We start from the raw sequence: 54,770 nt of genomic DNA on the forward strand, positions 1-54,770 counted from the left end.
GGTGCAACTCCTCGCTGTCGCTGACATGCATCCGGCCCGTCGCATGGCAGATGGCAGACAGCGTGCGCTGCGCGATCTCGACGGTGGTCGGGTTCGGGTTCACCAGGTTCAGCTGGTCGAAGATCTTCCGGCCCTTGTATGGGCCGTCAAGGATGTCGAGCATCATCCAGAGGAACTGACCCATGCCATTGCGGGTCACGCGCATCTCGCTCTCGACGATCTGGGCGCTGTATTTGCCTGCGGGCAGCAGCTCATAGGGTGTGGTGGGTTCAACGCTGGTGGCGTCAAATGACGTATCAAAACGTGCCATAGTGGTATCCTTTCAGGTGTATCATTCAGATTGGGGCATGGCCGCCATGAACTCGGCCCAGCTGAGCTCGAGCGTGTCTGGCAGGCCGTAACGGTTCTTGGCGAGGAAGGCGGGGCGCTCTTCGGTGTGCATAACGCGCGCACCCGACCCGAGCGCCCGGGTCACCTTTTTGTTGAAGCCGACATCGGATTTGGCGACCGAGATCCGGTAATTGGCAAAGAGCACGACATCGGAATGTTCTTGCAGCAGCGCCGAGGCGCGGGTCTGCAGCTTGATGACATACCGGTCGTAGGGTTCGTGCTCGGGGCTGTCGAAGCGCTTGATATCGGTATGGGCGATCTGAATAACCGCCATGCCCTTTTGGTCGCGCAGCGCGTTCAGCTTGTCGAGATATTCGCGCCAGACGGTCAGCGCTTCGGCATAGCCCTTGCCAAAGCCCGGGGTTTCGATTGAGGCCCAGCCGTTGCGCTTGCAGGCTTCGGCCCAGATCAGCGGTTCCAGCCAGTCGACGCTGTCCACGACAACGGTGCCATAGTCGTGACCCTCATTCAGAAGCGCGTCGAGCGCCTCCGCGACCTCCGCATAGCTGGTGGCCAATGGAAAATGCGGCACCTGCAGCTTGCCCAAGCCATCTTCGGTCATGACGAACACGGGCCGGTCGGCATCGGCGGCAAAGGTGGATTTGCCGACACCGGCCACGCCGTGCATCAGGATGCGTGGCGGCGAGAGCGCCGAGGTGGTGCGCAGGGATGCGAGAGAAATCGCCATCAGTGAACTCCTTCTGACTGCGGCATGGTGGGATGGGAAATCATCGGCACAGCATCAGCTGCTCCCGCTGTGACGGCCATAAACAGCGCATCCAGACGGTTGGCTTCACCAAGGCATTCGATGCCTTTGCGCCGCATGAACTGGCGTGCGTCATCCAGCAATTCCGGCTCGGCAATCAGAGCGGGTATACCGACATACTCTTCCGCGCTTTCAACGAAGTACGATTTTGACCGCAACTTCTTCACCAGTGGCGCGAAGGCCGCACAGACCTCTGTGAAATCCGACTGGCCCAATCCGTCATCGCGGTTGCGCAGGATGCGCTTGACCTCGGTGATGATGCCGGTGCGCAGCATGCGCAGTGCGCCTTCCTGACGTGCCTGCGTGCAGGTCAGCGGGAAAGCCGCTTCCATAATGTCATCGGCGATCTTTGGGGCGTTGTTGCCCAGACGGGATGCGTAATCCCAGACGCGTTCGGCAAATGCCGCTGATTGGCTATCAAGCATCAAACCACTCCTTGATTGTTGTAAAAGCTGCCGACCCTTGCGCGATGGCTTTGGCATCGAGGTCGTGAAACGGGACATTCTGCGCCTCCCACATGCCCGCCTGGGCAAGGGTCAGGTTGTCGTCGGAGGCCCATTCGGCAAAAGCACGGAACGTGCCGGTCACGTGCTGCCAGGCCGCCTGTTCAGGCGTGGGCGGGACGTAGAGAGGATTGCGTCGGCTGGGACTGCGCTGCGGGCGCAAGCCGCGCATGGCGGCATCCGTCACCATTTTGCGCAGCGCCGTGCGGGTTGGTTCCTCGCCATGCTCCAGCCGGTCATCGAGCGTGCGACGCACAATGCCGGGATCAGCGGCCTCTGCGTCGCGGATCAGCCGGGCGTCGTGAATGGCCTTGCGTGACAACCCGATATCTGACGATGTGGCCAGCCGGGTGTTCCCTTCGGAAACACCCAGATCAGACTGGTTGGTCCCAAGACGCGCAACCTCGCCGCGCGCCTGCGCCGCATCGTATTCATCTGCAAGGCGCCGCTTGGCAGCAGCTTCGATCTCCAGCGCATCAGCCTGTGCACGATGTGCAGCTGCCACCAGATCATCATGCGCGGCCTTGGCGGTGTGCAGTCGCGCAGTGCGTTTGGCCATGTCATAGGCCAGTCCGGCTGTTTCGCGCGCTTCCAGCACTTCGGCTGCGGTCTTGGCGCCTGCCAGCATGCTGGCCGCACGGTCGATCAGGCCGGGCAGATCCCGGACAGGATCAAGGATGGGGGTCAGAGCTGTCATGCTGCACCCCCGTTCAAATCGAACCGATACTTGGGTTTGCCGGTCCGGACCGTGCGCGCAGGCTCAAATCCTTTCCGCCAGGATTCCGGCAGTGCCGTGTATTTGCGCTCGGATACCGTCAGCTTGGTGTCGATGAACTCCGCCGGGTCTTCGCCAGACGAGGCGATGTTTTCAGCGATCTGGGTGAGTTTCGCCTGATCCCAATCGATCCGTTTCGCCAACTCGGCGATCACGGTGACGCCGTCATCCTCAAAGCGGATCGTGCCGGTGTCCTTACCCGCGCCGTGACGGAATTCGGCAGCACGGTCAGCGTATTTCAGGGATATGGCGCCATCGAGCCAATCAGCGACCGTTTTGGCTTGGGTGAGCTGCTGATCGGCCGCGTCTTTGAGCATTGCCAGTTGATCAGCGGGCAGTGCCGCGATCTGGCCTACCGGCATGCGGTGGATATCGCCCAGTGTGATGTGGTTGGAAATTGTCATGTTGTTCCCCTCACGCCGACATTGGACGATGGGGCTCGTGGTCAGCGCCACGAATCTGTTCGGCCTCAAAGCCCTCGACATCTTCAAGCCGGTAGATGACCCGGCCGCCGAGTTTGATGAATTTCGGGCCTTCGCCCGTGTACCGCCACCGCTCCAGCGTGCGGTGCGATATGTTCCAGCGAGCCGCCAGCTCGATCTGGGAAAGGTGTCTTAGCGCCATGTGAACCTCCTTGGGGTTTTTGCGAACACTTGCGGGTTCAACATGACGGAGGGCGTGGGAGGCCCCGTGGAGGCAGGCGGGAGGCAAACTGGGAGGCAACGAAAATAGCTGGATAAGAATGAAAAAAAGCCGCCCCGAAGGACGGCTTTTTGCTGAAATAATTTGAGGGTGATGGATTAGGGGTCGATCCAGCAGTTTCCATCATCAACCTTGATGAACCGCCATTTTTCGGCGCTGCGACCAAAAGCTTTCTTCAACGTGTTCACCTGGCCGCCATAACCCGCATCTTCTAGAACTGCCGCCAAGCGCAGCACCTGTGATTTCGACCAGTAGGCTTCAAATAGAAGCTGCAGAAAGCGGCGCTGCTTGTCCCCACCGAATGTCAGGGTTTCGTCCCGATGCCAGACGATCCCGCAATCATCCGAATGGTCGATCGGGAACTTGCGCTGAACCTGGCCTGGAAACACACGGGCACCAAGCGCCTGCGGCGACATCGCGAGCTTACCTGGGGCGCTCGACACATCGGCAATGCTGACGACGATGTTCCGCTTGTTCGCCGTCATTGGGATGCGATCACCTGGTGTCGAGGTCAGGACGACACGCACTTCGTCTGGCGGCCTGCGTTCTAAGAGGGCACAGATCTTTTCCCAGACGGCAGGATCAGACAGGCGTCGTGCGTACCAGACAGGCACCGGAGCTTTCGCCCCTGCCAGCCTGATAGTTCCAATATCCCAGGCAAAGCCGTCAATTAATGGTGCCGGGCGTGGCGGCCCAGCACGATCAAACGCGACCAGCATCTTGGCGAAGAGCATCTGGTAATCCACGGTCAAGGCCGCGAGTTCATCAGCATCGACTGAGACCCAACGTCCGACGTTGTTATGGTAGCCGTACTGCCTGCGCTCGGCACACCACTCCGCCGGGATGGGCTCATCCTCGAAGTCGTCCATCGCGGTGACGACCGGGATATGCCCGGACGCCACCAGAAGCTTGGTCCCGAGCAACTGATCCGTTGCCCGAGGCGCCACCTGCCGCAATGTTGCCGCCTGCACCTTGGCGGCGCGGGTTTCCATCACCAGCAGCAGCAAATCGATCGCCCGCTTACTCAATGAGGTCACCGAGAGCGGCAGTGTCAGTAAGGATGCCCCAACGGCGCAGATACTTTTCGCCGATCAGACGCTCATGCGGCGTCATGTCCTTCAGGTTGCAGCCATGCGGCATGGTCACGGTCAGCGTCAGGGATTTTCCCCGGCCACCGCCCGGGCCCGGGTGAAATTTAATCGTGAAGCGCGCACGCGTAATAATCCATTCCGGAGCCTCTGTCGCGACCGGCAAAACACTCCCCGCGCCACCGATATCCAGATTGATCCGCTGTTCGGCCATGTCCCAAATCGACCGGTCCGCGCCCGACATGGATTCGAGCGTGATCCGTTCATTGCGTTCGCCTACTTCCATAAAACGCAATTCTTTCACGGCGACGCCCATGATCCCATCATCGGGATCGGTCGGAAAATCGAAAGGCTTCAGCAGCATGCTGAGGTTGTATTCACGCAAAGGGATATGCTTTTCATCGAAATCGATCCCGAGAAGGTCGCGCGCCATGAATGAAGTCAGATCCTTCCGGTCGTCCAGCGTGTTGGCCACCACCTCGATGACACCAGTGTCGGCCTCATACGTCAGAGCCGCCTCGAACACTGGCTTCACGATACGGCGCGACAACGTGCTGTTTGCGTCGAAACCAAGCATATCCTCCGGCCGCCCCTCGCGATAAACAGCGACCTGAACCAGATCGCATTCCTGCTCATCGAGGATGACGCGGTGGCGGTCGAAAACATCAACATGGACGTGCGGCGTCGCGAAGCGATCACGGATCGCCTTGGTGAAGGCAGCAACCGAAACTGCATCCCGGCGAACGGTGCAGCCTTTCTCCACTTCAAAGCCATTCCACGACCGACCACGGCGGCGTTCATCGTTGTAGCGGACCTCTTCTGCCTTACGGAACTGGTCCGGTTCATTCAAAAACACCCAGAGCGACCGGTTGTTCGCCCCTTCCAGCGTGTCGAATACTGCCCGGTCAATAACGACATTCTGCAGGGCGTTCTGGCCAGGCTCATCGGCCAGGGCAGCGACTTGACCCGCATTCATGATAACGCGCTGTTTTTCGTCATCACTCATGTTGTCGACTGCCTTGATCAGGGGTTCGACAACTTCCGACTCAGGCTTGGTCCAATCGATCGGCGGAAGGGACGTGAACCCAGAACCGGTGAAATAATCATGCAGTCGGATGACGGGGGTCTTGCGGAGAAACGCGGCAATGGCGGTCATGGGAGCCCTTTCGTGGCAAAATGGGAGAGAATCGGCGCAAAGCGATACGCTGGTGTTCGGTGTATACCGAACAATCCGCCAGGTCTACTTGCGCACTACCATTTTGTTCGGCATACCGAACAAAATGCCCGCAACCAAGGAAAACAAGGATGATACGATGACCACGTCCCTCGGCGCCAAGATCAAGCGCCACCGTCAGGAAAAGGGATACTCCCTCGATAAGCTCGCGGAACTGACCGATTCAAGCAAGAGCTATATCTGGGAGTTGGAAAACCGAGATGCTCGAAAGCCGTCCGGGGAAAAGCTGACCCGCATTGCGCAGGCCCTCGAGGTCACCACCGATTATCTGCTGGACGAAAGCGAGGAGCCCGGCGATGCCGTGCTCAAGGAGGCTTTCTTTCGCAAATTCAGCAAACTCGCCCCTGACGACCAGGCGAAGATCAACCAGATGATCGATATGTGGGGAAAGAAGGATTGAGCCTGCCCACAACGCCACAAGGTTGGGCGATCCGCCTGACCCGGATACTGTCATTGCATCAGGCAGCGCATGGGCTGCCACGATTTCCAATCGATGTTGCAGCTCTTGCGCAGGATTTTTCGCGCCAGCTCTTTCCGGACGCGCCAATCACCATTGTGAAGGGGCTGCAGCTCTCGAAAGGGGTTGAAGGCATGCTGATGCCGCATCCCAACGGATCAGGTGAATGGGGCGTCGTCTACAACGAAACTATCCGCTCGCCGGGGCGGCGGAACTTCACGTTGGCGCATGAACTGGGCCACTACCTTCTGCACCGGCATACAAATCCCGCTGGGCTTGAATGCACCAGCCGCAATATGGCCGACTGGGATGAGGGCCGGAACAAGATTGAAGGCGAGGCCAATACCTTTGCCTCCTATCTGCTGATGCCCCTCGACGATTTCCGAGCCCAGATCAAGGGACGGGTCATCGACATCGACGTGATGACCGAGTTGTCGGACCGCTATGCCGTGTCGCTGACCGCGGCGATACTGAAATGGATGACCATTACCGACAAACGCGCAATGATCGTGGTCGGCAAGGAAGGCTTCATTGACTGGGCATGGTCCAGCGAGCCGTTGCTGAAATCCGGTGTCTTCTATCGCGCACGGCAGGTCGTGACCGAGTTGCCAGCTGCAACCCTGGCAGCGCAGGAGGTAGACTGGGACACCGGTCGTCACGGCCGTCTGCACCCGGCTGGCATCTGGCTTGGCGCTGAACCCGTTCACGAAATGACCGTGTTCTCACCCGGCAACGAGATGTCGATCTCGCTGCTGCTCTATCCCGACAGTGCCCCGTCGCGATGGGAGATGGCTAATCTTGAGGAAGAGCCCACCCTCGATACCTTCGATAAGTTCATGGGTGGCAGCGCGGAGTGATTCGCGGCACGAACCGCAAGCGTTGGCCATTCGTGCACTGGAATGCGTGCGCAGAAATACGCGACGCTTCTCACAGGTCGAAACTGTCCACAAAACATTGAAAAGCTTGTGTTTTTACGATTTCGCGATATCTTTTGGACATCATCCCAATCGCGAAAAGCCCCCATGTCACACCAAGCTGAAAGCCCGATTTCAGGGCCTAATCCCCTATGCCCAGAGCGCATGTCAGCAGATGCGCGCCTCGCCGAGATCGGTCGCATCCTTGCCGCCGGCGTGGTTCGGCTGAACGCCACACAGTCCAGTGATTTATCTGCCGATGGCGGAGACAGTTTCGTGGACTTCTCGCCTCGAAAGAGCGGTGGTCTTCGTGCAAAACGTATCCGCATCGGAGGAATTGATGAAGCATCACAATAAGATAACCCCAAGTAAACCTGGGCAGGACCGCGCGATGGACCAGACAGTTCTTTCGCGCCTGGCCGCGCTAAAGGCGATGTCAGTGAAAGACCTGAAGGTCGAATGGGAAAAGCTATTGGGCACAGCCGCACCGAACAACAGTCGGACCTTTTTGGAAATCCGGATCGCGTATCGGCTGCAGGAGCTGACCTACGGCGGCCCCGACCGGGAAACGCGTCGCATGCTGGACCTGCTGGCCGACGAGGTCGAAGGGCACAATCGGCGCAAGCACCAGATCGCGGATCCCCGCAATCCGGTGGTGGGGACCAAGCTTATCCGCGAATGGGACGGGATTGAGCACACAGTCACCGTGCTGAAGGACGGTTTCGGCTGGCAGGGCTGCAAATTCAAATCGCTCTCCGCCGTGGCGCGTGAAATCACCGGCACACGCTGGAATGGCTATCGCTTCTTTGGCCTGCGCGAGCGCAAGCGGGAGGAAGCATGATGGACATCAACACCCGCCAGAACCGTCGCCTGCGCTGCGCCATCTATACCCGCAAGTCGAGCGAGGAAGGGCTCGACATGGAATTCAACAGCCTCGATGCCCAGCGTGAGGCCTGCGAAGCCTATATCGCCAGCCAGAAATCCGAGGGCTGGGTCGCCACGCGCGAACGCTACGACGATGGCGGTTTTTCCGGTGGCACCCTTGAACGCCCCGGCCTTAAGCAACTGCTGGCTGATATTGACGACGGGCTGATCGACGTGGTGGTGGTCTACAAGATCGACCGCTTGTCGCGTTCGCTGATGGATTTTTCCAAGCTGGTTGAGGTCTTTGACCGCAATGGCGTCACTTTTGTATCTGTGACCCAATCTTTCAACACGACAACGTCCATGGGGCGGCTGACGCTGAATATCCTGCTCAGCTTTGCCCAGTTCGAGCGCGAGGTCATCGGTGAGCGCATCCGCGACAAGGTGGCGGCATCGCGCAAGCGGGGGATCTGGATGGGCGGCTATGTTCCGCTGGGTTATGATGTCCAGGATCGCAAACTGTTGGTGAACGACGTCGAGGCTGCATCTGTCCGTCGTATCTTCGAGCGGTTTGTCGAACTCGGGTCTGCCACAGTTCTGGCACGCGAACTCCGCCGCGAAGGGTTCCGCAACAAACAGGGCACGCTGATCGACAAGGGCTACCTTTACCGGCTGCTGAACAACCGCGTTTATCGTGGTGAAGCCGTCCACAAGGGCAAGGCCTATCCCGGTGAGCACGACGCCATCATCGACGAGGACCTCTGGGATCGGGCGCACTCCATCCTGCAGGAAAGCCCGCGCAAACGGGCCAACAACAGCCGGTCGCGGACCCCCGCTCTCCTGAAAGGGCTGATCTTCAGCGACACCGGCGCGGCCATGACGCCCACAAGCACCAAGAAGGGCGCAAAGCTTTACCGCTACTATGTGTCGATGGACGTCATCCGGAACCGCGAGACCGGCGAAGAGACCGCCCCGATGCGGCTGGCGGCTGGAATGGTCGAGGACGCGGTCGTGACCGAGGTCCGACGCATCCTGCAGACGCCGGAGGTGGTGACGCAGGTGATCGCGGCCCTGAAGACGGAAAAGGGCGCAGTTTCCGAGGCCGACGCCATCGCGGCACTTCATGATTTCACCGCGCTCTGGGCGCAGCTTTTTCCGGCCGAGCAGGCACGGATCATCCAGCTCCTAATCCGGCGCGTCACCGTCACCGCCGCAGGTCTTGAGGTGGACATCCGGCGTGAAGGGATCGCGGGCGTCATCCGCGAGATGGTCGCACCGCACAATCTGGAGGCCGCCGAATGACGAACGCCAATGACACGATCCGCGTGCTGATCCCGTTGAAGGTCCGCAAGAAGAACGGTCGGCCAAAAATAATGCCGCCCGCCAACTATCTGCCGAGCGAGGACCAGACGCAGGATCCGCATGTCCTGCGCGCCGTAGGCCGGGCATGGGGCTGGCGGCGGCGCATAGAGGCAGGCGAATTCAGCACGATCCAGGAATTGGCTGAGGCCGTCGGGCTGGCTGAGCGGCATGTCAGTCGGCAACTACGGTTGGCATACCTTGCGCCGGAAGTGCTCAAGCGGCTTACCTGCGGGCGCGAGGCGTCGGCGGTTAGACTGTATGATCTGTGTTTTCTGGCTGGGGAGGCTTGGGGGGAGCAGGTGGGGCGCACATTCGACTGACGGCGGGCGTCTGGCCTGGAAATGGTAGGGGAGGCACCCATTTCACATAGAGCCGACGTTCGTGCCTTCTGCAGCTAATGGCTCTTCAGAGCCCATTCTACCGGATGCTGCGGAAACGACCAATGGCAGTGAACCACAAGAAGCTGACATTTAAAGTTGGAACTGTTACGCAGATATACAGGCAAAAAACCCAATGTAGAAAGCTTCTTAAATGACCTCAGAATTCCAACATTGGATTGACCAAAATCTCCCTAGCCAAGACGGCAAGACAATCCTGATTACAGGGGGGAATTCCGGGATAGGCTACTATGCGGCCTTGGCTCTGGCGAAAGCCGGTGCGCATGTTGTTATTGCAGGTCGAAACCCCGACAGGATCGAGCAAGCCATCAAAAGCATCGAAGCTGAAGGGGTAGCTGGACATGTTGAGGCCGGAATTGTCGATCTGGTAAGTTTGGCGTCCGTAAAGCAGTTCTCAGAACAATTTAGAATATCCCATCCAAAGCTGGATGTTCTTATTAACAATGCTGGTGTGATGATGCCGCCTGAGGGCAAGACTGAAGACGGTTTCGAGAGCCAGTTCGGGGTCAACTTCTTGGGTCATTTTGCGCTGACCGGGCTCCTTTTTGATCGTTTGCAATCTACGGCTGGTTCAAGGGTTGTGACGCTCAGCAGCATTGCACACAGGGGCGCGCAAATCGATTTTGACAACTTGCGGCTGGAAAAATCCTACGATCAAAAGCGCGAGTACTACCAAAGTAAATTGGCTGACCTTCTGTTCACCTTGGAACTTGCGCGCCGCATTGATGCAAAAGAGGCGTCCGTGCTATCCGTCGCCTGTCATCCAGGGTTCACAAAAACGGAACTGCAACGACATGTTGATCCTGCAATGCTTGCGAAAATGACTTTCATGGAGGCTTGGCAGGGTTCGCTACCGACATTGCTCGCCGCGACAGGGGCGAATGTTATGCAAGGGGATTACTATGGGCCAGATGGTCCGGGCGAATTGGGCGGTTTCCCCGCGATTGGCGAGATCGACGCCTCCGCGCGGGATGCTGGCGTTGCGAAGCGGCTGTGGGAGGTTGGGCAGGACGTGACGGGCATTGCCTTTCCTTAAGAACTGCCAGAACATCGGCCAAGAGTATAACATATTTTGATGAGGCAAGGTTTATGCGAGATCAGCAATTTGAACCGCCGCGCGTGTCTAGGCGCAGAGTGCTATCAACTGCGTTTGCAGGCGTTTGCGGTATTGCAACCTATGCTACGGTCTTGCCCACGTCGGCCAAAGCCACAGGAAACGAAAGTGCTCAGATGAACCCAACCGATCTCATCACTGCTCTGCGATCAATTGGAACGCCTGGTTGTCTGGCTGCTGCTGATAGATTGGAAGCAGTAATCGGATCACAGGCCGGATTTGATCTGCATCTGCGGCGCGCAGGATTAAAACAAGCAGATGCACAGGTTTTAGCGGACGGAATGTTGCGAGCTAATGCTGGAAATGCGCTTTCCCTTAGGTCCTTCAGCGCAAGCTATAACCCTGAATTGGGAGACGTTGGTGCTGCCACATTAGCCACCGCCTTCCCGGCGACCATGACAGAATTGGGACTTGTAGGGTGCTCTGTTGGAGATGCAGGTGCCCGCCCGATCTTGGAATGGGCTCGCAGTGCGCCTAATCTCAAGATGATTTGCGTGGAGGGAAACAATTTTTCGGCTGGTATAAAAATCCAGTTCCGAAATTTGGCGTCTCTTGGCGGTAATATGCTGGTGGTGGTTTGATCTTACCCAGCCTTTGAAGATCAGACAGAAAATGAGATCATAATTGTCGATAAATGCGTAAAGCCGCCATTGGAGCAGCTGCAGCGAATTCACACTTCGTCCGCATCTCGGTCGTTGCTGCAAGCTGCAGCGAATGACTGGTCCAGGATCCGGTGACCGCTGTCCCGGGAGCATCGTCGCCCGACCTGGTTGTGGCCCAACCTGCTAAGGCTTTCTCACTACCCCGCTCAATCACGCCGCCTTCGGGTGTCTCTGACCGTTTCGACAGCGGTCGAACCCACCTCAACTGCGGCGTAATCCATTTTTCGCAAGCACTTGAAAAGGCGTGCCTTTTTGAATGCGTCTCGATTTGAGTGAAGGGCGGGTGAAAGGAGACACGGGTCGTTCAGAGACCGGTTCTGGTCAAAACGCCAGTCTCCGAAAGTCGGATGGCCTCGCTAAACCCCTTTGAACCAAAAAGAAAAAAGGCCCCGTCAGGGACCTCATCTCGGGTTCGCGATGTGCAAGTGGCGGAGACGAAGGGATTCGAACCCTCGAGACGGTTTCCCGCCTACTCCCTTAGCAGGGGAGCGCCTTCGACCACTCGGCCACGTCTCCGCTGACCGCTATACTTGCCAAACCCCAATGAAAACAAGACCTAAATACTACTTATTTTGGGTTGAGCGGAACAAATCAAAAAGCCTCTGGCTCAACGCCATGCGACCATATCTCTACCACGTCCAGTCTGAAGGTGTGCAAAGTGCGTGCGTTGTGTTCTGCCTGTGTTCCGCTCAGACGGGCAGCCCATTGATGTAATTGCACATTATCTCATGTGCCACGCCGCGTCCAAAGCGACTTGGCGAGCGTCTTTAAACGAGAGCAGTGCATTCAGGGGTGCGTCCCGGACCAAGTATGACGGCTTCAGCCATTCGCTTGCCGCGATCGTTATCACCCCCATCTCTTTGCCCACAGGGGGTATGTTGCCCGTGCAATGATCAGTACCCTTTGCCACGAAAATTGATTGGAGATGAACTTGATCATGGATGGGGTGCGGAAGTTCATGAAAAAGGAAACCATCAAGCGCGGTCGCCCTGCACCAAAAATATCAAAGCGATCTGGATATCTGACACCGGACGAACAAGCAAAAAGCCTGGTTGCGGTTCGTCGCATTGATGGCACCCTCGAGAACACATATCTTCGCGTCCCGTTTGGCCGACATGGAACGGAGAAGACGCATATCCTTTCATACGTGAGCAGCTTTGCCCATGCGGCCAGAGACGTGCCGCCTGTTGTTGATTTGCGCACCTTGGTCTCGGATAACTCAATTCATACGGATGGAAATCTGGACTCTGGTATTTACGCAACCCGACGGGTCCGAGACTTGATTTCGACGATCCGCGACAGATTATTGGATCACGGCACTCTGGGTGCCGTGAGGATGTTAACCGATCGACAGCGTGCCGGCGGATTGTCATGTCCTGACCGATCCCGCGCTTTGTAAGACGACCCACTAGCGCCGCACTGCGGCATAGATTAACGTATGATTCATGAAGTTGATTGTTGGTCTTGGGAATCCGGGCGCGAAATACGCAAATAACCGCCATAACATTGGTTTTATGGCGGTGGATCGCATTGCCGCAGACCATGGGTTCAGCGCCTGGCGGTCCAAATTTCAGGGCCAGATTGCCGAAGGACGGGTTGGGTCCGACAAGGTGACCCTGTTGAAACCCGAAACATTTATGAACCTGTCCGGCCAATCGGTGGGCGACGCGATGCGGTATCTCAAGCTGACATCGGGCAATGTGATCGTCTTTCATGATGAAATTGATCTGGCACCGGCCAAGGTCCGACTAAAGACAGGTGGCGGCCATGCCGGCCACAATGGCTTGCGGTCGATCCATGGGCATATCGGGCCCGATTATCAGCGGGTGCGGATGGGGGTCGGTCATCCGGGCCACAAAGACGCGGTGCCCGCCTACGTGCTGCATGACTTTGCAAAGGCAGATCAGGACTGGCTGGATGATGAATTGCGCGGGATCAGCGATGGCATCGCCCATTTGGTCGATGGCGATGGAGAGCGGTTTTTGAACGCCGTTGCCCTGCGCACTGCGCCGCCCCGGTCGTCGACCAGCAAACCGACGGCCAAGGTGCCGGATACCCCGCCCGAACCCGCACCTGACGCACGCAGTGCCATGCAGAAACTGGTGGATCGTTTCCGGTGACGCAGGCCCGGCTGCGCGATTTGGCCTGCCAATCCACCTGTCGGAACTGGGTGCCAGTGCCGGGTTGAACCTGATGTGGGATCATTTTGCGCTGCGTATCGGACACGCGACATTCGGGCCAGACACCCCTGCGTTAACCCTGCGGCTGTGGCCCGATGACCTGCATATCCCCTTGGGCCGCGCCGACTTTCATGGCCGCTGGGTCATTTGGGATGCGCCGTAAACGCGCCACCCCATTGCAACGCCTTGCGCAATCGCAACAAGGTGGGCAGGCGCGAAAGGACACAAGATGAAAACACGTTGGAAATGGGCCATTGGGGTGATTGCTTCACTGGCGCTCGCCCTGACCGTTCTGGGCATCTGGAAACGTGACGCGCTGGCGCGTTTATCGGCGGTGAACAGCCTGTTTTCCGAAGAGACAATCATCGCCAACTTTTCACATATGGACAGCGCGTTCCGGAGCAGGACCCTGCCGCGCGGCACCAGCGGCCAGACCCCGCTGCCGATGGGGCAGCCGACCACCCTGCCTGACGCGGCGGTCGATTGGATTGCCGCACGCGATGTCACCGCGCTTGTTATCCTCAAAGCCGGAAAAGTAGTCTTTGACGACTATTATCTTGGCACCGGACCCGATGATTTGCGGATCAACTGGTCGGTGTCAAAAAGCTATCTGTCGGCGCTGCTGGGGGTGCTGCTCGACGAAGGGGCCGTCGGCAGCATTGACGATCCCGTGATCCGGTACGCCCCGACGCTGACGGGCACGGCCTATGATCGCGCCAGCATCAAGGACGTCTTGCAGATGTCGTCTGGCGTGACATTTGACGAGGACTATCTCGCCTTCTTTTCCGATATCAACCGCATGGGCCGTGTGCTGGCGCTGGGTGGGTCGATGGATCGGTTTGCCGCAGACCAGATGGACAGCTTTGCCGCACCGGGCACCACGTGGAAGTATGTGTCGATTGACACCCATGTCATCGGGATGGTGATCCGCGGGGCCACCGGGCGCGACATTCCCGACCTTTTGACCGAAAAAATCATTGCGCCGATGGGGCCGCAAGCAGATCCATATTACGTGACCGACGGCTATGGTGTGGCGTTTGTGCTGGGCGGGTTAAGCACGACCACCCGCGACAACGCCCGCTTTGGTCAGATGATCGCCAATGGGGGGCGCTGGAATGGCCAACAGATTGTGCCCGCCGATTGGATCGACCTATCGACAGTGCCCAGCGCGCGCACAGCGCCCGGTGCCACTGGCTATGGGTATCAATGGTGGGTGCCGGTCGGGGCACAAACCGGGCAGTTCATGGCCCGTGGCATTTATGGGCAATACATCTATATTGACCGCATCAATGATGTGGTTATTGCGGTACATGCCGCCGACCGGGCATTTCGGGATGCCGGTGTTGACCAGCAAAACGAAGCCATGTTTCGACTGATTGCAGAAAGTATTGACTGATATGGAAAAAGACCCGTCCTTCAACGTCCTTGGCAGCACGCTGGCGCCCTGTTCGACTGATCCCATGACCGGTTTTTTCCGCAATGGCGCCTGTGATACCTGCGCGGCCGATCACGGCAGCCATACGGTATGCGCCGTGATGACAGCCGAATTTCTGGCGTTTTCAAAATACGTCGGCAATGACCTCAGCACGCCCCGTCCCGAATATGGTTTTGCGGGGCTGAAGACAGGGGACAGCTGGTGTTTATGTGCCAGCCGGTTCCTGCAAGCCCACGAGGAAGGCTGCGCGCCGCAGGTCAACCTTTATGCTACCCATGTGCGGGCGCTGGATATCGTGCCGATTGATGTGCTGCACCAGAATGCGCTGCCGCTGGAAAGCTGAATAATCAGCTATTGGGCGTGATATCGACCATTAGCTCGTCAATAAACAGGCTCAGTAGCTGGGGACGACCGGCCACACCGGCCTTGCGGTAAATCGCGTTGGTCTGGGCCTTGATGGTGCCTTCGCTGACCTGTCGCAGCCCGGCAATTTCCTGTGTCGACATGCCCTTGACCGCGAAAAGCGCCACGTCATGCTCGGCCGGGGTCAGCCCCCAACTGGCAAAGCGTTCTTCCATCACATCACGAAATGCGCCCGAGGCGAGCCGCAACTGGTCTTCGACATGCAGGTTGCGGGCCATCGTTTTACGCAGGACCATCCAACCCAGCAGCACCCCCAACAACAGCCCAAGCGCCGCGCCAAGCTCGATCAGCTCGTGGAATTGCCAGCTTATCGGGGCCAACCCCAACACGGATGCCAATATCTGGGCGACGAAAAACACGGCGCATAGCACCTGCACGACCACAATGGCCAAGACATACCAGCGCCCTGTCACGCATCGTTCTCCTTAGACTGCACGACGCTCAGTCATCTTCGTCATCATTGTCATCGCTCTCGTCTGATTCGTCACTGCCATCATCTTTGGAATCATCGCCATCGTCGTCACCGCTATCATCGTTATCATCGTCGTCTTGCGATGAGGTGTCGTCGTCGTCGTCACGGGTTGAATCAGTATCATTGTCACTGGGGTCGAAAATCTGCGGGGAACGCCCATCATCTTTTCCTTCTTCCAGCGTCACCCAATAGTCACGCAAAATCTCGCCGGTTTGCGGATTAAAGACCAACTCCCTGCGCAACGTATCACTGAGCGCGACAACGCGGACGCGGCCAAGCCAGGTGCGGTTCATCGTGATTTCAGAAAACCCCTGTGTGCGCAGTTGCGACACAATAGCATCCTGCACGGATTGGGCCGCCGCCGCGAGCGGCGCCCCAATCAACACGAGACATATGATCAGCCTCTTTAACATAGCTTCTCCATTACACGACCGGGCGCACGTTGGACAGCACGAGATGACTAATCATCATCGCCATCATCGCTGTCGTCGCTGTCGTCGCTGTCGTCGCTGTCGTCGTCTTCATCCTCGTCTTCATCGTCATCATCATTTTCATCGTCGTCTTCATCGTCATCGTCGCTGTCGTCATCGTCGTTTTCATCTTCATCGTCGTCGCTGGAATCGTCATCCTGGCCGTCGATCTCGATACCGGGGGTCGTATCGTCGCTGTCGTTGACGGGGCGCACTTCCTGCTCCAAAATTTCGCCGGTCACGGCATCGTATGTGACTTCAAGCTTCATACCGTCGCGGATTGCTTCAACTTCGACACGGGAACTGCTGCTTGATATCTCGATACGCTCATAGCCTTCGGCCTGAAGTTGTGAAATGACCTGCTCGGCAATGGTGTCCGCGTAAACGGCGCTCGCTGCAAATGCCAACGCGGCGGTGGTAGAAAGAAGTAGGTTTTTCATCGTCAGTTTCCTTTTGGAGATGCGGACCTGCCTTGTGCAGACCGTCGCCAAACAGAAACGCATGAACCACCAGCCGTCGCTATGGGTCAGAGGTTTAATCGGGGCAGTATAAACCGATGGCCCACCGGCATAAACCAGAGTTTATGCCGGTGTCTGGCTTGCCTGATCAGATCTTCATGTCAAAGCCAAGGTGCTTGGCGACCGTAAAGATATCTTTGTCACCACGCCCACACATATTCATCACCAACAGATGATCGTTGGGCAGATCGGGTGCAATTTTCATCACATGGGCCAGTGCATGGGACGGTTCGAGCGCGGGAATGATTCCCTCGAGGGCACAGCAAAGCTGGAACGCCTCCAGCGCTTCAACATCGGTAATCGCAACATATTTCGCGCGCCCTATGTCATGCAGCCAGGCGTGCTCTGGTCCAATTCCCGGATAGTCGAGCCCGGCAGAAATCGAAAACCCCTCAAGGATTTGTCCCACATCATCTTGCAACAAATAGGTGCGGTTGCCATGCAGCACGCCGGGACGTCCGCCCGTCAGCGATGCGCAATGCTCCATTTTGGCGTTCACGCCTTTGCCGCCCGCCTCGACCCCGATGATGTTCACGTCTTTGTCGTCAAGAAACGGATAAAACAGCCCCATCGCGTTGGAACCGCCACCAATTGCGGCGATCAATGTGTCGGGCAAACGGCCTTCGGCGGCCTGCATCTGTTCTTTGGTTTCCTTGCCGATGATTGCCTGAAAATCACGTACCATCGCGGGATAGGGGTGCGGCCCGGCGACCGTACCGATGCAATAGAATGTGTCACGGACATTGGTCACCCAATCGCGCAGCGCATCATTCATCGCATCCTTGAGCGTGCCGCGACCCGATGTCACCGGCACCACCTCTGCGCCCAGCAGGCGCATGCGGAACACATTGGGCGCCTGCCGTTCGACATCATGGGCACCCATGTAGACGATACATTTCAAACCGAATTTTGCGCAGACGGTGGCGGTTGCAACGCCGTGCTGCCCCGCGCCGGTTTCCGCAATGATACGGGTCTTGCCCATGCGACGTGCAAGGATGATTTGCCCCAGCACGTTGTTGATCTTATGCGCGCCGGTGTGGTTCAGCTCGTCGCGCTTGAGGTAAATCTTGGCACCGCCCAAGTGTTGGGTCAGACGTTCCGCATGGTAAAGCGGGCTGGGACGGCCAACGTAGTTGGTCCAAAGGTCCTGCATTTCGGCCCAGAAGCTTTCGTCGGTCTTGGCATGCTCGTACTGCTCTTCCAACTCAAGGATCAGCGGCATCAGGGTTTCGGACACGAAACGCCCGCCAAAATCGCCAAAACGCCCCTTTTCGTCGGGGCCTGTCATGAAGCTGTTGAAAAGATCGTTGGCCATCGGGCACCTCTTACTTTGCGAAATCCAGCATTATCGCCATGCAGCGCAATGGTAAAGCAGACATCGGGCCGCAGCGTCGGTCAGTCTGGGGTTTCATTGGTGCCATGCGCCGCCTGACAAAAGGCCGCGATCATGTCTGGATCCTTGATGCCCGGCACCGTTTCCACCCCGGACGACACATCCACCTGCCGCGCGCCGGTCAGCGTAATGGCCGCCGCAACATTATCGGCCGTCAGCCCGCCGGCCAGCATCCATGGCACCGGCCAACGCCGCCCGGCAATCAACCGCCAGTCAAAAGCCAGACCGTTCCCGCCCGGCAGATCCGCGTCTTTCGGCGGCTTGGCATCGACCAATAGCTGGTCGGCCACTTGCGCATAAACGTCCAGCGCGGCCAAGTCGCCTGCATCGGCAACCCCCACCGCCTTCATCACCGGCAAGCCATAGCGGGCCCGAATGGCGGCCACGCGCGCGGGCGTCTCGGTGCCATGCAATTGCAAGATATCCAGCGGCACATCGGCCAAAATGGCGTCCAGTTGGGCATCGTCCGCATTCACGACCAGCCCCACCTTGGCCAGACCGACCGGGACCTCCCCGGCAATGGCCGCCGCCTGCCGAATGGTCACATTTCGCGGTGATTTTGGGAAAAATACCAGCCCGACATAGGCCGCGCCAGCATCGACTGCCGCCTGCATCATCGCCTGATCACGCAGCCCGCAGATTTTTACCCGCACGTCAGATGGCATCAGCCGGCTTTATCCAACAAGGCCAGCACATCGTCGCCCTTGGCGGCTGCGGCGGCACCGCGCAGCTGTGCGACCTCGCTGCGCAACGCCTCGGCCTCGCGTGTTTTGACCCGCGCATGCGCACGCATGCGATGTTCACGGACCCACTCCCACAGAAAACCGATCAGCAAGCCCGCACCAACGCCCAAAAAGATGACCACGAACAGCGGCAGCGCGATGTCAGGCGACAGACCAAGCAGATCGGCAAGCGCCGTGGGCATCGCACGCACCGTGACCACGTCACGGTTTGCCAGTCCAATCAGAATAAGACAAAGACCAACGATGGCCCAAAAGGCATAGCGTAGTGTTTTCATGACGTTCCCTCAGTTGCCGTTCAAACGGTCCCGCAAGAGCTTGCCGGTCTTGAAAAACGGGACGTGTTTTTCGTCCACCTGCACCGATTCACCCGTCCTTGGGTTTCGGCCGGTCCGCTCATCCCGCTTTTTCACCGAAAACGCGCCAAAGCCACGCAATTCCACACGCTCACCCCGCGCCATGGCGCCGGTGATCTCTTCAAAAATGGTATTCACGATCTTCTCGACGTCGCGTTGATACAGATGCGGATTTTCGTCGGCAAGTTTTTGGATCAGTTCAGAACGGATCATGGCAGCAGCCTCCCAAGCAGCGGTATAGCAGATAGGGCAAGTTTATTCCCACATTTTCAAATGACTATAGGCTTATTGTCTGCGTGGCGAAATAGCGTTGCAGCGCCGATTTGACAAAAATATGCGACTCTTTGCCGGTTGGGGCGCCCGATTGCAGCTATCCAACCACGATTCACCCTGCGTCAACCAAGCCGGTGGCATCACCCCCGACCGCGATTCGCGCAGCCCGGCAAACGGTTGACGTAAATCAATCAGGCCTGCGCCGAAGCCGATATCAACGGCACCAACATCAACCCGAACCGGAGCATGCAATGACAAACGTCGAACAACTCCTCAAGAATACAGTCGAAGAGCTTGACCGTCTCCTGAACGCCAAGAACGTGCTGGGTGATCCGATTGAAAAAGACGGCTCGACCATCATTCCGATGGTCAGCTATGGCTTTGGCTTTGGCGCTGGCGGCACCTCGGGGACCAAAGCAGGCGACGGTGGCGGCACGGGCGGCGGTGGCGGTATCAAACCGATCGGTGCCATCATCATTGATGCCAAAGGCGCCCGCGTCGAGGCGGTCAAGGGCGCCATGTCGGGGCTGGCCGAGGCGCTGGGGGATGCCGCAGCACACGCGCTCGACAAGCCGTCAAAGCGTGACCGCGGATCTGCCGCGCAAGATTAGGGTGGTCCGATGTTGACCGCCCTCATGGTTCTGAGCTGGCTCATCGCTGCCTTTCTGGCCATTATCGTCCTGTTTCTGGCCCTGCCCCTCAGGTTGCGATTGTCATTTCAGAGCGACCCCGCCATGCGGTTTTTCATTGTCGTGTGGCCGTTTGGCGGGGTCTTTTTTCCACTGCGCATTTTCGACAGCACACGACGCCAGCCGGCATCGGCCAAAAAGAAACCTCGGAAAAAGCCTGATCGGACGCGCCGTAGCCGGGCCATTCGGGCAGGTGCGATCACGCAATTGCCCACAGCACTGGGCCAGATGGTCAGCGCCGTTCATATCGAAAAGCTGCATATCGACGCCGAATTCGGGTTGCGCGATCCGGCTGACACAGGGATTATCTATGGGCAACTGACCCCGCTGATCTACGCGGTTGGCGGTGACATCACACTGCGCCCGAATTTCAGTGCGGCCTGCTTGCGGGGGGCCGCCGAGCTAAGTGGCCGGGTGATCCCAATTGTCTTCCTGTGGCCCGTCGTCGGCTTGCTTTGGCACGCTTTCGGCCCCGCGCGATGACATATACCCTGAGCGATCCGCTACAGATTGGCGGTCGTACGCTCATCGTGGTGTCGCGCGGCACGACCCATGCGCGACAGGTGGGTGCAACCATGCTGCTGCACGGCAACAAGACCCCGGTTTATGTACTCATACGGCACAACGGCCATATCACCGTGTTGGACATGGACGGGGCCAGCGTGGCCCCGGCGGCAATGCAGCGCCTTTGCCCCGGTGCCTTGCAGCGGATACGCGAGGCTCCAAAGGACTGAGCCCCGCAAGAAACACCACTTGCGGACAGACTGCTTGTGTCAGCCACCGGGGCGTCTTCCCGCTCGCAAACCACCGCTGGGGATGCCTGCGCGACAGCTGGCAGATCGTCATTGACCGCAGCGCCCTTGTTGGTCAAAGGTCCGCATCACAGCCGGAGTAATACAGCATGATCATTGGACACATTGGCGCCCGCGCAGGCAGCAAGGGCGTACCGAACAAGAATTTTCGCATGCTGCACGGAAAGCACCTCATCGACTGGTCACTCGACCAGCTTTTTGACAGCGATCGGGTGGATCACGTGGTTGTTTCGACCGATTCTGAGGAAATCCATGCCCATGCGATCAAACGCGGTTGCCGCGACATCGGCCTGCGGCCCGCCGCACTTGCCACTGACACGGCGGCCAAATGGCACGTCTGGCAACATGCTCTGGCCGAGGTCGAAAAACAAACCGGCCCAGCGGATGCGTTTCTGGATCTGGACTGCACATCGCCCCTGCGTCTGCCGCAGGATATCGACGCAGGGCTCGACCTTTTTGCACGCGCCCAGCCGGACATGGTGATGTCGTGCTGCGAAAGCCGCAAAAACCCGTATTTCAACATGCTGGAGACCGACCAAAATGGCGCGCTGCAGGTTTCAAAACCCCTGCCCCACGGCGTCGTCGCGCGACAGCAGGCGCCGATGGTCTATGATCACGTGGGCCTCGTGTATGTGGTGAAACCGGCCTACCTGCGCACCGCGCAACGCCTGTTCGAAGGGCATGTCATCCCGCTGATCGTCCCCAACGAACGCGGTTTGGATGTGGACAGCCCCTTTGACTGGGACGTGATCGCATTCCTTCTGGGGCGCCAGATTGCCGAAGGCCTGCGCGCGCCAGCCTAACGCCAGCCCTGCCAGAACCGCAGCCCGGCCTGCTTGGCCGCAAAGCTGGCGGTCAATCCGTCAGGGTCGTATTCCGTCGTGATCCAATCATCAATTGCAATCGGTGACTGGGCCAGGCGCGCGGCGTAAACATCCAGAAAATGGTCCAGAATCCCCGTGCTGGTACGACGGATATGCAAGTAACGGAAACTCAACTGCTTTTGCGCGACCGCAAGCGGGGCACCTTCGTGCAGCATCAGATAGATCGCAGCGGCCAGCCCGGTCCGGTCGGCGCCTGATTTGCAGTGCATCAAAAACGGTCGCTCAATGGTATCAAATGCCGCCATCACCGCGACCAGCTCTTTCACCATTGGCGCGCGCCGCGCCGCCATCTGCGTGGTCACCAGGGTCATGCCAAGCGTCTCGCAGCTTTCCACCTCGAACAGGTAATGCGGCTGTTGCGCAACGCCGCGCAGGTTCAACACCGTCTTGATCCCCAGGTCGGCGTATCGCGTGAAACGTGCGTGATTGGGATGGTTCGACCGATACGCACCGGGGGCGAATTCCACAAAATTGTGCCAGTGTTTGCGCAGAATGCCGTGGTCAAGCCAGTTCAAATGGCGTTCCGACCGCTTCCGCTCGATTAGATCGGTGATGTCATGGCCAAACGACGCGCGCAGATCGCGCTCTTTCTCGTCCAGTATTTGAAAAAGTTTGCGAAGCATGCAGCGCCTAGTATCACGGGTTTTGCCTCAATTGGACCATGACGCGGGGCAATGCAATGGCTTGGGACAATTGCCCCCTTGCGACAAACACAATAGACATCGTTCAAACCCACAAGGCAGGAGCCGAGAGATGAAAATAGCAGGCCGCGACATCGGACCAAAGCACCCCCCGCTGGTGATCGCCGAAATCGGGATCAACCATGGCGGCGATCTGGCCGTGGCCAAGGAAATGGTCCGCCTTGCCGCAGGGTCGGGATGCGAGATGATCAAGCACCAGACCCACATCATCGAAGACGAGATGACCCAAGAGGCCAAGTCGATCTTTCCGCCCAACGCCGATGTGTCAATCTGGGATGTCATGGCAGCCTGCGCGCTGTCGCTTGAGGATGAGACGGAGCTGAAACGCTATACCGAAAGCCTTGGCATGATCTGGATTTCGACACCGTTCAGCCGGGCGGCCGCCGATTTTCTGTACGATCTGGACGTCCCCGCCTTCAAGATCGGGTCGGGCGAGGCAGACAACCTGCCGCTGATCCGGCATATCGCGCGGATGGGCAAACCTGTGATCATGTCCACCGGCATGCAAAGCATCGAAACGATCCGCGCTTCGGTCGATATCTTGGACAAGGCGGGGATCGAATACGCCCTGCTGGAATGTACAAATCTTTACCCGTCACCGCCGGAAATCGTTTCCTTACAAGGCGTTACAGACCTCAAAAACGCATTCCCCAATGCGGTCGTGGGATTTTCAGACCATTCCATTGGCCCGGAAATGGCGCTGGCTTCGGTGGCCCTTGGGGCCTGCATCCTTGAACGGCACTACACCGATACGCGCTACCGCAAGGGGCCCGATATCATCAATTCGATGGACCCGTCCGAACTGCGCCATATCATCGACCGATCGCGCGAAATCCACACCGCCCTGATGAACCCCAAACAACGCACCGCCGCCGAAGAAGACGTGTACCGCTTTGCCCGCGCCTCTGTCGTCGCAGACCGTGATCTGCCCGCAGGCCATCTGATCACCGAGGCCGACATCTGGGCGCGCCGCCCCGGTTCGGGCGAAATTGCGGGCTTTGATTTCGACAAGGTCGTGGGCAAGACAACCACCCGCGCCCTGCCCCGCAACACCCAACTGAAATGGAGCGATCTGGATGGCTGACGCACCGCTGACACGCGCGGATGTGGGGATATGGCTGATCAATCTGGCCCGCGACAGCGACCGGCTGGCGGGCATGAAAACACAGCTAGATGCCATGGGCCTGACCTATACCCGTTTTGACGCGATCTATGGCAAGGATCACGCCGCCGAACTGGCCAAGCGCGCCGACGCCGCCGCCTACGCCCGCAATATGGGCAGCCCGATCCTGCCCGGCAAGATGGGCTGCTTTGCCAGCCATGTCGCCGTCTGGGAGGCGTTTATCGCCTCGGATTACAAGGTCGCGCTGATCCTAGAGGACGACGTGGTGTTCCACGATGATTTTCTGGCCAGCCTTGATACCGCACTGGCCGGTGCGGCCCATTGGGACACGGTCCGGTTCAACTGTATCCGCGCCAAACTGCCGATCAGCCAGGGCAAGCTGGGCGATTACACCCTCAACGCCTACGTCGGCCCGTTTACGGGCAACGCCACATATTTGCTGAAAAAGGATGTGGCCGCCCGGATCATGCCCAACCTGTGGCCGCAAACCCGCGCCCTTGATCACGAACTGAACCGCTTTTTCAAACACGACTTCCGGCAATTCGGGCTAGAGCCGTTTTCATCCCACGTAGACGACGGCAACGTCAGTTCGATCACCGGGACCGGGTTCGCCGATGTGCATAAATTCAAATGGTACAAACGGCTGCCGCATTACCGCTTGAAGGCCGCAAATTATTTCAGGCGGGCGTGGTGGCTGGCAAGGAATGGCCATCTGCGGCCCAACAAAAAGGAATTACGTTGAAACTCCATTTTCAGCACATCCGCGACACTACGAACGTCGGTGACAGGTCCTGTTCCCCCTTCGATTATTTTGATTGGGGGGATGCGACGGTGTCTGACGTTCGCGAAAGTAATACGCCGGACCACGACATCGGCATTTATGGTGGGGGTAAAATTTTTGGCGGTCTGTCGTCGTACAAAGGCGTGCAACGCGGAAACGGTCGTTTGAATATCGCATGGGGCGTGGGCACGTTAAGCACTTTTTCAATCTCACTACGCTACTACAGATCCCGCAGGCTCATGGATTTGATCGGGTCGCGTGACTACGGCGACGAACGTTTTGACTATGCCCCGTGTTCCAGTTGCATGGCGCCGTTTTTCGACACACCCCCTGCACCCGTACACGATGTCGTGTTTTACGCCCATGCCGGCAAGACCACAGGCATGTGTTTGGATATCCCCAAACATATCCCAGTTTTAACAAACGCCTGCGCCGACTTGGAAACCGCATTGCAGTTCATCGCCAGCGGGAAAACCGTCGTTTCAAATTCATATCACGGCGTTTATTGGGCGCTGCTGATGGGGCGCAAGACACTTGCTGTGCCATTCTCAAACAAGTTTGGACACTATCGCGAGCGGCCCCACTATGCGACTGCGAAAAACTGGCGGGACGAGATCACGAATGCCGTTGCGCGGCCAGAAATGCTGTCACTGGTCCGTACTGCGACCCAAAAATTCAAGACCACAATAGACGATCAGATAGCGCAGAAATCCTGACCACCATACTTCCCGATTAAGCTTTGTTCCCATTCGCGCTTCTTACCGCTAGATTGCTGCAAAACGTGGGGCTTGGCAGAACAGTGACCGGACAACAGACAACGCAGCATTCCATCCTTTTCGTCACCGGAACCCGGGCCGATTTCGGCAAGCTGGAACCCTTGGCGACCGCGACCCGTGACGCGGGTTTCGCGGTGTCGTTTTTTGTCACCGGCATGCATATGCTGGACCGCTACGGCCTGACCAAGCTTGAGGTGCACCGCACCCCCGGCGTGCAGGTGCACGAGTTTTTGAACCAACGCGCCGGTGATCCACAGGATATGGTGCTGGCCAAGACCGTCATCGGCTTTTCCGACTTTGTGAAAGAACACCAACCCGATCTTGTCGTGATCCATGGTGACCGGGTCGAGGCGCTGGCCTGCGCGCTGGTCTGTGCGACCAATTACATTCGCTGCGCCCATATTGAGGGGGGCGAAGTCTCTGGAACCATTGATGAAATCTATCGGCACTGTAACAGCAAACTGGCCAGCGATCACTTTGTTTCATCCGATGACGCCGCCCGCCGCGTGATGTCACTGGGCGAGGCATCGGGCCGGATTCACGCCATCGGGTCGCCCGAACTGGACTTTCACGCAGGCCCGTCCGGCGTGACCATGCCGCAGGTCCAAACCCGCTATGATATCGCGTTTGATGACTTTGGCATCTGCGTGTTCCACCCCGTCACATCCGAAATGGGCACCATGGGCCAACAGGCTGCGGCGCTGTTTGGCGCACTTGCCGGCAGCGGCAAGAACTTTGTGGTCATCGCGCCCAACAATGACCCTGGTTCGGCAGATATCTTTGCCGCGATTGATCAACTGCCCAAGGATCGGTTCCGCGTCCTGCCGTCCATGCGGTTCGCGCATTTCTCGGAATTGATGAAAAATGCCGCCGTCATGGTCGGCAATTCCTCTGCTGGGGTGCGCGAGGCGCCGTTCATCGGGCTGCCATCGCTGGATATCGGCACACGTCAGACCAACCGGGCCAAATCGCCCTCCGTGTTTTTTGCCGATGCAACGGACACGGGGGCCATTGCCGGTTTCCTGCGCGACCAATGGGGCCAGTCGTACCCCCGGCACGACGCCTTTGGCGGCGGCAGCGCGGCGGGTCGGTTCGCGGCCATCTTGCAACAAGACACATTCTGGGATGCGCCGCTGCAAAAGACATTCCATGACGCCGCCGACTGACATGAAGCGCGGATATCTACTGCGGCTTTATCTGCTGATCAGCTACGCCTTCCCGCTGGTCGCCCCGCGCCTGCTGCGCAGACGTTTGGCCCGAGGCAAAGAGACCCCGGCGCGCTGGACCGAAAAGCTGGGGCAATCGCTGGGGCCGCGCCCCGATGGCCCGTTGATCTGGCTGCATGGCGTGGGGCTGGGCGAGGTGTTATCGCTGCGTGGGCTGATCACGCGGCTGGCCGACGCGCGGCCCGATGCATCATTCCTCGTGACCTCGACCACTGCGGCCTCTGCACAGGTCTTTGCCAAGAACCTGCCGCCGCGCACGCTGCACCAATTCCTGCCCATCGACGCCCCCCCCTATCGGCGGCGGTTTCTGGATCACTTCCGCCCCGATCTCTGCGTCTGGGCCGAGCAGGACATCTGGCCCGGTTTCGTCAGTGACGCCGCCCGGCGCGGCATCCCCCAAGCCGTGATTGCCGCTCGGATGAACGCAAAATCCCACCGGGCCCACCACAGGGCCCGCAGCCTGTACCGCGACCTCTACCGCGCCATGGCGCGTGTCACCGCCCAAGACAGCGCCACCGCAGGCCACCTGACACAGCTTGGCGCACGCGGGCCCGTCGCGATCACCGGGTCGCTGAAACCCGGCGCGGTACCGCTGGCCTGCGATTGCGCCGAACTGCACCTTATCGCCGGGGCGTTTGCCGGGCGCACCGTCTGGGCCGTCGCACCGTCCCACCGGGCTGATGAAGACATCGCGCTTGCCGCCCATGATCTGCTGCGTCAAACCGACCCGACCGCCCTGCTGATCATCGCGCCGCGCTTTCCTGATCGGCGGGACGCGATCGCAGCCGCCTGCCACCTGCCCCTGAAACGCCGTTCCAGAGGCGAATTGCCCGACATCGACGACGCGATCTGGCTGTGCGACACGTTTGGCGATCTTGGCCTGATTTACCGCCTGACCCCGACCGTTCTGATTGGCGGCACCTTTGATAACACCGCAGGCCATAACCCATGGGAGGCCGCCGCGTTGCACACGGCCATCCTGCACGGACCCTGCGTCGGGAATTTCGCCACCGACTTTGCCATGCTGGACGACGTAAATGCCGCCCGGCGTGTCAACGATGCACCGCAACTGGCCCAAGCCGTGCAATCCCCCGGATCGCTGGCCCATAACGCCACGCAGGTCATTGCCGCAGCCAGCACGCAGACCGACACGCTCGCCCGGGATTTGCTCAAACTGCTCGGTTCCGCGCATGGCTGACCGCTTCCCCGACCGCAGACTTCGCGCAGGCCTGATCGTCTATGGCGTCCTTTGGTGGGTCCTGATGCCGGTCATCCTGCTTTACCTCAGGCGCCGTGGCCGCAAAGATCCGCTTTATGCAAAACACATCGCCGAACGCTTTGGCCGCTATCAGTATCCCCACAAGGGCGCGGTCTGGGTGCATGCCGTCTCGCTGGGGGAAATGCGTTCGGCCACACCGTTGATCCGGGCGCTGCTGGCGCAGGGCGAAACCATCGTCACGACCCATTTCACCCCCGCCGGACGGCGCGAAGCCACGCGCGAATTCGCCGCCGAAATTGCCGCAGGTCAGGTGCAGGTGATCTGGGTCCCCTTCGAATACGGCTTTGCCTATCGGCGCTTCCTGACCCAATTTGCGCCGAAATACGGCTTGGTGATGGAGATCGAGATTTGGCCCCGCATGATCATGGCGTGCCACCGCCACGGCACGCCGCTTTTTATGTGCAACGCGCAATATCCTCAGAAAAGCTTTGACAAAGACACCGCCGGACTGGGCCTGCGCGCGGCCTTGCTCCAAGGTTTTGCGGGCGGCTTCGTCAAGTCGCAGGACCAACGCAGCCGCTTTGCCGCCGTCGGCATGCCAAACCTGCACGTCACCGGAGAGTTGCGTTTCGACCAGCCGATCCCGCAGGCGCATCTGGATGCCGCCGCCAGGATCCGCGACCGGCTGACAAAGGGGCGGCCCAGCTTTACCCTGACCAGCGTGGTCGAAGGCGAGGACGCGCTTTACATCGACATGATCCGCCAGACGCCAGATGCGTTTTTCGTCTATGTGCCCCGCGCGCCGGAACGCTTTGATGACGTGGCGCAGATGCTGGACAACGCCGGCCTGACCTATGCCCGCCGGTCAACCCTGCTGGATGCGGACCTTGCCCTGACCGGCGATGCGCCTGCCGTCGATGTGCTGCTTGGCGATACCATGGGCGAGATGTATTTTTACCTTGGCCTGTGCGACCGGGCCATTGTCGGCGGCGGCTTTGTCACCAAAGGCGCGCATAATATCATTGAACCGCTGGCCCTGAAAAAACCCGTCATTGTCGGGCCGCACATCTGGACCATCGCCTATCCTGCGACCGACGCGATCGCCGCCGGGGTTTGCACCCATGTCCTGACCCAAGACGCGCTATTGGACACCGTCCAACATCCCCCCCCGGTCACCGACGCGCAGATCACCCGGTTCTATAATGACCATGCAGGCGGCGTCGCGCGAACCCTGAACGCCATCAAGGCCGCGCTGAACCCCTAGCCGCCGACATCTTCGGGTCCAACGGCTGTGGCCTTGATGATCGCATAGACCTGCTGCCCCACGGCCAGCCCCATCCGCGTCGCACTGCGCCGGGTCACACGCGCCAGCAACTTGTCATTGCCCGCACGCAGGCCCACCGCAACCCCCGGTCCACGCCCTTGTTCCAGCGCCGTAATCGTCACCGGCAGAATGTTCAGCGCACTGATCCCCGTGGGCGCGGTGCGCGACAGGATGACATCCTGCGCCGGAATACGCAGTCGCACCCGGTCGCCCAGCTTGCCAAACGACCCCGGCAGCAAAATACGGCCCCCCGAAAACGCAAGCTCGGTCAGCCCATCATCCAGCAACCGCCCCGCCACCTTGGTCATGATCACCGCACCGGCATCGCGCACGCCCAGCAATGGCACTGCCTCGGGGCGCGACAACACGTCACCCACCGGACCATTGGCGACCACCCGGCCGGCGTCAACGATGACCAGCGTCGTGGCCAGCCGCGCCACCTCTGACACATCATGGCTGACATATAGAATGGGGATCTGCACCGCATCGCGCAGGCGCGCCAGATAGGGCAAAATCTCGGCCTTGCGCGGGGCGTCGAGTGCGGCAAGTGGTTCATCCATCAGCAATATCTGCGGATTGCTCATCAATGCGCGCCCCAACGCCACGCGCTGCCGCTCACCGCCGGAAAGCCCAGCCGGGCGACGGCCCAGCAGATCACCAAGGCCCAGAACCTCGATCACGCGCGCCGCGTCATGGCTGCCGCCATACGACAGATTGCGGGCGACCGTCATATGCGGAAACAGGCGTGCATCCTGAAACACATAGCCCACGCGCCTGCGCTGCGGCGGCAGGTTGATCCGCTGTGCACGGTCAAAAAGCACCTGATCGGCCACCACAATCCGGCCTGCGTCAGGGTCCGACAACCCCGCAACCGCATTCACGACAGACGTTTTGCCCGACCCCGACCGCCCAAAAATCGCCGTCACCCCGGCGGGTGCTGTAAACGCGACATCCAGCGCGAAATCACCCAGGCGTTGCTGAATGGCAATCTGCAACATCAGCGACCTACCCGGCGGGCCACGCGCCGCGCCAGCCATTCCGAAATCATCAGCGCACCCATCGCCAGAACCACCGACACGATGACCAGCCGCAGCACCGCCGGTTCGCCGCCGGGCACTTGCAGCAACCCATAGATCGCCGATGGAATCGTCTGGGTCTGCCCCGGAATGGCCGCCACAAAGGTTATCGTCGCGCCAAATTCGCCCAGCGCCTTGGCAAAGCCCAGAACAGCCCCCGCCAATACCCCCGGCAGGATCAACGGCAGGGTAACGGTCGCGAAAATCCGGCGTTTTGACGCACCCAGCGTCGCGGCGGCATCCTCCAGTCCGGGATCGACGGCCTCGATCGCCAGCCGGATCGCACGCACCATCAGCGGAAACGCCATAATCGCCGCCGCCAGCGCGGCACCGGTCCAGCGGAACGCCAAAGTAATGCCAAATATATCATAGAGCAGCGCCCCGACCGGCCCTTGGCGGCCAAAGACAACCAACAACAGATAGCCCGTCACCACCGGCGGCAACACCAACGGCAAATGCACCAAGCCATTCAACAACTGCCGGCCCGGAAACACCTTGCGCGCCAGCACAAAGGCCACCCAAACGGCAAGCGGCAGCGCGCCCAGCATCGCCACCAGCGCCACCCGCAGCGACAGCCAGATCGCCGCCCATTCCGCCGGTCCGAACATATCCGTCATTCGACACTGTCCACCGGCGGCAAAAACCCGGCCCCCGCAAAGGCCGCACGGCCAGCAGGCCCATGCAGGAACGCCAGAAACGCCGCCGCCTCGGGCACCGCACCGCGTGTCAGGGCCGCGACATAGCGGATCGGCTGATGGCTGCCGCCGGGAAATGTCGCCACGACACGCACGCCGTCGCTGACCCGCGCGTCAGTGGCATAGACGATCCCCAATGGCGCCTGCCCGCGCGCCACCAGCGCCAGCGCCGCACGGACATTGTCCACCTCGGCCAAACGATCCGCCATATCCTCCCAAAGGCCCAGCGATATCAGCGCCTGCTTGGCATAAATCCCCGCAGGCACGGCCTCGGTCAGGCCAGCCGCGATGCGCCCATCGCCCAAAGCGGCGCCAATGCCGGCGATGTCCAATACGACATCCGCCATATTCGCCGCGCCAATCATCACCAGATCATTGCTGGCCACATCCCCGATGCTGTCAGGCCGGACATGCCCGCCATCCACCAGCACGTTCATCCAATCGACGTTGGCCAAAACCACCAGATCAGCCGGCGCGCCCAGCGCGACCTGCCGGGCCATCGTCCCGCTGCCGCCATAGCTGACCACGACATCGCCAAATTCCACCGCCAGCGCATCCAGCGGCTCTTTCAGGCTGGCAGCCGCAAAAACGACGACCTCGGCCCGGGCGGGGCCAGAGACAAGACAGCAAACAGCAAGGGAAAACGCGCGGATCAACATGGCGCGACTATCCGGCGGTTGCGGGGCCATGGCAAGGGTCAGACCCACGCCTTTATGCGGGCCGCCAGCGCATCGGCGCGTTGTCGCACATCGGGGTCAATCGGGCCGTGGCGCGGCGCATCGCGCAGGGTCGTGATCCAATGCGGCTGCGGCAGATGCACCCGCTGCGGTCCCGCCCAATGCAATGCCGCCAAAACGTCCTGTGCCGCTTGCGGCAGCACATCGGGCACCTCGGCACCCACCAGCGTCGCCCAAACACCCGCCCACAAACGGCCCACCGACCACGGGTTATACCCACCCCCACCCAGCACCAGATAACGCAGCGCAAGCGGACGCAGCGCCGCCACAATCGCCCAATGGGCATTATTTGACAGGGCAAGCCGCGATTGCGGGTCCTCTGTCACCGCGTCCGCCCCGCATTGCAGCACGATGGCATCAGGCCGAAACCCGGCCACCAGCGGCAGGATCACGCGGTCACGGATCAGCGCCATATCATCGTCATGCAGGCCCGCAGGCACCGGCAGATTGAACACCTGCCCCGCACCGCGATCAGTCAGCGCGCCGGTCCGGGGCCAGCGGTTCTGCTCGTGGACCGATACCAGCAACGTATCGGGATCATCGGCAAAGGCATGCACGACCCCGTCGGGATGATGTGCATCAATGTCAACATATGCGATCCGGGCCGCGCCACTGCGGCGCAACGACTGAATGCCCAGCACCGGATCATTCAGATAGCAAAACCCGTTTGCGCGGTCGGGCATCCCGTGATGCGTCCCCCCGGCAGGAGCATAGATAACACCGCCACGCGCCAGTAATTCACCTGCCAACAGCGATGCACCCGCCGATGTGGCCGGGCGACGATACATCTGCGCAAACACCGGATTTGACGGTGTGCCCAACCCATGCCGGTCGCGCACATCGTCGGTGACAGCCTGCGCCGCCTCGGTTGCCTGCAAGGCCGCGATATATGCGGGCGTGTGAAACCCCATCAACGCCGCAGGCTTGGCCCGTGGGCTGGTGATAAACTGGGCCGCTGGCAACCACCCCATCGCACGGGTCAGGTCCATGACCGTCGACACACGCGGCACACGCAGCGGGTGCCAGGCGCCGTAACTGGAATGGCGATAAATCTCCGAGCCGATAAATCGCGGCAAGGGGGTTGTGGGCGTGCCCGCTGCGTGAATAACTGGTGTCATATCGCGGATGTAACCCAAATTCAGATCGGCACCATGGCGAAATTATCTGCACACCAATTACCGCTGAAAATCCGCGCCGGGGACAAAACCGATGTGCGGGCGCAATTTGCGGCCCTGTGCTGGCGGATCAAAGACGGCAAGGTGCAGATCTGCCTGATTACCAGCCGCACCCGCGGCCGGTGGATTCTGCCAAAAGGCTGGCCGATGCACAAACAGACACCCGCCTCTGCCGCCGCAACCGAAGCCTTCGAAGAGGCGGGCGTGACAGGCGATGCCTCTGACACCTGCCTTGGCGTCTACACCTATACCAAACCGCTGCCCGCCGGCGAGGCGCCGATCGTCACGATGGTCTATCCGCTGCATGTCACAAAGACACACAAGATTTGGCCCGAAAAGGGCCAGCGCCGCCGCAAATGGTTTGGCCAGCGCAAGGCGGCCAAACAGCTCTCTGAACCGGACCTGCAGCGTATCGTGGCAATGTTCCAACCGCATCCCGTTGCGACCGATGCGACCAATGCGGGCATTGCGGCGCCCGCGAAAAAGCCTATCTAATGCACAACCGCAAACGCTACAGGTGCACATGATCCGGTTCCATCTCAAATGCGACCACGACCACGGGTTCGAAAGCTGGTTCCAGTCCGGCGAAGCCTTTGACAAGCTGGCCGCGGCACGGATGCTGGCTTGCACGACCTGCGGGTCAACGACCATCTCAAAATCCATTATGGCCCCGGCGGTCAGCACGACATCTGACATCACAGCGCCGCGCGCCACCGAAGCGGCGTTGGCCAAACTGCGCGAAACCGTCGAGACAAACTCTGATTACGTCGGTGCCAGCTTTGCCAAAGAAGCGCGCGCAATGCATGACGGCACCAAACCCGAACGGCCAATCTACGGCGAGGCAAACCTGCAAGAGGCGCGCAAGCTGGTCGATGACGGTATTCCCGTCATGCCGCTGCCGTTCATTCCACGCAAGAAAAGCCACTAACCAAAGGACCCGCTATGACCATCGTGATCACCGGTGCAAACCGTGGCATCGGCAAAGCCCTGTTTGATGGCTATATCGCGCAGGGCGACACCGTCATTGGCACCCACCGCCAACCAGATGCAGGGCCAATGCGCCAGCTTGACGTGACCGACCCTGCGTCCCATGCGTCACTGGCCTGCGCCTTTGGCGAAACGGCGGTTGACCTGCTGATCTGCAACGCGGGCATCTATCCCGACAAAGGCCAGTCGCTTGACGATGGCTACACCGCCGATATGTGGACCAGCGGCTTTGCCACGAACGTGACCGGCGTCTTTCTGACGATCCAGACCCTGTTGCCGCATCTGCGCCGGGCCAGAGCAGGCAAGATCGCCATCATCTCATCGCAAATGGCGTCGGACACGCGCGCGCCCGGTGGCAGCTATATCTACCGGGCCAGCAAAGCCGCCGCACTGAACCTCGGGCGCAATCTGGCTGCCGATCTGGCCCCCGAAGGGATCAGCGTCGGCATCTATCACCCCGGCTGGGTGCGCACCGACATGGGCGGCAGCGCGGCAGCCATCGACACGGACGCAAGCGCCACCGGCCTGATCGCACGGTTTGCCGCCCTGAGCCCCGCAACAACGGGTTGTTTCGAAACATGGGACGGGCAAATACACCCCTACTAAATGATTGCTCTTCAGGGTCCCTGTCATTAAAGGGAATGCGGATCAAACGACCTCGAACTGCCAAGGAATGCCCATGCCGACGCTTGTGATGAAATTTGGTGGCACTTCTGTTGCCAATCTTGACCGGATCGCACGCGCGGCCAAACGCGTCGCGTTCGAGGTCGCCAATGGCTACGACGTGATCGTGATCGTGTCGGCGATGTCGGGCAAAACCAACGAATTAGTCGGCTGGGTCAATGAAACCTCGCCGCTTTATGATGCGCGCGAATATGATGCGATCGTGTCGTCGGGCGAAAATGTCACCGCCGGTTTGATGGCGCTGCGGCTGCAGGAAATGGAAATCCCCGCGCGCAGCTGGCAGGGCTGGCAAGTGCCCGTCATCACCACATCCGCCCATTCCAACGCCCGTATCGAAGAGATTCCCACCGACAACATCAACGCAAAATTTGGCGAAGGCATGCGCGTCGCCGTTGTTGCCGGCTTTCAGGGCATCAGCCCCGAAGGGCGTACGACCACGCTTGGCCGTGGCGGCTCTGACACGACTGCCGTCGCCTTTGCCGCCGCCTTCGGGGCCGAGCGGTGCGATATTTATACCGATGTCGACGGCGTCTATACCACGGACCCCCGCATCACCAAAAAGGCCCGCAAACTCGACAAGATCGCGTTTGAGGAAATGTTGGAACTGGCGTCTCTTGGGGCTAAAGTCCTGCAAACCCGCTCTGTCGAACTCGCCATGCGCTACAAGGTGCGGCTGCGGGTGCTGTCATCATTCGAAGAACCATCAGACACCGCAGGCACCCTGGTCTGCGATGAGGAGGAAATTATGGAATCCAACGTCGTTGCCGGTGTCGCCTATTCCCGCGATGAGGCGAAAATGACCCTGATCTCGGTCGCCGACCGCCCCGGCATCGCCGCCGCGATCTTTGGGCCGCTGTCAGACGCGGGCGTCAACGTCGATATGATCGTGCAGAACATATCCGAAGAAGGGCGCACCGATATGACCTTCTCGTGCCCCACCGATCAGGTGCTGCGGGCCGCCAAATCCATGGAAGACGCCAAAGCGTCCGGCACGATCAATTTCCACGATCTTGTCACCGATGACGGGGTCGCCAAAGTATCCGTCGTGGGGATCGGCATGCGCAGTCACACCGGCGTTGCCGCCAAAATGTTCAAAGTCCTGTCGAACGAAGGTGTGAACATCAAAGTCATTACAACCTCAGAGATAAAAATTTCCGTGCTGATTGATCGAAAATACATGGAACTTGCCGTGCAAGCCCTGCATGATGCCTTCGAATTGGAAAAAGCGGGCTGATCGGCACAGCGATCAGCATGCATTAAGGAAACCTATGCCTGATCGGACGGAAACAGAAAGCCGCAAGCTGCTTGGTCGGCTTCGCGAAGCCCTTGCATCTGATAACGAAGGTCAGGCGCGGCTGGACGAGGTGGTCAAGCTGATCGCGGATTCGATGGAGACCGAGGTGTGCTCGATCTACCTGTTCCGCGACCCCGAAACCCTCGAGCTTTGCGCGACCCAAGGCCTGCAAGCCGAAGCCGTCCACCAGACCCGGATGCGTCTTGGCGAAGGTCTGGTCGGTTTGACCGCCCGCACCCGGACCGTGGTGAACACGGCCGATGCACCGGCCGCCAAAGGGTTCCGCTATATGCCCGAAACCGGCGAGGAACGCTATTCGTCCTTCTGCGGTATTCCGATCCAGCGGTTGGGCGATGCGCTTGGCGTGCTGGTCGTGCAATCAAAGGCCGCGCGGCAATTCACCCCGGACGAGGTATATGCGCTCGAAATCGTCGCGATGGTCATTGCCGAAATGACCGAACTGGGCGCCTTTGTCGGCGAAGGGGCCGCGCTGTCTGCGCACCACCAGCAGCCGGTGCTGTTTCGCGGCTCGGTCGCGCAGGAAGGCGTCAGCGAAGGGCAGGTTTTCCTGCATGAACCACGCGTCGTGGTGACCAACCCGATCTCGGATGATCCCGATACCGAACTGGCCCGCCTGCGCGACGCGGTCGAAACCCTGCGCAGCTCCGTTGACAGCATGCTGTCCGGTGCCCGCTCTGTCGATGCCGACCAAATTCAGGTCCTCGAGGCGTATCGCATGTTCGCCAATTCCAGCAGTTGGATCAAACGCATGCAGGCCGACGTGGCCAACGGCCTGTCCGCCGAAGCGGCCGTCGAAAAGGAACAGTCGCTGGCCCGCTCACGTCTGTCCAAATCGGCCGACCCATACCTGCGCGAACGCCTGCACGACCTTGATGACCTGTCCAACCGCCTGTTGCGCATCCTGACTGGCCAAGGTGCCGCAGCGCGCGCCGACATGCCCGACAACCCGATCCTCGTCGCCCGCAACATCGGCCCCGGAGAGTTGTTGGAATACGGCAAAAGGCTCAAAGGGATCGTCCTCGAAGAAGGCTCGGTTGGCAGCCACGCAACCATCGTGGCCCGCGCGTGGGCGATCCCGCTTGTGATTAACGCCAAAGGGATCACCCGCGAGGCGCTGAACGGCGACACCATCTTGATCGACGGGGAACAGGGCATCGCGCATCTGCGCCCCGACGATACCGTGCATGCCGCCTTTCAAGACAAGATCGCCATGCAGACGCGTGCCCAAGAACGCTATGCCTCGATCCGCGACCAGCCCGCACAGGCCAAATGCGGCACGGTGATCTCGCTTCAGATGAACGCCGGGCTCATGGCCGATCTCCCGTCACTTCACGGCTCCGGCGCCGAAGGTGTCGGCCTGTTCCGCACCGAACTGCAGTTTTTGATCCGCAATCAAATGCCGCGACGCGGCGAACTCTCGGCGCTTTATTCGCGGGTCCTGACTGCGGCTGACGGCAAACGCGTTGCCTTTCGCACCCTCGACATCGGGTCGGACAAGGTCCTGCCCTACATGAAACCCAACGATGAACCCAACCCGGCGATGGGCTGGCGGGCGATCCGGGTCGGGTTGGACAAACCCGGCGTGCTGCGGATGCAGTTGCAGGCGCTTTTGCGGGCCGCCAATGGCGGGCCGCTGACGGTGATGTTCCCCTTTATCACGCAGATAAACGAATTCCGCGCCGCCAAAGCGGAAATGGGCAAAGCCATTGACCGCGAAACCAAACTGGGCCACGCGCTGCCTTCCAAGCTTGAAATCGGGGCCATGCTGGAAACACCGTCGCTGGCCTTTGCGCCGGATGCGTTCTTTGAAGAGGTCGATTTCATTTCGATTGGCGGCAATGATCTCAAACAGTTCTTTTTTGCCGCCGACCGCGAGAACGAACGCGTGCGCAAACGCTACGACACGCTCGACATCAGCTTTTTGTCGTTCCTTGAACAGGTCATCGCGCGCTGCAATGCGACTGGCACCCCGCTCTCGTTCTGCGGCGAAGACGCGGGCCGCCCGGTCGAGGCACTGTGCTTTGCCGCCTTGGGCCTGCGGACCCTCTCGATGTGTCCGGCCTCGGTTGGACCCGTCAAACATCTACTACGGCGGGTTGACCTGAACGAAGTCAAGACGGTGATGGACGACGCCATCGCAAAGGGTGACCAATCCGTGCGCCGCGCCGTGGCCGATTGGCTGGTCTATCAGGTCTAGGCGCGGCCAACCGACACCAAAACCCGGTGAAATTCGTCCGTGACGGCGGTTTCGCCATGGGCGCGGGCGATTTGGCGCAACCCGAAATGCACATGCGCGATCGTGACATAGTAATTCACAAAGGCATAATTCGTACCCGCCCCCGCGACCGCCCCCAAAATAGGCACCGTCTGCGCCGCCAGCTTTTGCGACAGCACAGCCGCAAAGCGCGGCGCGATCTTTCGGATCAGCCCATTCACAGCAGCGCCGGAAAGGCTCAACCTTGCTCCGATAAACGACGTATCCACCCCGTCATCATCCGCGCCCGGTCCACCGGCACCAAAGACCGCAAGGCAGGCCATCCGCGTCTCCTCCGACGTCGGATCTTCGCCGTATCCGACCGCGACATGATGCACTGCGCGGAAAATAACCGTGGTTGTGACCGGCAGTTCGGCAATCGCGGTCGGCAAACCACCAAGCCCACCCAACGCCCCCGACAAGGTGCCGATCACCTTGTGCAGCCCGTCGGACCCGATCTTTTCGCCGATACCGCCACGCGATTTACTGGCCAGTTCGTAACTCTGCCGCAAGGCACTGCGGGCCACGTCATCCATCTGTGCCCGCACGGACTTGGGCAGCAGCTTCAGCCCATCTTCGACCTGCGCACCAACAAAGGTGATCGCCCTCATCAACGTGCCGTTCGCCTTGCGCTGCCGGGCCGCAATCGCCGCAATCTGCGCGCGCGCTTCGTCGGTCAGCGGGGCTGGCGGATTGATGGGGTTGATCTCTTTCATCACAATGTCTGGATCGCTCATGGGATCAAGATGGGGGTCACGCGATAGAAATACAATCATCCGCCTTGCGCACCACACCCCGGACACGATCCCACGCATTATCCTTGAGCGGCAAGCCCAGCACCCGGTCAGGGTTCGTGGGCGGCGGCATCACGACACCGGGCAACCGATCAAAGCCAAAGCGGCGATAATACGGCAAATCCCCCACCAACAGCATCCGGGACCAGCCCGCGTAATATGCCGTGTCAATCGCCTTGTGCATCAACAGCGCGGCAACCCCCTCGCCCTGACGGGTCGGATGCACCGCGACCGGCCCCAGCAGAACCGCGACCGCATCCCCCACATGCACCGACCAACACCGGACCACGCCAGCCAAAACGCCATCGGGGTCGCGCGCGGTCCAACACAGATCGGCCACCGGCGCCACCCCGTCGCGCAGCCGATACGATGACAACGCCGTGCGCCCCGGCGCAAAGCACAAATCATAAAGAGCCTCGACCTCCCACCAGTCATCGGGGGTTTCCGGGGTCAGCTGAACCGATAGTCTCTGCATATGTCTTTCATCTGGCCAAGGGCGTTTATGCACGTTACCCCTTGGGAAACCTGACGAAAAGAGAGCATCATGTTCTACGAGCCCAAAAACGGCCACGGCCTGCCACATAATCCCTTCAATGCGGTGATTTCCCCACGTCCCATCGGCTGGATCGCGACCCGCGGCAGCGATGGACACGACAATCTGGCGCCCTATTCATTCTTTAACGCCGTGGCCTATGTGCCGCCGCAGGTCATGTTCGCCTCGACCAGCGCGAAACCCGACCGCGACAATACCAAGGATTCGGTCGCCAACATCCGTGACACCGGCGTTTTTGCAGTGAACGTCGTCGCCTACGCCATGCGCGATGCGATGAACCAAACCTCGGGTCCGTGGGATCGCGAAACCGATGAATTCACCCTTGCCGGGATCGAAAAGGCAGAATGTGAAACCATCTCCTGCCCGCGTGTGGCCAATTCCCCGGCGACGCTGGAATGCAAACTGACCCAGATACTGCAACTGCCCGGCGAGGCGAATTTCGCGGTCTTCGGCGAAGTCACTGGCGTGCATCTGCGCGATGATTGCCTTGTTGACGGCAAATTCGACGTCACCACATTCAACCCGCTCACCCGTCTTGGCTATCACGATTATTCAGTCATCCGCGAGGTGTTCAGCCTCAACCGGCCCGGCGAAACCTAGCCCGCGACGACAAAATACCGCGCTATTCCGTACACATAAAGCACGGCAAACAGCATGTTGATGTATTTCAATTGCGGCTCGCGGCGCAGCCATCCGCAATACATCCAGATGATGCAAAACGGCAGGCTCAACATCATTGCGCCCAGTTGCCAACCCTGAACCACGCAAATCGTACTGGCAACACCCAGCACCACCGCGGTCCACTTCATTTGCTGCTCGTAGGCGGCAAAACGCATCAGAAACATTGCATGAAAACTTTGGGTAATGTCCGCAGTGAACCCTGCGTGTGACGCTACCATTCTACAGCAGTTCCACGGCTGACACAACGGCCTAGTGGCCGCCGATAATGCCCGTCTTTACACCAGAATCAACGGCCAGCGCGTAATCGGGATCATCGTCGCTATCGACCATCAGATGTCCGGCCTTGGCCAAAAGCTGATGACAGTCATGGCTCAGATGGCGCAGCTGAATACGCTTGCCTGTCTCTTCATACTTCAGCGCCACCGCCTCTATCTGAAACAGCTCTGAAAATCCATCCGCAGAGCCAAAGAACAAAGGTCCCTGAATTTGATAGACCTTCGCCCCCTCGGGCGTCTGATACGTCCTTGCATGAATACGGGTCGCATTGTTCCACGCATAGGCCAGCGCCGATACGATCACCCCCACGACCACCGCCGTCGCAAGGTCGGTGGCAACGGTCACAATCGTCACCAAAATGGTCACGAACGCATCGGTCCGTGGCACCTTGCGCAGGATCGTCAGTGAATTCCACGCGAACGTGCCGATCACGACCATGAACATCACACCGACCAATGCGGCCAGCGGGATCTGCTCGATCAAACTGCGGGCAAACAGAATAAACGCCAACAAGAACAACGACGCTGCAACGCCCGCAATCCGGGTGCGACCGCCCGATTTGACGTTGATCATCGACTGGCCGATCATCGCGCACCCGCCCATGCCACCAAAGAACCCGGTCACGGTATTGGCAGCACCCTGCGCGATACATTCCTGACTGGCCCCGCCACGCTTACCGGTCATCTCGCCCACGAGGTTCACGGTCAACAGGCTCTCGATCAGGCCAATCGCAGCAAGAATAAACGCATAGGGCAGAATAATTTCAAACGTCTCCCAGGTCAGCGGAACAAGCGGGACATGGAACGCCGGCAACCCGCCCTCAATACTGGCAAGGTCACCGACCAATGGCACATCCAACCCAAAACCAATCGCAATTGCCGCAACAATCCCGATACCCGCCAAAGGTGCCGGCACCACCGACGTAATCCGCGGCATGACCCAGATAATCGCCATGGTCAGCGCGACCAGCCCCAGCATCAATGCAAGCGGCCCCCCCGACAGCCATTGCCCGTTCGCCATGCCATGCCCGGCACTTTGCGCCGATCCCGGCACCTGAAACTGCCCAAGCTGCGCCAGAAAGATCACGATCGCCAGACCGTTCACAAACCCAAGCATCACCGGATGCGGCACCAGCCGAATGAACTTGCCCCAGCGCATCACGCCCACCACGGTCTGCATCAGCCCCATCAGGACGACCGTTGCGAACAGGTATTCGACCCCATGTACGGCAACAAGGCTGACCATCACGACCGCCAATGCGCCCGCCGCCCCGGAAATCATCCCCGGACGCCCCCCGAAAAGCGCGGTGATCAGCCCCGCCAACCGATGTTGCCGCAGCGGCCCGTACCGAAGGCTTCACATTCCGTTCATTACACGCCAATGTTGCCGCAAATTGGTGAACAACAGGTGTGCCATGCAAACAAAAATCGGAATAATCGGCGGCTCCGGTATCTATGACATGGACGGGTTGCAGGACGCCGCATGGGTGACCCCGGACAGCCCCTGGGGCACCCCCTCTGACGCGATCCTGACGGGGACACTGAATGGTGTGGCGATGGCCTTTTTGCCGCGCCACGGACGCGGGCACGTCCATGCGCCATCCACTGTGCCATATCGCGCCAATATCGACGCCCTCAAACGGCTGGGCGTGACCGATATCATCAGCCTCAGCGCCTGCGGATCGTTCCGCGAAGATCGCGCGCCGGGCGATTTCGTCCTTGTGGACCAGTTCATCGACCGGACATTCGCGCGCGAAAAATCATACTTCGGGACCGGCTGCGTGGCCCATGTCAGTGTGGCACACCCGACCTGCGACCGTGTGTCCGACGCGTGCGAAAAAGCCGGGCGCGATGCCGGGATCACGATCCACCGTGGCGGCACGTACCTTGCCATGGAAGGCCCGCAGTTTTCATCCGTGGCCGAAAGCAAACTGTACCGCGCGTGGGGTTGCGACGTGATCGGCATGACCAACATGCCCGAGGCAAAACTCGCCCGCGAGGCCGAGATTTGCTATGCCTCAGTCGCCATGATCACCGATTACGACAGTTGGCACCCTGACCACGGGGCCGTTGACATCAGCGACATCATCGCGACCCTGCACGGCAATGGCACCAAAGCCCGTGACTTGATCGCGCGATTGCCGGCGCTGCTCGGGGCAGATCGCGCGCCCTGCCCGCATGGGTGTGACCGGGCCTTGGAACACGCAATCATGACGGCCCCAGACAAACGCGACCCTGTGCTTACCCGAAAACTCGACGCCATCGCTGGCCGCGTTCTTTAATTGTCAGAAAGCCGAACATGAAAACTGTCCAAGACTACATCCGCACGATCCCCGACTTCCCGCACAAAGGGATCATGTTTCGCGACGTGACGACCCTGTTCAGCGATGTCCGTGGCTTTCGAATCGCCATTGATCAGCTTTTGCACCCCTACGCCGGCCAGCCTATCGACAAAGTCATCGGGCTCGAAGCGCGCGGCTTTATTCTGGGCGGTGCCATCGCCCACCAGCTCTCGGTCGGCTTTGTCCCGATCCGTAAAAAGGGCAAGCTTCCCGGCAAGACCATCGAACAAGACTACAAGCTGGAATACGGCGAAGCCATATTGGAATTGCACGACGACGCCCTGCAAGCCGGCGAAAAGGTTCTGCTTGTCGATGACCTGCTGGCAACGGGCGGTACCGCCGAAGCCGGTATCAAACTGATCGAACGGCTGGGTGCCGAAGTCATCGGTTGCGCGTTCGTCATCGACCTGCCCGATCTTGGCGGGCGCAAAAAGCTGGAAAGCCTAGGCATGAATGTCCACACACTCTGCGCTTTTGCGGGCACCTGACCCTTCGGGGAGAGTATTTTGACGACATAAGAAACACAAAGTTGCACCCAATGCCGCTGTCCGGTCCAGACCAACCCGTTTCTGGGGTTCGACATTGGGTGACTTCTCATGTCGCGGTCATCGGCTCTCCAGCCTGTACCGCGCGACAAGCTTGACAGACTTTGGTTAACAATTTCTTATGTCGGGCAAGTACTCCCGCCGGAGGCTCCGCCGGCCCGCAAAGCTGCAATGCCGCAAATGAATGTCATGCGCAGCAGGCGCTCATTTTGGTCAGGCCTGGCGCAGCACCGCACCCGGGTTCATAATACCGAGCGGATCAAGTGCTGTCTTGATTGCCCGCAACATGGCAAGCTTCGCAGGATCGGCATAACGCTCCAAGTCATCGACCTTCAGACGCCCGATACCATGCTCTGCGCTGACCGATCCCCCCATGGACGCGACCAGATCATGCAGGGCTGTCTTGATCAGTGGCCGCTGTGTTTCGTAGTCAGCGCGACTGCGGCCCGACGCGGGGAAGATGTTATAGTGCAAATTCCCATCCCCCAGATGCCCAAAGCAGTTGATGCGAAAGGCGCCGATCTGGGCAACTGCCCGCTGCCCCTGCGTGACAAAGTCGGGCACAGCGCTGAGCGGCACCGAAATATCATGCGAACTGACCGAACCAATACGCCGGTTCGCCTCGGGGATACTCTCGCGGATGCGCCAGAACGCCTGCCGCTGCGCGTGACTTTGGGCAATAACGCCGTCCGTGACCAAACCGTTTTCAAAAGCCGCCGCAAACAAATCTTCCAGCGCCGCATCAGGTGCCAATCCCGCTGGCAACCCCACGTCAATCAAGACGCACCATTCCGGCACCACCTCAAAGGGCTGCTTCACCTCTGGCCCCACCTCGGCCAGAAAATCAAAGCCCTGCCTGTGCATCAATTCAAACGCCGACACGCCGTCACCAATCCGTTCTCGGGCCAGCGCCAGCAACTCCAGCGCGGCCGCTGGCGATGGCACCGCCATCAACGCCGCGCCCACACCCGCCGGACGCGGCGCCAGTTTCAACGCGGCGGCCGTGATCACCCCCAACGTGCCTTCCGCGCCAATCATCAGATTGCGCAGATCATAGCCCGTGTTGTCTTTGCGCAGGCGCGTCAGCCCATGCCAGATCGCGCCGTCGGGCCGCACCACCTCAAGCCCCAGACATTGGGCGCGGGCATTGCCATAGCGCAAGACATTGACACCCCCCGCGTTGGTCGCCAAAAGCCCGCCAATCCGCGCCGACCCTTCAGAGGCCAGCGATAGCGGAAACAGCCGCCCCACATCCATGGCTGCCTTTTGGACATCGGCCAAAATCACACCCGCATCGCAGACCATCACATTTTCCAGCGGATAGACCGCGCGCACCCGGTTCATGCGTTCCAGCGACAATATCACCGGCCTAGGGCCATCCGGCATCAACTGCCCCCCGACCAGACCCGTCCCCCCGCCATAGGGCACCACGGCAACACGGGCACCCGCACAGGCCTTGACCACGACCGCCACTTCCTCGGTGCTGGCAGGCGCCACGACAAACCCGTGACCGGCCCAACGGCCGCGCGGTTCAGTCAAATAACCGGCGCTGTCGGCCTTGAACGCCGCATCCGGCAAAAGCGCCCGTAGCGTCGCTTCAAAGGCGGGTGTCACAGGGTTCAGCATGATCACGTTCCTCTTGGGTCAATGGGATATATGGCCCGGCAACGGTCAAAGGCCAGCCAGAACAAAGCTCTACCCGATATCCGTCTTACCGCGGCGATCATGGCGCAGATTGGCGTAAAGCACGTGGTTCCGCCACCGCCCATTGATCTGCAGATAACTTTGCGCGACACCTTCATACTTGTAGCCGCATTGTTCCAGTAGCCGCCGTGACGGGGCATTTTCGGGCAGGCATCCGGCCTCGATCCGGCTGATATCCAACGTCGTAAACGCATGATGCACCACTGCGGCAATCGCTTCGCGCATGTAGCCTTGCCGCGCAAAGGGCGCCCCGATCCAATACCCGGTGGTGCCCGCCTGCGCCGGACCGCGCCGGATATTGTCCAATGTGATCGCGCCCAGCAGCATGTCATCGGCGCGGCGCACCAAAAACAGCGGCATCGCCGTGCCATTGGCAATGGACCGCTGAGCCCAATATACCCGGTTGGTAAAGGCCTTGCGCGACAAATGGTCCGCAGCCCAGGTCGGCTCCCAGGGTATGAGAAATTCCGCGCTGGCTTGGCGCAGCGCGGTCCAGGCGCGGAAATCCCCATGCATCGGTGGGCGCAGGGTCAGTCGTTCGGTCTCAACTCGGACCTTGCGCTTGACCCCCAGCATCAGGCGACAAGCCGCGCTTTCAGCGCCTCCAACGTCGGCGCGGCATCGGCGGGGCCATAAAGCGCCATGGCCGTGCCCGCCTGTTCCGCCATCTGTGTTGCAAAAGCTTTGACATCACCCGCCGTGACCGCGTCAATCTGCGCAATCGTCTCGTCAATGGCGGGGATGCGTCCCCAGATCGCCAAACGACGTGCCAGCCATTCGGCCCGGTCCGACGGACCCTCCAGACCCATCAGCAGGCTCGCTTTCATCTGGGCGCGTGCGCGCGCAACTTCGGGCGCGCTCATATCATCGGCGGCGCGCTTGATCTCGTCGATGGTCAGATTGGCCAGCTCTGTAATCTGCTCTGCGCTGGTGCCTGCGTAAATCGTCGTGATGCCGGTGTCATCATAAGGTGCGGCTTGGGCAAACACCGTATAGCACAGCCCGCGTTTTTCGCGCACTTCCTGAAACAGGCGCGACGACATGCCACCGCCCATCGCGCTGATATAGACCTGCGCGGTATACATCGCCGGATCATCATAGCGCGGTCCCTCGAACGCCAGCGCGAAATGCACCTGCTCCAGCGCCTTGGTCTCGCGCCGCTCACCGCCGCGAAAGATCGCGGGTTGCAGCAATTCAGGTGGCCGCATGATCGGTGACAAATGACCAAACAGCGCCTCGGCCTGACGGACAATCACGTCGTGATCAACCGCACCAGCCGCCGCAAGGATCATCTGGCCGGGGCCGTAATGTTCGCCGACAAACCCCTGCAGGTCCTCGCGCGAAAACGCGCTGACCCGCTCGTTTGGACCCAAAATCGTGCGCCCAAACGGCTGATCAGGATAGGCCACTTCTTGCAGCCAGTCGAAAATAATATCGTCGGGCGTATCCAGAGCCTGTCCGATTTCCTGCAAGATCACCCCGCGCTCGACCTCGATCTCGGCGGAGTCAAACAGCGGGTTCAGCAAAATATCCGCGATGACGTCCAGTCCCAGCGCCACATCATCTTCCAGAACGCGGGCGTAATAGGCGGTTGTCTCGCGGCTGGTATAGGCATTGATATAACCGCCCACATCCTCGATCGCTTCTGCGATTTGCAGGGCGGATCGGGTCTTGGTCCCCTTGAACGCCATATGTTCAAGGAAATGCGCGATGCCGTTCTGCTCCATCCTTTCATGCCGCCCACCGGCCTGAATCCAGATGCCGATACTGGTGGATTTCAGCCCGGGCATATTTTCGGTGACAACCCGAAACCCGTTGGACAGCGTATGAAGTTCAATCGTCAATGTGTAATCCGTTCCCTGATCACCGCCTGCAAAGCGGCCAGATCACCCGCAACCCGGGTGACGCGTTCTGGCCGGTCATACAGGTCCGCCATGCGCGGGGGAAGAGGTGCCGCAACGCCGGACGCCGCTTTGACAGCGTCAGGAAACTTGGCCGGATGCGCGGTGGCCAGTGTGACCATGGGCGTCGTGCCCAAATGCGCCTCGGCCACATGGACACCGACCGCCGTATGCGGGCACAGCAATTCGCCGTGCCGGACCAAATAGGTCTTGATCGCGGCATGGGTCTCTTCTTCGGACGCGCAACCCGATTTGAAGGTGTCCTTCAACATCTGATATGCACCTTGGCTGATGGCAAAGCCACCTTTCGCCAGATCCGCCATCTGCGCCGCGACGATCGCGCCGTCACGCCCGTAGGCGTCAAACAACGCCCGCTCAAAATTCGAACTGACCTGAATGTCCATCGACGGGCTGATGGTCGGCGTCACGCCCTGCTTGGTATAGGCGCCGGTTTCCAGCGTGCGGTGCAAAATGTCATTGCGGTTGGTTGCCACGACCAGCTCTGCAATCGGCAGGCCCATCCGCTTGGCGATATAGCCTGCAAAGATGTCACCGAAATTGCCCGTCGGCACGGTAAAGCTGACCTTGCGATGCGGCGCGCCAAGGCTGACCGCGGCGGTGAAATAATACACGACCTGCGCCAGCACGCGCCCCCAGTTGATCGAATTCACGCCTGCCAACCGCACCTCTTCGCGAAAGGCAAAGTCGTTGAACATGTCTTTGACGGCGGCCTGACAATCATCAAAATCCCCATCGACCGCCAGCGCATGCACGTTGGATTCGGTCGGCGTCGTCATCTGGCGGCGCTGCACTTCGGACACCCGGCCATGGGGGTACAGAATAAACACATCCACCGCTTTCAAGCCCCGAAACGCCTCGATCGCGGCCGACCCGGTATCGCCCGACGTGGCACCCACGATCGTCACCCGGTCACCCGAGCGCGACAAAGCGGCCTGAAACATCTGGCCGATCAGCTGCATCGCGAAATCCTTGAACGCCAGCGTCGGCCCGTGGAACAGCTCAAGCAGGAAATGATTGGCGTCCAGTTGCACCAGCGGCGCGCGCGCGGCATGTCCGAAACCGGCATAGGCCTTGGCGATCAGGCCGCGAAACTCTGCATCGGTAAATGTATCGCCAATGAACGGGCGCATCACGTCAAACGCCACCTCTTCGTATGATTTTCCCGCCATTGCCGCAATTTCTGCATGGCTCAGCGTTGGCACCGTTTCGGGCACGTAAAGACCACCATCACGCGCCAGCCCCGTCAGCATCGCCTCTTCGAATGTCAAAACCGGCGCAGTGCCACGGGTCGAAATATAGCGCATATCAGGCGTCCTTTTGGCGGATGGTGCGGGAAAGCAGAAACAGGGTCATAATGGCCCAAACCAAGGCCAGCAAAAACCACGTGATCGCATATTCAAGATGATCGTTCTTGATGCCTACGGCTTCAACCGGCAACGGCGTCAGGCGTGGGTCGGCAGGGGTCGTGTCTGTGGCAACCACCATCAGGGGTCTTGTCGACAGAACCCGCGCCATCGTGTCAACGTCCCGTGCAAACCAAATGTTCTTTTCAAGGTCCGGTGGAGGTGTGTTACTGTTTTGATCGTCCGGCCACAACAGCGTGCCGTTGATCTGCATGAAGTCTGTCACGGGTTCCGCATCTTTGGCGTCCAGCGGCAACAGCCCAAGATCAACCATGATGACAGCGCCGGTTTCAAGCAAGAACTTGGAAATGACCCGATAACCAGTGCCCGCCGTGGTCCCGGAAACCAACACGTGAAGCTCTTCGCCGGTGGGCGCGCCCGCAAGGGTGACACGTTTGTATTCATCATCCTCTTCACGGCCCGCCAGTGGCACGGGAACCGGCGGCGCGGCCAATCGCGCTTCGATCCCTGCCAGAATATCCTCTTTCCAGTCCAGACGCTGGACCTGCCAGATGCCAAGGCTGATCAGAGCACCGGAACCGACGGCACCCAGAAGAAGCGGAAAGATGATTTTACGCAGCATCATATGCCTTTGACATGAAAAACGCGCGAGCCACCCCGCGCGCTTGTATTTCTGACAGACCGGTAGGTCGGGGTTAACCCCGACTTACCCGCCCCAAACATAGACAGCCGCAAACAGGAACAGCCAAACCACATCCACAAAGTGCCAGTACCAAGCGGCTGCCTCAAAACCCACATGCTTTTCGGGGGTAAAGTCGCCGCGCTGGAGCCGGATCAGACAGACCAGCAGAAAGATCGTCCCGATGAACACATGGAAGCCGTGGAAACCCGTCGCCATAAAGAAGTTCGCGCCATAGATATTGCCGGCAAAGCCAAACGCCGCATGGCTATATTCATAAACCTGAAACACCGTGAACAGCGCGCCCAGAGCCACGGCAAGGATCAGGCCCCACTTCACATCCTCGCGGTTGTTTTCATGGACCAGCGCGTGATGCGCCCAGGTCGCCGCAGCACCCGAACACAGCAAGATCAGCGTGTTGATCAGCGGCAGGTGCCATGGATCGAATGTTTCAATCCCCACAGGTGGCCAGACGCCATCCTGAATCGGGCTTAGCGGGCCCATCGGGTACATGGCATGTTTGAAGAATGACCAGAACCAGGCGGCAAAGAACATGACCTCGGACATGATGAACATGATAAAGCCATAGCGCAGACCGATCCGCACGACAGGGGTGTGGTCCCCGACCCGGCTTTCGGCGATCACATCGGCCCACCATGCGTACATCACGTAGATCACCAGCGCGAGGCCGACGAGGAACATATAGGGGCCGCCGCCCTGTTTCGGCATCCAAAGCACGGCGCCAAATAGCATGATAAAGCCGCCCAACGCGCCAAGAAGCGGCCAAATGGATGGTGGCAGGATGTGGTAGTCGTGGTTCTTTGCATGCGCCATGTGGTGCGTCCCTATCGGCTGGTCGTTAGTTCGTTTCTATGGCGCCTTGTGGCGCCGATGTCAAAGTTGTCGGGTCGAGGGCCGCCTGCATTTCTGCATCCGGCAAATCAATCTGGTAGAACGTATAGCTTAACGTGATCGTGTGCACATACTGGCCTTCGCGGTCATTCACGATGGCAGGGTCCACGAAAAAGCTGACCGGCATCATCACGGTTTCGCCCGGCTGCAACACCTGCTCGGTAAAGCAGAAACATTCGATCTTGTCGAAAAATGCGCCCGCCTCATAGGGTGTGACGTTATAGGCGGCCTGCCCGGCAATCGGTTGATCGGTCGGGTTGTGCGCCTCGTAAAACGCCAGCCCTGTCTCGCCGATGCGCAATTCCATTTCGCGTTGCGCCGGAACGAACGTCCACGGCATGTCGCGTTCCAGTGATGCGTCAAAGCGGACCTTGATGGTCTGGTCCAGAATCACATCGCTGCCAACCTCGGCGACGTTGGTGATCCCACCAAATCCGGTGACCCGGCAAAACCAGTTATAAAACGGCACCGAAGCCCAGGCCAATGACCCCATCAGCACGACGACGACGACGGTTTGTGCGGCGGTGCGATTGGGACCGGTCAGATGTGGGAACAGTTTCATTGCGTGCCCTCTTGTGGGATGATCTGCGGCCGCGCCACATGGTCAAAGGTTTCAAACTGACGCGCATTGCCAAGCTCCAGAACCTTGACCACGGTAAGTCCGAAGACAATGGTGATGAACCCCAGCAACAAAAGGCCAACGCCGATGTTGCGGCCACGCCTGCGGGTATGAATTTCGTGCTCGACCTTGATCATCACCAGCCCCCAAAGCCATACGGACGCAGTGCAGCCTCTGCAAGAAGCGCGCCAAAGTGCAGGAAAAGATAATACAGCGACACCTTGAACACGCCAATCTCGACCGCGTGCTTGTCCGCAGCACAGGCGGCATCGTCGCGACGCCAGATATCATAGGCCCCTTTGAGAAACCATGCGTTCATGATGACGGCGACGGCCATATAAATAGGCCCGCCGATCGACGTCAGACCAAGCCCAAGCGCCACCGGCACCAGCAACAGAGTGTAGATGATGATATGCTTGCGGGTGGCATCGCGCCCATGTGTTTCCGTCAGCATCGGCACACCGGCGTTGCCATAATCCGATTTCACAAACAGGGCTAGCGCCCAGAAATGCGGCGGGGTCCACATGAAGATAAGCGCGAACATCAGCGCACTTTCGACGCTGACACCGCCGGTGGCGACCGCCCACCCGATCATCGGAGGAAAGGCCCCGGCCGCCCCACCGATCACGATATTCTGCGGCGTGGCCCGCTTGAGCCACATCGAATAAACCACTGCATAAAAGAATATGGTGAAGGCCAGTAGGAACGCGGCCAGAAAATTCGTCGCCAGCGCCAACAAGACGATCGCGAACCCGGAAAGAGAAAGACCAAGGCCAAGCGCCTCACCGGGGGCGACACGTCCCGACGGGACCGGACGCCCTGCTGTGCGCTTCATCTTGGCGTCGATATCGGCATCCCACCACATATTCAGCGCGCCCGACGCACCTGCGCCGACGGCAATGCACAGGATGGCGACAAAGCCGATGAACGGATGTACCGGAACCGGTGCCACCAAAAGACCGACCAGCGCGGTGAACACCACCAGCGACATCACGCGCGGCTTAAGCAGGGCGAAATAATCGCCCATACCGGCCTCGTAGGTGGTTTCTTGCAGACTGATATCGGTCATGCCGGACTTTCTGAGCGGGTGGGTCAAGACCCACCTTACGGGGTTGATCTGTCGTAAGGTGGGTCTTGACCCACCCTCCTTTTTTATGACGTGCCTTTGGCCTCGGCCAGCCACTGATCGTAGGTTTCCTGGCTCACGACCTTGACCGTGATCGGCATATAGGCGTGGTCTTTTCCGCACAGCTCCGAACACTGGCCGAAATAAATACCCTCACGCTCGGCGGCGAACCACAGTTGCGCCAACCGACCCGGCACCGCGTCCTGCTTCACGCCAAACGCGGGGATCGTCCACGAATGGATCACATCCGCGCCGGTCACCTGCATCACGATGGTCGCGCCAACCGGCACCACAACTGACGTATCGGTCGCCAGCAGATATTGATTCTGGCTGTACCCGAAATCTTCCAGTTCATCGCGCGCCAGCAGGAAGCTTTCAAAGCTCACGCCTTCATCGACATACTCATAGCCCCAGTACCACTGGTAGCCGGTGACCTTGATCGTGATGTCAGCCTCGGGGATTTCTTGCTGGTTGAACAGCACCGGCAGCGAAAACGCACCGATAAACACCAAGATGATGACAGGCACGACGGTCCATGCGATTTCCAGTGGCGAATGATGCGTGAATGTCGCGGGGTTCGGCTGCCTCTTTTGATTATAGCGGATAGCGACCCAGGCCAGCAGGCCCGTCACAAACAGCGTAATCGCCGTGATGATCACCAACAGCATTCCGTCCAGCCAGTACACATTGCGCGCAATCTCTGTCGCTGCCGGTTGAAAGCCGGTGCCGTTCGGCAGCGGCTGGCCGACAATCTCCAGAGTCTGGTTCACGTCCTGCGCAATGACAGATGACCCAGCCATGATCAGGCCGGCCGTGGCCCAGAGTGAGGTCGCAAAGGTTTTCAGTCGCATATTCTACCCTAACAATCGTGGCGCCTTCGAGCGCGTCTGCGGCGGGTCCCTGACGGAATCCCGTTGTATCTGACCGTCCATGTCCCATATCCTGATGAACAACTCAAGAACCGCTGTTGCGGCAAACAGACGCTTTTGCCAATAATTCGCCCCGCCCAAAGGAAAAACCTCATGTCCGCTGATCCCTTTCGCCCGTTTGAAACCAATCTTGATCGCGATACCGCGCTGTCTTTGCTGCGCGACGCGACCCAGGGTGCCGATGACGGGGAACTTTTTCTGGAACGGCGCAAATCAGAAACGCTCACCTTTGATGACGGCCACATCAAGACCGCCAGTTTCAACGCCGCCGAAGGCTTCGGCCTGCGTGCGGTCCGCGGTGAGACCGCTGGCTATGCCCATTCCACGACCATCGACGAACATGCGCTGCGCCGTGCCGTGGCCACAACCCGGCTTGCCGTGGGCGCCGGTGGCGGCACCATGGCGGATGGCCCGGCCGGCACGAACCGCAAACTTTACAGCGACGCCGACCCGATGCTGCAGGCCACATTCCCCGCAAAAATCGACATCCTGCGCGAGATTGACGCATACGCACGCGGTCTTGATCCACGCGTCGTCCAGGTCACGGCGACCCTGTCCGCATCGCATCAGGAGGTGCTGATCCTGCGCCCCGAAGGCACGCTGGTCACCGACATCCGCCCAATGACCCGCCTGAACATCGGTGTGATCGTCGAAGACAACGGCAAACGCGAAAGCGGCATGGACGGTGGCGGTGGTCGCGCGGGCCTGATCGGCCTGATCGGCCGCGACAGTTGGGAAAGCGTCGCCCGCGAGGCGCTGCGCATCGCGCTCGTCAACCTTGACGCCGAACCGGCACCGGCGGGCGTGATGGACGTCGTCCTCGGCCCCGGCTGGCCCGGCATCTTGCTGCACGAAGCCATCGGTCACGGGCTCGAAGGTGACTTTAACCGCAAAGGGTCCAGCGCCTTTGCCGGACTGATGGGCCAGCAGATCGCCGCCAAAGGCGTGACCGTTCTGGACGACGGCACCATCCCCGACCGGCGCGGGTCCATCACCGTCGATGACGAAGGTACGCCCAGCGCCAAGAACGTATTGATCGAAGATGGCGTGCTGGTCGGCTACATGCAGGACCGCCAAAGCGCGCGGCTGATGGGCGTGGCCCCCACCGGCAACGGACGCCGCGAAAGCTATGCCCACACGCCGATGCCCCGCATGACCAACACCTATATGCTGGCGGGCGATGCGACCCCCGAAAGCCTTGTCGCGGATCTCAAGGATGGGATCTACGCGGTCGGGTTCGGCGGCGGACAGGTTGACATCACCAACGGTAAATTCGTGTTTTCCTGCACCGAGGCGTACCGCGTCAAAAACGGCATCGTCGGCGCGCCGGTCAAAGGGGCGACCCTGATTGGCGATGGTGCCACCGCCCTGAAACAAATCCGCGGCATCGGCAATGACATGCAACTCGATCCGGGGATGGGCAACTGCGGCAAGGCGGGGCAATGGGTGCCCGTCGGCGTCGGCCAACCCAGCCTGCTGATCGGCAGCCTGACCGTGGGTGGTGCGGCGGCCTGACCCGCGCACACCCCGCCAAACCCGATTCGGATGCGATTTCCGCCAAAACACCGTGCGCCGGCTTCACCGGGGCATGGTGCCGTCGGTGTACGTACGCGACCTGCACAGGTTCCTTACGCACAATTTCTATAAAATAGTCATTAAATTCAGCGCATTAACCCTGTTATCCGCGTTTTTGGCGGCACCATATGGCTTGTATTCACACCTCATTAACTCTGCCGCTCTAATCCTGATGGGGCAATATGGCGGAGCATCGGGATGGTCGGCAAACATCTATCTTCCACTCACCCCCCCCTCCTACCCACCACGGAAGAGGATACGGTCAACCGTCTCCGCCTATTGCGTTCCCGCCGGGTTGGCATCGCGACGTATCGCCGCCTGCTGGACGAATACGGCAGCGCCGACAAAGCCTTGAACGCACTGCCGGAAATCGCGAAATCTGCCGGTGCGTCCGATTATCAAACCTGCCCGATCGGCGTTGTCATGGCCGAACTGAAGGCAGGCCGCGCCGCCGGTGCGCGCCTGATCATTCAGGGTGGCGCCGACTATCCCGAGACCCTGTGCGAAATCCCCGACGCCCCGCCGATGCTGTGGTGTCTGGGCCAGACCAGCCTGCTGTCGCGCCCCATGATCGCGCTTGTCGGTGCGCGCAATGCGTCCTCGCTCGGCACCCGCATGGCAAAACGGTTAGCCCAAGAGCTGACAGAAGCAGGGTACATCGTCGTATCCGGCCTTGCCCGCGGGATCGACACCGCCGCGCACCACGGCGCGCTGGATGGCGGCACCATCGCCGTGCAGGCCGGTGGCGTCGACGTCATCTACCCTGTCGAAAACACGCAACTCGCTCATGACATTGGGAAAAA

General features: G+C 59.8%; 67 protein-coding genes and 1 tRNA gene (1 of these 68 running past the window's edge). 33 read left to right on the forward strand and 35 right to left on the reverse strand.

All coding sequences use genetic code 11. The features are described from left to right. From QZ196_RS02240 to QZ196_RS02275, 8 genes are all read right to left on the reverse strand, one after another. Positions 1-310: DUF669 domain-containing protein (locus QZ196_RS02240; protein ID WP_296423438.1), on the reverse strand; the 310-nt coding region annotated here is incomplete at its 3' end. A gap of 21 nt (positions 311-331) precedes the next feature. Further along, positions 332-1,078, reverse strand: coding sequence for an ATP-binding protein (locus tag QZ196_RS02245; RefSeq protein ID WP_296423441.1), 747 nt, complete (start codon positions 1,076-1,078; stop codon positions 332-334). Beyond that, on the reverse strand, positions 1,078-1,581 hold the full coding sequence (locus QZ196_RS02250) for a hypothetical protein (RefSeq protein ID WP_296423443.1): 504 nt from the start codon (positions 1,579-1,581) through the stop codon (positions 1,078-1,080). Before QZ196_RS02250 ends, QZ196_RS02245 begins: the two co-directional genes overlap by 1 nt. Further along, a complete protein-coding gene (locus tag QZ196_RS02255; protein WP_296423445.1) occupies positions 1,574-2,356 on the reverse strand; it encodes a hypothetical protein in 783 nt (260 codons plus the stop codon). The genes QZ196_RS02250 and QZ196_RS02255 overlap by 8 nt, the downstream gene beginning before the upstream one ends. Continuing rightward, a complete protein-coding gene (locus QZ196_RS02260; protein ID WP_296423446.1) occupies positions 2,353-2,838 on the reverse strand; it encodes a hypothetical protein in 486 nt (161 codons plus the stop codon). The genes QZ196_RS02255 and QZ196_RS02260 overlap by 4 nt, the downstream gene beginning before the upstream one ends. 10 nt (positions 2,839-2,848) lie before the next feature. Beyond that, positions 2,849-3,058 carry a helix-turn-helix domain-containing protein gene (locus tag QZ196_RS02265; protein WP_089276225.1) on the reverse strand — a complete coding sequence of 70 codons (210 nt, stop codon included), beginning with the start codon at positions 3,056-3,058 and terminating at the stop codon, positions 2,849-2,851. A 176-nt stretch (positions 3,059-3,234) separates the two neighbouring features. Continuing rightward, a complete protein-coding gene (locus tag QZ196_RS02270; RefSeq protein WP_296423452.1) occupies positions 3,235-4,164 on the reverse strand; it encodes a hypothetical protein in 930 nt (309 codons plus the stop codon). Continuing rightward, a complete protein-coding gene (locus tag QZ196_RS02275; protein ID WP_296423455.1) occupies positions 4,157-5,380 on the reverse strand; it encodes a hypothetical protein in 1,224 nt (407 codons plus the stop codon). Before QZ196_RS02275 ends, QZ196_RS02270 begins: the two co-directional genes overlap by 8 nt. Between QZ196_RS02275 and QZ196_RS02280 the strand changes: the two genes are divergently transcribed. From QZ196_RS02280 to QZ196_RS02315, 8 genes are all read left to right on the forward strand, one after another. Then, positions 5,379-5,858, forward strand: coding sequence for a helix-turn-helix transcriptional regulator (locus tag QZ196_RS02280; RefSeq protein ID WP_296423458.1), 480 nt, complete (start codon positions 5,379-5,381; stop codon positions 5,856-5,858). The genes QZ196_RS02275 and QZ196_RS02280 overlap by 2 nt on opposite strands. After that, a complete protein-coding gene (locus QZ196_RS02285) occupies positions 5,855-6,772 on the forward strand; it encodes an ImmA/IrrE family metallo-endopeptidase (RefSeq protein ID WP_296423461.1) in 918 nt (305 codons plus the stop codon). Before QZ196_RS02280 ends, QZ196_RS02285 begins: the two co-directional genes overlap by 4 nt. A 222-nt stretch (positions 6,773-6,994) precedes the next feature. After that, positions 6,995-7,186 (forward strand): hypothetical protein, encoded by a 192-nt coding sequence (locus QZ196_RS02290; protein ID WP_296423464.1) that lies wholly within the window; start codon positions 6,995-6,997, stop codon positions 7,184-7,186. Between the two features lie 34 nt (positions 7,187-7,220). After that, a complete protein-coding gene (locus tag QZ196_RS02295; protein ID WP_296423466.1) occupies positions 7,221-7,670 on the forward strand; it encodes a DUF2924 domain-containing protein in 450 nt (149 codons plus the stop codon). Beyond that, the gene (locus QZ196_RS02300) at positions 7,667-8,995 is read left to right on the forward strand and encodes a recombinase family protein (protein WP_296423469.1); all 1,329 of its coding nucleotides are present in this window, start codon (positions 7,667-7,669) and stop codon (positions 8,993-8,995) included. The genes QZ196_RS02295 and QZ196_RS02300 overlap by 4 nt, the downstream gene beginning before the upstream one ends. After that, positions 8,992-9,375, forward strand: coding sequence for a hypothetical protein (locus QZ196_RS02305; protein ID WP_296423471.1), 384 nt, complete (start codon positions 8,992-8,994; stop codon positions 9,373-9,375). The genes QZ196_RS02300 and QZ196_RS02305 overlap by 4 nt, the downstream gene beginning before the upstream one ends. Positions 9,376-9,586: 211 nt before the next feature. Further along, the gene (locus QZ196_RS02310) at positions 9,587-10,489 is read left to right on the forward strand and encodes an oxidoreductase (protein ID WP_296423473.1); all 903 of its coding nucleotides are present in this window, start codon (positions 9,587-9,589) and stop codon (positions 10,487-10,489) included. A gap of 194 nt (positions 10,490-10,683) precedes the next feature. Then, positions 10,684-11,148: a hypothetical protein gene (locus QZ196_RS02315; RefSeq protein ID WP_296423475.1), complete on the forward strand. Its 465-nt coding sequence runs from the start codon at positions 10,684-10,686 to the stop codon at positions 11,146-11,148. Between the two features lie 507 nt (positions 11,149-11,655). Here the strand turns inward: QZ196_RS02315 and QZ196_RS02320 are convergent. Beyond that, positions 11,656-11,745: transfer RNA gene (locus QZ196_RS02320), tRNA-Ser, on the reverse strand. A 409-nt stretch (positions 11,746-12,154) separates the two neighbouring features. Here QZ196_RS02320 and QZ196_RS02325 point away from each other — a divergent pair. From QZ196_RS02325 to QZ196_RS02345, 5 genes are all read left to right on the forward strand, one after another. Continuing rightward, a complete protein-coding gene (locus QZ196_RS02325; protein ID WP_296423476.1) occupies positions 12,155-12,628 on the forward strand; it encodes a hypothetical protein in 474 nt (157 codons plus the stop codon). A gap of 46 nt (positions 12,629-12,674) precedes the next feature. Beyond that, a complete protein-coding gene (gene pth, locus QZ196_RS02330; RefSeq protein ID WP_296423477.1) occupies positions 12,675-13,349 on the forward strand; it encodes an aminoacyl-tRNA hydrolase in 675 nt (224 codons plus the stop codon). Beyond that, complete coding sequence (locus tag QZ196_RS17545) at positions 13,315-13,572, forward strand: DUF2332 family protein (RefSeq protein WP_366510940.1); 258 nt, start codon at positions 13,315-13,317, stop codon at positions 13,570-13,572. The genes pth and QZ196_RS17545 overlap by 35 nt, the downstream gene beginning before the upstream one ends. Before the next feature lie 66 nt (positions 13,573-13,638). Next, entirely contained in the window at positions 13,639-14,805 is a 1,167-nt protein-coding gene (locus QZ196_RS02340) for a serine hydrolase (protein ID WP_296423479.1), read from the forward strand. 1 nt (position 14,806) lies between these two features. Then, positions 14,807-15,187, forward strand: a complete 381-nt coding sequence (locus tag QZ196_RS02345; protein WP_296423481.1) for a DUF2237 domain-containing protein — start codon at positions 14,807-14,809, stop codon at positions 15,185-15,187. Positions 15,188-15,191: 4 nt separating this feature from the next. Here the strand turns inward: QZ196_RS02345 and QZ196_RS02350 are convergent, their stop codons facing one another. The 7 genes from QZ196_RS02350 to ihfB form a co-directional block, all read right to left on the reverse strand. Next, the gene (locus QZ196_RS02350) at positions 15,192-15,680 is read right to left on the reverse strand and encodes a helix-turn-helix transcriptional regulator (protein WP_296423483.1); all 489 of its coding nucleotides are present in this window, start codon (positions 15,678-15,680) and stop codon (positions 15,192-15,194) included. A 28-nt stretch (positions 15,681-15,708) separates the two neighbouring features. Next, complete coding sequence (locus QZ196_RS02355) at positions 15,709-16,152, reverse strand: hypothetical protein (RefSeq protein WP_296423485.1); 444 nt, start codon at positions 16,150-16,152, stop codon at positions 15,709-15,711. Positions 16,153-16,199: 47 nt separating this feature from the next. Then, positions 16,200-16,649, reverse strand: coding sequence for a PepSY domain-containing protein (locus QZ196_RS02360; protein WP_296423487.1), 450 nt, complete (start codon positions 16,647-16,649; stop codon positions 16,200-16,202). A gap of 166 nt (positions 16,650-16,815) precedes the next feature. Beyond that, entirely contained in the window at positions 16,816-18,042 is a 1,227-nt protein-coding gene (gene trpB, locus QZ196_RS02365) for a tryptophan synthase subunit beta (protein ID WP_296423489.1), read from the reverse strand. A gap of 80 nt (positions 18,043-18,122) precedes the next feature. Then, on the reverse strand, positions 18,123-18,785 hold the full coding sequence (locus QZ196_RS02370; protein WP_296423491.1) for a phosphoribosylanthranilate isomerase: 663 nt from the start codon (positions 18,783-18,785) through the stop codon (positions 18,123-18,125). After that, entirely contained in the window at positions 18,785-19,138 is a 354-nt protein-coding gene (locus tag QZ196_RS02375; protein WP_296423493.1) for a LapA family protein, read from the reverse strand. The genes QZ196_RS02370 and QZ196_RS02375 overlap by 1 nt, the downstream gene beginning before the upstream one ends. A 9-nt stretch (positions 19,139-19,147) precedes the next feature. After that, on the reverse strand, positions 19,148-19,429 hold the full coding sequence (ihfB, locus tag QZ196_RS02380; protein ID WP_296423495.1) for an integration host factor subunit beta: 282 nt from the start codon (positions 19,427-19,429) through the stop codon (positions 19,148-19,150). A 311-nt stretch (positions 19,430-19,740) separates the two neighbouring features. Here ihfB and QZ196_RS02385 point away from each other — a divergent pair, with 311 nt between their 5' ends. The 4 genes from QZ196_RS02385 to QZ196_RS02400 all read left to right on the forward strand — a co-directional run bounded on the left by QZ196_RS02385 (position 19,741) and on the right by QZ196_RS02400 (position 21,793). Further along, a complete protein-coding gene (locus QZ196_RS02385) occupies positions 19,741-20,100 on the forward strand; it encodes a spore germination protein GerW family protein (RefSeq protein ID WP_296423497.1) in 360 nt (119 codons plus the stop codon). Positions 20,101-20,109: 9 nt separating this feature from the next. Then, entirely contained in the window at positions 20,110-20,661 is a 552-nt protein-coding gene (locus QZ196_RS02390) for a DUF2953 domain-containing protein (RefSeq protein ID WP_296423499.1), read from the forward strand. Then, positions 20,658-20,912, forward strand: coding sequence for a hypothetical protein (locus QZ196_RS02395; RefSeq protein ID WP_296423501.1), 255 nt, complete (start codon positions 20,658-20,660; stop codon positions 20,910-20,912). The genes QZ196_RS02390 and QZ196_RS02395 overlap by 4 nt, the downstream gene beginning before the upstream one ends. A gap of 167 nt (positions 20,913-21,079) precedes the next feature. Beyond that, positions 21,080-21,793 carry an acylneuraminate cytidylyltransferase family protein gene (locus QZ196_RS02400; protein ID WP_296423503.1) on the forward strand — a complete coding sequence of 238 codons (714 nt, stop codon included), beginning with the start codon at positions 21,080-21,082 and terminating at the stop codon, positions 21,791-21,793. On the opposite strand, the gene QZ196_RS02405 is transcribed toward QZ196_RS02400, so the two are convergent. Beyond that, positions 21,790-22,497 (reverse strand): tyrosine-protein phosphatase, encoded by a 708-nt coding sequence (locus tag QZ196_RS02405; protein ID WP_296423505.1) that lies wholly within the window; start codon positions 22,495-22,497, stop codon positions 21,790-21,792. The two genes, QZ196_RS02400 and QZ196_RS02405, sit on opposite strands and share 4 nt — an antisense overlap. 130 nt (positions 22,498-22,627) lie before the next feature. Here QZ196_RS02405 and QZ196_RS02410 point away from each other — a divergent pair, with 130 nt between their 5' ends. The 6 genes from QZ196_RS02410 (at position 22,628) to QZ196_RS02435 (ending at position 28,964) form a co-directional block, all read left to right on the forward strand. Next, positions 22,628-23,659: an N-acetylneuraminate synthase family protein gene (locus tag QZ196_RS02410; protein ID WP_296423508.1), complete on the forward strand. Its 1,032-nt coding sequence runs from the start codon at positions 22,628-22,630 to the stop codon at positions 23,657-23,659. Then, positions 23,652-24,440 carry a glycosyltransferase family 25 protein gene (locus QZ196_RS02415; protein ID WP_296423509.1) on the forward strand — a complete coding sequence of 263 codons (789 nt, stop codon included), beginning with the start codon at positions 23,652-23,654 and terminating at the stop codon, positions 24,438-24,440. The genes QZ196_RS02410 and QZ196_RS02415 overlap by 8 nt, the downstream gene beginning before the upstream one ends. Beyond that, a complete protein-coding gene (locus QZ196_RS02420) occupies positions 24,437-25,195 on the forward strand; it encodes a hypothetical protein (RefSeq protein WP_296423511.1) in 759 nt (252 codons plus the stop codon). The genes QZ196_RS02415 and QZ196_RS02420 overlap by 4 nt, the downstream gene beginning before the upstream one ends. An 83-nt stretch (positions 25,196-25,278) precedes the next feature. Further along, positions 25,279-26,421, forward strand: coding sequence for a UDP-N-acetylglucosamine 2-epimerase (gene neuC, locus QZ196_RS02425; protein WP_296423513.1), 1,143 nt, complete (start codon positions 25,279-25,281; stop codon positions 26,419-26,421). Then, the gene (locus tag QZ196_RS02430; protein ID WP_296423515.1) at positions 26,405-27,679 is read left to right on the forward strand and encodes a glycosyltransferase N-terminal domain-containing protein; all 1,275 of its coding nucleotides are present in this window, start codon (positions 26,405-26,407) and stop codon (positions 27,677-27,679) included. Before neuC ends, QZ196_RS02430 begins: the two co-directional genes overlap by 17 nt. Beyond that, positions 27,672-28,964, forward strand: a complete 1,293-nt coding sequence (locus tag QZ196_RS02435; protein WP_296423517.1) for a glycosyltransferase N-terminal domain-containing protein — start codon at positions 27,672-27,674, stop codon at positions 28,962-28,964. The genes QZ196_RS02430 and QZ196_RS02435 overlap by 8 nt, the downstream gene beginning before the upstream one ends. Here QZ196_RS02435 and modC read toward each other — a convergent pair. The 4 genes from modC to QZ196_RS02455 are packed head-to-tail and all read right to left on the reverse strand — an operon-like array spanning position 28,961 to position 32,650. Then, complete coding sequence (gene modC, locus QZ196_RS02440) at positions 28,961-30,022, reverse strand: molybdenum ABC transporter ATP-binding protein (RefSeq protein ID WP_296423519.1); 1,062 nt, start codon at positions 30,020-30,022, stop codon at positions 28,961-28,963. The genes QZ196_RS02435 and modC overlap by 4 nt on opposite strands. After that, complete coding sequence (gene modB / locus QZ196_RS02445) at positions 30,022-30,717, reverse strand: molybdate ABC transporter permease subunit (RefSeq protein ID WP_296423521.1); 696 nt, start codon at positions 30,715-30,717, stop codon at positions 30,022-30,024. Before modB ends, modC begins: the two co-directional genes overlap by 1 nt. Then, positions 30,714-31,484: a molybdate ABC transporter substrate-binding protein gene (gene modA / locus QZ196_RS02450; protein ID WP_296423523.1), complete on the reverse strand. Its 771-nt coding sequence runs from the start codon at positions 31,482-31,484 to the stop codon at positions 30,714-30,716. Before modA ends, modB begins: the two co-directional genes overlap by 4 nt. Positions 31,485-31,492: 8 nt before the next feature. After that, the gene (locus tag QZ196_RS02455; RefSeq protein WP_296423526.1) at positions 31,493-32,650 is read right to left on the reverse strand and encodes an acetoin utilization protein AcuC; all 1,158 of its coding nucleotides are present in this window, start codon (positions 32,648-32,650) and stop codon (positions 31,493-31,495) included. A 33-nt stretch (positions 32,651-32,683) separates the two neighbouring features. On the opposite strand from QZ196_RS02455, the gene QZ196_RS02460 reads away from it, so the two are divergent. The 5 genes from QZ196_RS02460 to ptsP all read left to right on the forward strand — a co-directional run bounded on the left by QZ196_RS02460 (position 32,684) and on the right by ptsP (position 37,890). Further along, on the forward strand, positions 32,684-33,202 hold the full coding sequence (locus tag QZ196_RS02460; RefSeq protein ID WP_296423528.1) for an NUDIX hydrolase: 519 nt from the start codon (positions 32,684-32,686) through the stop codon (positions 33,200-33,202). A gap of 28 nt (positions 33,203-33,230) precedes the next feature. Then, entirely contained in the window at positions 33,231-33,635 is a 405-nt protein-coding gene (locus tag QZ196_RS02465) for a DUF1178 family protein (protein ID WP_296423533.1), read from the forward strand. 14 nt (positions 33,636-33,649) lie between these two features. After that, positions 33,650-34,300 carry an SDR family NAD(P)-dependent oxidoreductase gene (locus tag QZ196_RS02470; protein ID WP_296423536.1) on the forward strand — a complete coding sequence of 217 codons (651 nt, stop codon included), beginning with the start codon at positions 33,650-33,652 and terminating at the stop codon, positions 34,298-34,300. A 73-nt stretch (positions 34,301-34,373) separates the two neighbouring features. Further along, positions 34,374-35,612: an aspartate kinase gene (locus tag QZ196_RS02475; protein ID WP_296423538.1), complete on the forward strand. Its 1,239-nt coding sequence runs from the start codon at positions 34,374-34,376 to the stop codon at positions 35,610-35,612. A gap of 34 nt (positions 35,613-35,646) precedes the next feature. Continuing rightward, the gene (gene ptsP, locus QZ196_RS02480) at positions 35,647-37,890 is read left to right on the forward strand and encodes a phosphoenolpyruvate--protein phosphotransferase (protein WP_296423540.1); all 2,244 of its coding nucleotides are present in this window, start codon (positions 35,647-35,649) and stop codon (positions 37,888-37,890) included. On the opposite strand, the gene QZ196_RS02485 is transcribed toward ptsP, so the two are convergent. Further along, on the reverse strand, positions 37,887-38,684 hold the full coding sequence (locus QZ196_RS02485) for an EcsC family protein (RefSeq protein WP_296423541.1): 798 nt from the start codon (positions 38,682-38,684) through the stop codon (positions 37,887-37,889). The genes ptsP and QZ196_RS02485 overlap by 4 nt on opposite strands. Before the next feature lie 16 nt (positions 38,685-38,700). Further along, the gene (locus QZ196_RS02490) at positions 38,701-39,216 is read right to left on the reverse strand and encodes an N-acetyltransferase (protein WP_296423543.1); all 516 of its coding nucleotides are present in this window, start codon (positions 39,214-39,216) and stop codon (positions 38,701-38,703) included. A 69-nt stretch (positions 39,217-39,285) separates the two neighbouring features. On the opposite strand from QZ196_RS02490, the gene QZ196_RS02495 reads away from it, so the two are divergent. Next, complete coding sequence (locus QZ196_RS02495) at positions 39,286-39,894, forward strand: flavin reductase family protein (protein WP_296423546.1); 609 nt, start codon at positions 39,286-39,288, stop codon at positions 39,892-39,894. Here QZ196_RS02495 and QZ196_RS02500 read toward each other — a convergent pair. Together QZ196_RS02500 and QZ196_RS02505 are read right to left on the reverse strand one after the other, a co-directional pair. Next, a complete protein-coding gene (locus tag QZ196_RS02500; RefSeq protein WP_296423548.1) occupies positions 39,891-40,139 on the reverse strand; it encodes a peptidase in 249 nt (82 codons plus the stop codon). The two genes, QZ196_RS02495 and QZ196_RS02500, sit on opposite strands and share 4 nt — an antisense overlap. An 85-nt stretch (positions 40,140-40,224) precedes the next feature. After that, entirely contained in the window at positions 40,225-41,574 is a 1,350-nt protein-coding gene (locus tag QZ196_RS02505) for a SulP family inorganic anion transporter (RefSeq protein WP_296423549.1), read from the reverse strand. 91 nt (positions 41,575-41,665) lie between these two features. On the opposite strand from QZ196_RS02505, the gene QZ196_RS02510 reads away from it, so the two are divergent. Both QZ196_RS02510 and QZ196_RS02515 read left to right on the forward strand, forming a co-directional pair. After that, entirely contained in the window at positions 41,666-42,532 is an 867-nt protein-coding gene (locus QZ196_RS02510; protein ID WP_296423552.1) for an S-methyl-5'-thioadenosine phosphorylase, read from the forward strand. Positions 42,533-42,549: 17 nt separating this feature from the next. Then, positions 42,550-43,080, forward strand: a complete 531-nt coding sequence (locus QZ196_RS02515; RefSeq protein ID WP_296423554.1) for an adenine phosphoribosyltransferase — start codon at positions 42,550-42,552, stop codon at positions 43,078-43,080. A gap of 270 nt (positions 43,081-43,350) precedes the next feature. Here the strand turns inward: QZ196_RS02515 and QZ196_RS02520 are convergent, their stop codons facing one another. From QZ196_RS02520 to coxB, 10 genes are all read right to left on the reverse strand, one after another. Beyond that, a complete protein-coding gene (locus tag QZ196_RS02520) occupies positions 43,351-44,763 on the reverse strand; it encodes an FAD-binding oxidoreductase (protein WP_296423556.1) in 1,413 nt (470 codons plus the stop codon). Positions 44,764-44,832: 69 nt separating this feature from the next. Further along, positions 44,833-45,417 carry a GNAT family protein gene (locus tag QZ196_RS02525; RefSeq protein ID WP_296423559.1) on the reverse strand — a complete coding sequence of 195 codons (585 nt, stop codon included), beginning with the start codon at positions 45,415-45,417 and terminating at the stop codon, positions 44,833-44,835. Continuing rightward, positions 45,417-46,685 carry a pitrilysin family protein gene (locus QZ196_RS02530; RefSeq protein WP_296423561.1) on the reverse strand — a complete coding sequence of 423 codons (1,269 nt, stop codon included), beginning with the start codon at positions 46,683-46,685 and terminating at the stop codon, positions 45,417-45,419. The genes QZ196_RS02525 and QZ196_RS02530 overlap by 1 nt, the downstream gene beginning before the upstream one ends. After that, complete coding sequence (thrC, locus tag QZ196_RS02535) at positions 46,682-48,067, reverse strand: threonine synthase (protein WP_296423563.1); 1,386 nt, start codon at positions 48,065-48,067, stop codon at positions 46,682-46,684. The genes QZ196_RS02530 and thrC overlap by 4 nt, the downstream gene beginning before the upstream one ends. Position 48,068: 1 nt before the next feature. Next, entirely contained in the window at positions 48,069-48,749 is a 681-nt protein-coding gene (locus QZ196_RS02540) for an SURF1 family protein (protein WP_296423566.1), read from the reverse strand. Positions 48,750-48,833: 84 nt separating this feature from the next. Then, positions 48,834-49,640, reverse strand: coding sequence for a cytochrome c oxidase subunit 3 (locus QZ196_RS02545; protein WP_296423567.1), 807 nt, complete (start codon positions 49,638-49,640; stop codon positions 48,834-48,836). Between the two features lie 25 nt (positions 49,641-49,665). Then, a complete protein-coding gene (locus tag QZ196_RS02550) occupies positions 49,666-50,280 on the reverse strand; it encodes a cytochrome c oxidase assembly protein (protein ID WP_296423569.1) in 615 nt (204 codons plus the stop codon). Next, entirely contained in the window at positions 50,277-50,477 is a 201-nt protein-coding gene (locus QZ196_RS02555; RefSeq protein WP_296423571.1) for a hypothetical protein, read from the reverse strand. Before QZ196_RS02555 ends, QZ196_RS02550 begins: the two co-directional genes overlap by 4 nt. Continuing rightward, positions 50,474-51,406 carry a heme o synthase gene (cyoE, locus tag QZ196_RS02560; RefSeq protein WP_296423573.1) on the reverse strand — a complete coding sequence of 311 codons (933 nt, stop codon included), beginning with the start codon at positions 51,404-51,406 and terminating at the stop codon, positions 50,474-50,476. Before cyoE ends, QZ196_RS02555 begins: the two co-directional genes overlap by 4 nt. A gap of 83 nt (positions 51,407-51,489) precedes the next feature. After that, complete coding sequence (gene coxB, locus QZ196_RS02565) at positions 51,490-52,314, reverse strand: cytochrome c oxidase subunit II (protein ID WP_296423575.1); 825 nt, start codon at positions 52,312-52,314, stop codon at positions 51,490-51,492. Positions 52,315-52,485: 171 nt separating this feature from the next. Between coxB and tldD the strand changes: the two genes are divergently transcribed. Both tldD and dprA read left to right on the forward strand, forming a co-directional pair. After that, entirely contained in the window at positions 52,486-53,907 is a 1,422-nt protein-coding gene (gene tldD / locus QZ196_RS02570) for a metalloprotease TldD (protein WP_296423577.1), read from the forward strand. A gap of 258 nt (positions 53,908-54,165) precedes the next feature. Then, positions 54,166-54,770, forward strand: partial view of a DNA-processing protein DprA gene (gene dprA / locus QZ196_RS02575; RefSeq protein WP_296423579.1) — the 5' portion only. 529 nt of this gene lie beyond the right edge of the window; the window shows 605 of its 1,134 coding nt (coding positions 1-605); the start codon lies at positions 54,166-54,168; the stop codon falls past the right edge of the window.

This window comes from Yoonia sp. (assembly GCF_017854565.1).
Taxonomy (GTDB): domain Bacteria; phylum Pseudomonadota; class Alphaproteobacteria; order Rhodobacterales; family Rhodobacteraceae; genus Yoonia.

Coding starts and splice junctions, on each gene's coding strand:
- QZ196_RS02245 (WP_296423441.1), bottom strand. CDS start 1,078: ATGGCGATTTCTCTCGCATCCCTGCGCACCACCTCGGCGCTCTCGCCG.
- QZ196_RS02250 (WP_296423443.1), bottom strand. CDS start 1,581: ATGCTTGATAGCCAATCAGCGGCATTTGCCGAACGCGTCTGGGATTAC.
- QZ196_RS02255 (WP_296423445.1), bottom strand. CDS start 2,356: ATGACAGCTCTGACCCCCATCCTTGATCCTGTCCGGGATCTGCCCGGC.
- QZ196_RS02260 (WP_296423446.1), bottom strand. CDS start 2,838: ATGACAATTTCCAACCACATCACACTGGGCGATATCCACCGCATGCCG.
- QZ196_RS02265 (WP_089276225.1), bottom strand. CDS start 3,058: ATGGCGCTAAGACACCTTTCCCAGATCGAGCTGGCGGCTCGCTGGAAC.
- QZ196_RS02280 (WP_296423458.1), top strand. CDS start 5,379: ATGGGAGCCCTTTCGTGGCAAAATGGGAGAGAATCGGCGCAAAGCGAT.
- QZ196_RS02275 (WP_296423455.1), bottom strand. CDS start 5,380: ATGACCGCCATTGCCGCGTTTCTCCGCAAGACCCCCGTCATCCGACTG.
- QZ196_RS02290 (WP_296423464.1), top strand. CDS start 6,995: ATGTCAGCAGATGCGCGCCTCGCCGAGATCGGTCGCATCCTTGCCGCC.
- QZ196_RS02295 (WP_296423466.1), top strand. CDS start 7,221: ATGGACCAGACAGTTCTTTCGCGCCTGGCCGCGCTAAAGGCGATGTCA.
- QZ196_RS02300 (WP_296423469.1), top strand. CDS start 7,667: ATGATGGACATCAACACCCGCCAGAACCGTCGCCTGCGCTGCGCCATC.
- QZ196_RS02305 (WP_296423471.1), top strand. CDS start 8,992: ATGACGAACGCCAATGACACGATCCGCGTGCTGATCCCGTTGAAGGTC.
- QZ196_RS02310 (WP_296423473.1), top strand. CDS start 9,587: ATGACCTCAGAATTCCAACATTGGATTGACCAAAATCTCCCTAGCCAA.
- QZ196_RS02315 (WP_296423475.1), top strand. CDS start 10,684: ATGAACCCAACCGATCTCATCACTGCTCTGCGATCAATTGGAACGCCT.
- QZ196_RS02325 (WP_296423476.1), top strand. CDS start 12,155: ATGAACTTGATCATGGATGGGGTGCGGAAGTTCATGAAAAAGGAAACC.
- pth (WP_296423477.1), top strand. CDS start 12,675: ATGAAGTTGATTGTTGGTCTTGGGAATCCGGGCGCGAAATACGCAAAT.
- QZ196_RS02340 (WP_296423479.1), top strand. CDS start 13,639: ATGAAAACACGTTGGAAATGGGCCATTGGGGTGATTGCTTCACTGGCG.
- QZ196_RS02345 (WP_296423481.1), top strand. CDS start 14,807: ATGGAAAAAGACCCGTCCTTCAACGTCCTTGGCAGCACGCTGGCGCCC.
- QZ196_RS02355 (WP_296423485.1), bottom strand. CDS start 16,152: ATGTTAAAGAGGCTGATCATATGTCTCGTGTTGATTGGGGCGCCGCTC.
- QZ196_RS02360 (WP_296423487.1), bottom strand. CDS start 16,649: ATGAAAAACCTACTTCTTTCTACCACCGCCGCGTTGGCATTTGCAGCG.
- trpB (WP_296423489.1), bottom strand. CDS start 18,042: ATGGCCAACGATCTTTTCAACAGCTTCATGACAGGCCCCGACGAAAAG.
- QZ196_RS02370 (WP_296423491.1), bottom strand. CDS start 18,785: ATGCCATCTGACGTGCGGGTAAAAATCTGCGGGCTGCGTGATCAGGCG.
- QZ196_RS02375 (WP_296423493.1), bottom strand. CDS start 19,138: ATGAAAACACTACGCTATGCCTTTTGGGCCATCGTTGGTCTTTGTCTT.
- ihfB (WP_296423495.1), bottom strand. CDS start 19,429: ATGATCCGTTCTGAACTGATCCAAAAACTTGCCGACGAAAATCCGCAT.
- QZ196_RS02385 (WP_296423497.1), top strand. CDS start 19,741: ATGACAAACGTCGAACAACTCCTCAAGAATACAGTCGAAGAGCTTGAC.
- QZ196_RS02390 (WP_296423499.1), top strand. CDS start 20,110: ATGTTGACCGCCCTCATGGTTCTGAGCTGGCTCATCGCTGCCTTTCTG.
- QZ196_RS02395 (WP_296423501.1), top strand. CDS start 20,658: ATGACATATACCCTGAGCGATCCGCTACAGATTGGCGGTCGTACGCTC.
- QZ196_RS02400 (WP_296423503.1), top strand. CDS start 21,080: ATGATCATTGGACACATTGGCGCCCGCGCAGGCAGCAAGGGCGTACCG.
- QZ196_RS02405 (WP_296423505.1), bottom strand. CDS start 22,497: ATGCTTCGCAAACTTTTTCAAATACTGGACGAGAAAGAGCGCGATCTG.
- QZ196_RS02410 (WP_296423508.1), top strand. CDS start 22,628: ATGAAAATAGCAGGCCGCGACATCGGACCAAAGCACCCCCCGCTGGTG.
- QZ196_RS02415 (WP_296423509.1), top strand. CDS start 23,652: ATGGCTGACGCACCGCTGACACGCGCGGATGTGGGGATATGGCTGATC.
- QZ196_RS02430 (WP_296423515.1), top strand. CDS start 26,405: ATGACGCCGCCGACTGACATGAAGCGCGGATATCTACTGCGGCTTTAT.
- QZ196_RS02435 (WP_296423517.1), top strand. CDS start 27,672: ATGGCTGACCGCTTCCCCGACCGCAGACTTCGCGCAGGCCTGATCGTC.
- modC (WP_296423519.1), bottom strand. CDS start 30,022: ATGTTGCAGATTGCCATTCAGCAACGCCTGGGTGATTTCGCGCTGGAT.
- modB (WP_296423521.1), bottom strand. CDS start 30,717: ATGACGGATATGTTCGGACCGGCGGAATGGGCGGCGATCTGGCTGTCG.
- modA (WP_296423523.1), bottom strand. CDS start 31,484: ATGGCCCCGCAACCGCCGGATAGTCGCGCCATGTTGATCCGCGCGTTT.
- QZ196_RS02455 (WP_296423526.1), bottom strand. CDS start 32,650: ATGACACCAGTTATTCACGCAGCGGGCACGCCCACAACCCCCTTGCCG.
- QZ196_RS02460 (WP_296423528.1), top strand. CDS start 32,684: ATGGCGAAATTATCTGCACACCAATTACCGCTGAAAATCCGCGCCGGG.
- QZ196_RS02465 (WP_296423533.1), top strand. CDS start 33,231: ATGATCCGGTTCCATCTCAAATGCGACCACGACCACGGGTTCGAAAGC.
- QZ196_RS02470 (WP_296423536.1), top strand. CDS start 33,650: ATGACCATCGTGATCACCGGTGCAAACCGTGGCATCGGCAAAGCCCTG.
- QZ196_RS02475 (WP_296423538.1), top strand. CDS start 34,374: ATGCCGACGCTTGTGATGAAATTTGGTGGCACTTCTGTTGCCAATCTT.
- ptsP (WP_296423540.1), top strand. CDS start 35,647: ATGCCTGATCGGACGGAAACAGAAAGCCGCAAGCTGCTTGGTCGGCTT.
- QZ196_RS02485 (WP_296423541.1), bottom strand. CDS start 38,684: ATGAGCGATCCAGACATTGTGATGAAAGAGATCAACCCCATCAATCCG.
- QZ196_RS02490 (WP_296423543.1), bottom strand. CDS start 39,216: ATGCAGAGACTATCGGTTCAGCTGACCCCGGAAACCCCCGATGACTGG.
- QZ196_RS02495 (WP_296423546.1), top strand. CDS start 39,286: ATGTTCTACGAGCCCAAAAACGGCCACGGCCTGCCACATAATCCCTTC.
- QZ196_RS02500 (WP_296423548.1), bottom strand. CDS start 40,139: ATGTTTCTGATGCGTTTTGCCGCCTACGAGCAGCAAATGAAGTGGACC.
- QZ196_RS02510 (WP_296423552.1), top strand. CDS start 41,666: ATGCAAACAAAAATCGGAATAATCGGCGGCTCCGGTATCTATGACATG.
- QZ196_RS02515 (WP_296423554.1), top strand. CDS start 42,550: ATGAAAACTGTCCAAGACTACATCCGCACGATCCCCGACTTCCCGCAC.
- QZ196_RS02520 (WP_296423556.1), bottom strand. CDS start 44,763: ATGCTGAACCCTGTGACACCCGCCTTTGAAGCGACGCTACGGGCGCTT.
- QZ196_RS02525 (WP_296423559.1), bottom strand. CDS start 45,417: ATGCTGGGGGTCAAGCGCAAGGTCCGAGTTGAGACCGAACGACTGACC.
- thrC (WP_296423563.1), bottom strand. CDS start 48,067: ATGCGCTATATTTCGACCCGTGGCACTGCGCCGGTTTTGACATTCGAA.
- QZ196_RS02540 (WP_296423566.1), bottom strand. CDS start 48,749: ATGCTGCGTAAAATCATCTTTCCGCTTCTTCTGGGTGCCGTCGGTTCC.
- QZ196_RS02545 (WP_296423567.1), bottom strand. CDS start 49,640: ATGGCGCATGCAAAGAACCACGACTACCACATCCTGCCACCATCCATT.
- QZ196_RS02550 (WP_296423569.1), bottom strand. CDS start 50,280: ATGAAACTGTTCCCACATCTGACCGGTCCCAATCGCACCGCCGCACAA.
- cyoE (WP_296423573.1), bottom strand. CDS start 51,406: ATGACCGATATCAGTCTGCAAGAAACCACCTACGAGGCCGGTATGGGC.
- coxB (WP_296423575.1), bottom strand. CDS start 52,314: ATGCGACTGAAAACCTTTGCGACCTCACTCTGGGCCACGGCCGGCCTG.
- tldD (WP_296423577.1), top strand. CDS start 52,486: ATGTCCGCTGATCCCTTTCGCCCGTTTGAAACCAATCTTGATCGCGAT.